Origin of the sequence: Tissierella simiarum, from assembly GCF_018917865.1 — a bacterium.
GTDB lineage: Bacteria > Bacillota > Clostridia > Tissierellales > Tissierellaceae > Tissierella_C > Tissierella_C simiarum.
Genome location: NZ_JAHLPM010000018.1, coordinates 1 through 57,671, shown reverse-complemented (window position 1 = coordinate 57,671; position 57,671 = coordinate 1). Strand labels below are relative to the sequence as shown.

52 protein-coding genes, 1 pseudogene, 1 CRISPR repeat array, 1 riboswitch and 1 other annotated feature (1 of these 56 running past the window's edge) are annotated in these 57,671 nt (G+C 30.5%); of the genes and pseudogenes, 8 read left to right on the top strand and 45 right to left on the bottom strand.

Features of this window, described 5'->3' with window-relative positions:
• The 34 genes and pseudogenes from KQI42_RS17105 to trpB all read right to left on the bottom strand — a co-directional run.
• Positions 1 to 375 carry the 5' portion of a type II secretion system F family protein gene (locus tag KQI42_RS17105; RefSeq protein ID WP_216521533.1) on the bottom strand. The gene continues 555 nt to the left of window position 1, outside the view, so the window shows 375 of its 930 coding nt (coding positions 1–375); its start codon is at positions 373 to 375; the stop codon falls past the left edge of the window.
• Positions 372 to 1,955 carry an ATPase, T2SS/T4P/T4SS family gene (locus tag KQI42_RS17100; protein WP_216521531.1) on the bottom strand — a complete coding sequence of 528 codons (1,584 nt, stop codon included), beginning with the start codon at positions 1,953 to 1,955 and terminating at the stop codon, positions 372 to 374. Before KQI42_RS17100 ends, KQI42_RS17105 begins: the two co-directional genes overlap by 4 nt.
• On the bottom strand, positions 1,949 to 2,758 hold the full coding sequence (locus KQI42_RS17095; protein WP_216521529.1) for a ParA family protein: 810 nt from the start codon (positions 2,756 to 2,758) through the stop codon (positions 1,949 to 1,951). Before KQI42_RS17095 ends, KQI42_RS17100 begins: the two co-directional genes overlap by 7 nt.
• Before the next feature lies 1 nt (position 2,759).
• Positions 2,760 to 3,578 carry a Flp pilus assembly protein CpaB gene (cpaB, locus tag KQI42_RS17090; RefSeq protein ID WP_216521527.1) on the bottom strand — a complete coding sequence of 273 codons (819 nt, stop codon included), beginning with the start codon at positions 3,576 to 3,578 and terminating at the stop codon, positions 2,760 to 2,762.
• 12 nt (positions 3,579 to 3,590) lie between these two features.
• The gene (locus KQI42_RS17085) at positions 3,591 to 4,019 is read right to left on the bottom strand and encodes a prepilin peptidase (protein ID WP_281420501.1); all 429 of its coding nucleotides are present in this window, start codon (positions 4,017 to 4,019) and stop codon (positions 3,591 to 3,593) included.
• Positions 4,009 to 4,239: a DUF6133 family protein gene (locus tag KQI42_RS17080; RefSeq protein ID WP_216521523.1), complete on the bottom strand. Its 231-nt coding sequence runs from the start codon at positions 4,237 to 4,239 to the stop codon at positions 4,009 to 4,011. Before KQI42_RS17080 ends, KQI42_RS17085 begins: the two co-directional genes overlap by 11 nt.
• 17 nt (positions 4,240 to 4,256) lie before the next feature.
• Complete coding sequence (locus tag KQI42_RS17075) at positions 4,257 to 8,018, bottom strand: S-layer homology domain-containing protein (protein WP_216521521.1); 3,762 nt, start codon at positions 8,016 to 8,018, stop codon at positions 4,257 to 4,259.
• 17 nt (positions 8,019 to 8,035) lie between these two features.
• On the bottom strand, positions 8,036 to 8,266 hold the full coding sequence (locus KQI42_RS17070; RefSeq protein WP_216521519.1) for a DUF6133 family protein: 231 nt from the start codon (positions 8,264 to 8,266) through the stop codon (positions 8,036 to 8,038).
• 25 nt (positions 8,267 to 8,291) lie between these two features.
• A complete protein-coding gene (locus KQI42_RS17065; protein WP_216521518.1) occupies positions 8,292 to 8,849 on the bottom strand; it encodes a YodL domain-containing protein in 558 nt (185 codons plus the stop codon).
• A gap of 124 nt (positions 8,850 to 8,973) precedes the next feature.
• Entirely contained in the window at positions 8,974 to 9,459 is a 486-nt protein-coding gene (locus KQI42_RS17060) for a hypothetical protein (RefSeq protein WP_216521517.1), read from the bottom strand.
• Positions 9,460 to 9,477: 18 nt separating this feature from the next.
• Positions 9,478 to 10,305, bottom strand: coding sequence for a DNA adenine methylase (locus tag KQI42_RS17055; RefSeq protein WP_154443073.1), 828 nt, complete (start codon positions 10,303 to 10,305; stop codon positions 9,478 to 9,480).
• An 18-nt stretch (positions 10,306 to 10,323) separates the two neighbouring features.
• Positions 10,324 to 10,662 carry a hypothetical protein gene (locus KQI42_RS17050; protein ID WP_154443074.1) on the bottom strand — a complete coding sequence of 113 codons (339 nt, stop codon included), beginning with the start codon at positions 10,660 to 10,662 and terminating at the stop codon, positions 10,324 to 10,326.
• Between the two features lie 146 nt (positions 10,663 to 10,808).
• Positions 10,809 to 11,096, bottom strand: coding sequence for a hypothetical protein (locus tag KQI42_RS17045; protein ID WP_154443075.1), 288 nt, complete (start codon positions 11,094 to 11,096; stop codon positions 10,809 to 10,811).
• Between the two features lie 65 nt (positions 11,097 to 11,161).
• Positions 11,162 to 12,181 (bottom strand): hypothetical protein, encoded by a 1,020-nt coding sequence (locus KQI42_RS17040; protein ID WP_216521515.1) that lies wholly within the window; start codon positions 12,179 to 12,181, stop codon positions 11,162 to 11,164.
• Positions 12,178 to 12,471: a DUF4314 domain-containing protein gene (locus tag KQI42_RS17035; protein WP_246566711.1), complete on the bottom strand. Its 294-nt coding sequence runs from the start codon at positions 12,469 to 12,471 to the stop codon at positions 12,178 to 12,180. The genes KQI42_RS17040 and KQI42_RS17035 overlap by 4 nt, the downstream gene beginning before the upstream one ends.
• A complete protein-coding gene (locus KQI42_RS17030; RefSeq protein WP_216521513.1) occupies positions 12,464 to 14,131 on the bottom strand; it encodes an antirestriction protein ArdA in 1,668 nt (555 codons plus the stop codon). The genes KQI42_RS17035 and KQI42_RS17030 overlap by 8 nt, the downstream gene beginning before the upstream one ends.
• A 16-nt stretch (positions 14,132 to 14,147) precedes the next feature.
• A complete protein-coding gene (locus tag KQI42_RS17025) occupies positions 14,148 to 14,837 on the bottom strand; it encodes a hypothetical protein (RefSeq protein WP_216521512.1) in 690 nt (229 codons plus the stop codon).
• A 216-nt stretch (positions 14,838 to 15,053) separates the two neighbouring features.
• A complete protein-coding gene (locus tag KQI42_RS17020) occupies positions 15,054 to 15,539 on the bottom strand; it encodes a pyridoxamine 5'-phosphate oxidase family protein (protein WP_026894227.1) in 486 nt (161 codons plus the stop codon).
• A 143-nt stretch (positions 15,540 to 15,682) separates the two neighbouring features.
• Positions 15,683 to 16,390 (bottom strand): B3/B4 domain-containing protein, encoded by a 708-nt coding sequence (locus KQI42_RS17015; RefSeq protein WP_026894226.1) that lies wholly within the window; start codon positions 16,388 to 16,390, stop codon positions 15,683 to 15,685.
• 40 nt (positions 16,391 to 16,430) lie between these two features.
• Positions 16,431 to 16,949 (bottom strand): spermidine/spermine N(1)-acetyltransferase, encoded by a 519-nt coding sequence (gene paiA, locus KQI42_RS17010; RefSeq protein ID WP_216521510.1) that lies wholly within the window; start codon positions 16,947 to 16,949, stop codon positions 16,431 to 16,433.
• A gap of 25 nt (positions 16,950 to 16,974) precedes the next feature.
• Positions 16,975 to 17,427: a MarR family winged helix-turn-helix transcriptional regulator gene (locus KQI42_RS17005; protein WP_026894224.1), complete on the bottom strand. Its 453-nt coding sequence runs from the start codon at positions 17,425 to 17,427 to the stop codon at positions 16,975 to 16,977.
• Between the two features lie 633 nt (positions 17,428 to 18,060).
• Positions 18,061 to 19,434 carry a 23S rRNA (uracil(1939)-C(5))-methyltransferase RlmD gene (gene rlmD, locus KQI42_RS17000; RefSeq protein WP_216521509.1) on the bottom strand — a complete coding sequence of 458 codons (1,374 nt, stop codon included), beginning with the start codon at positions 19,432 to 19,434 and terminating at the stop codon, positions 18,061 to 18,063.
• A gap of 34 nt (positions 19,435 to 19,468) precedes the next feature.
• Positions 19,469 to 21,289 (bottom strand): WG repeat-containing protein, encoded by a 1,821-nt coding sequence (locus tag KQI42_RS16995; RefSeq protein ID WP_216521508.1) that lies wholly within the window; start codon positions 21,287 to 21,289, stop codon positions 19,469 to 19,471.
• A gap of 69 nt (positions 21,290 to 21,358) precedes the next feature.
• On the bottom strand, positions 21,359 to 23,689 hold the full coding sequence (locus KQI42_RS16990) for an ATP-dependent DNA helicase (RefSeq protein WP_216521507.1): 2,331 nt from the start codon (positions 23,687 to 23,689) through the stop codon (positions 21,359 to 21,361).
• Positions 23,690 to 23,843: 154 nt separating this feature from the next.
• Positions 23,844 to 24,356 (bottom strand): folate family ECF transporter S component, encoded by a 513-nt coding sequence (locus KQI42_RS16985; RefSeq protein ID WP_246566716.1) that lies wholly within the window; start codon positions 24,354 to 24,356, stop codon positions 23,844 to 23,846.
• Positions 24,357 to 24,436: 80 nt separating this feature from the next.
• A riboswitch (THF riboswitch) is annotated at positions 24,437 to 24,536 on the bottom strand.
• 495 nt (positions 24,537 to 25,031) lie between these two features.
• On the bottom strand, positions 25,032 to 25,310 hold the full coding sequence (locus KQI42_RS21885; protein WP_216521565.1) for an ATP-binding cassette domain-containing protein: 279 nt from the start codon (positions 25,308 to 25,310) through the stop codon (positions 25,032 to 25,034).
• A 191-nt stretch (positions 25,311 to 25,501) separates the two neighbouring features.
• A CRISPR array of direct repeats spans positions 25,502 to 26,846; the repeat unit is 30 nt; unit sequence ATTTAAATACATTCTATGTTTAGGTTCTAC.
• Between the two features lie 13 nt (positions 26,847 to 26,859).
• Positions 26,860 to 27,711 (bottom strand): annotated as a pseudogene (gene cas1b, locus KQI42_RS21880) (type I-B CRISPR-associated endonuclease Cas1b); the annotation flags it as partial.
• Between the two features lie 42 nt (positions 27,712 to 27,753).
• A complete protein-coding gene (locus KQI42_RS16970; RefSeq protein WP_246566710.1) occupies positions 27,754 to 28,248 on the bottom strand; it encodes a CRISPR-associated protein Cas4 in 495 nt (164 codons plus the stop codon).
• Complete coding sequence (gene cas3, locus KQI42_RS16965) at positions 28,245 to 30,791, bottom strand: CRISPR-associated helicase Cas3' (protein ID WP_216521504.1); 2,547 nt, start codon at positions 30,789 to 30,791, stop codon at positions 28,245 to 28,247. The genes KQI42_RS16970 and cas3 overlap by 4 nt, the downstream gene beginning before the upstream one ends.
• Before the next feature lie 64 nt (positions 30,792 to 30,855).
• Entirely contained in the window at positions 30,856 to 31,611 is a 756-nt protein-coding gene (gene cas5b / locus KQI42_RS16960; RefSeq protein WP_216521503.1) for a type I-B CRISPR-associated protein Cas5b, read from the bottom strand.
• Positions 31,608 to 32,555, bottom strand: a complete 948-nt coding sequence (locus KQI42_RS16955; protein WP_216521502.1) for a type I CRISPR-associated protein Cas7 — start codon at positions 32,553 to 32,555, stop codon at positions 31,608 to 31,610. Before KQI42_RS16955 ends, cas5b begins: the two co-directional genes overlap by 4 nt.
• Positions 32,539 to 34,338 carry a hypothetical protein gene (locus tag KQI42_RS16950; protein ID WP_216521500.1) on the bottom strand — a complete coding sequence of 600 codons (1,800 nt, stop codon included), beginning with the start codon at positions 34,336 to 34,338 and terminating at the stop codon, positions 32,539 to 32,541. Before KQI42_RS16950 ends, KQI42_RS16955 begins: the two co-directional genes overlap by 17 nt.
• Positions 34,339 to 34,363: 25 nt before the next feature.
• Entirely contained in the window at positions 34,364 to 35,053 is a 690-nt protein-coding gene (locus KQI42_RS16945) for a CRISPR-associated endoribonuclease Cas6 (RefSeq protein ID WP_216521498.1), read from the bottom strand.
• A gap of 462 nt (positions 35,054 to 35,515) precedes the next feature.
• Positions 35,516 to 36,673, bottom strand: coding sequence for a tryptophan synthase subunit beta (gene trpB, locus KQI42_RS16940; RefSeq protein WP_216521495.1), 1,158 nt, complete (start codon positions 36,671 to 36,673; stop codon positions 35,516 to 35,518).
• 47 nt (positions 36,674 to 36,720) lie between these two features.
• Positions 36,721 to 36,962: a binding site (T-box leader), on the bottom strand.
• A gap of 145 nt (positions 36,963 to 37,107) precedes the next feature.
• Here trpB and KQI42_RS16935 point away from each other — a divergent pair.
• Positions 37,108 to 38,325 carry an aminopeptidase gene (locus tag KQI42_RS16935; RefSeq protein ID WP_246566715.1) on the top strand — a complete coding sequence of 406 codons (1,218 nt, stop codon included), beginning with the start codon at positions 37,108 to 37,110 and terminating at the stop codon, positions 38,323 to 38,325.
• A gap of 91 nt (positions 38,326 to 38,416) precedes the next feature.
• Positions 38,417 to 39,781 carry an alkaline phosphatase gene (locus KQI42_RS16930; protein WP_216521493.1) on the top strand — a complete coding sequence of 455 codons (1,365 nt, stop codon included), beginning with the start codon at positions 38,417 to 38,419 and terminating at the stop codon, positions 39,779 to 39,781.
• 16 nt (positions 39,782 to 39,797) lie between these two features.
• On the opposite strand, the gene KQI42_RS21720 is transcribed toward KQI42_RS16930, so the two are convergent.
• The 7 genes from KQI42_RS21720 to KQI42_RS16895 all read right to left on the bottom strand — a co-directional run bounded on the left by KQI42_RS21720 (position 39,798) and on the right by KQI42_RS16895 (position 48,576).
• Complete coding sequence (locus tag KQI42_RS21720; protein WP_216521492.1) at positions 39,798 to 42,398, bottom strand: FtsX-like permease family protein; 2,601 nt, start codon at positions 42,396 to 42,398, stop codon at positions 39,798 to 39,800.
• Entirely contained in the window at positions 42,385 to 43,077 is a 693-nt protein-coding gene (locus tag KQI42_RS16920; RefSeq protein WP_216521491.1) for an ABC transporter ATP-binding protein, read from the bottom strand. The genes KQI42_RS21720 and KQI42_RS16920 overlap by 14 nt, the downstream gene beginning before the upstream one ends.
• A gap of 87 nt (positions 43,078 to 43,164) precedes the next feature.
• Entirely contained in the window at positions 43,165 to 44,406 is a 1,242-nt protein-coding gene (locus KQI42_RS16915) for a HAMP domain-containing sensor histidine kinase (RefSeq protein ID WP_216521489.1), read from the bottom strand.
• Position 44,407: 1 nt separating this feature from the next.
• Positions 44,408 to 45,100: a response regulator transcription factor gene (locus KQI42_RS16910; RefSeq protein ID WP_216521487.1), complete on the bottom strand. Its 693-nt coding sequence runs from the start codon at positions 45,098 to 45,100 to the stop codon at positions 44,408 to 44,410.
• A gap of 130 nt (positions 45,101 to 45,230) precedes the next feature.
• Positions 45,231 to 45,791: a DNA-3-methyladenine glycosylase I gene (locus KQI42_RS16905; RefSeq protein WP_343231712.1), complete on the bottom strand. Its 561-nt coding sequence runs from the start codon at positions 45,789 to 45,791 to the stop codon at positions 45,231 to 45,233.
• 140 nt (positions 45,792 to 45,931) lie between these two features.
• On the bottom strand, positions 45,932 to 46,426 hold the full coding sequence (locus KQI42_RS16900) for an ECF transporter S component (RefSeq protein WP_216521486.1): 495 nt from the start codon (positions 46,424 to 46,426) through the stop codon (positions 45,932 to 45,934).
• Between the two features lie 155 nt (positions 46,427 to 46,581).
• Entirely contained in the window at positions 46,582 to 48,576 is a 1,995-nt protein-coding gene (locus tag KQI42_RS16895; RefSeq protein WP_216521485.1) for a methyl-accepting chemotaxis protein, read from the bottom strand.
• A 259-nt stretch (positions 48,577 to 48,835) separates the two neighbouring features.
• Here KQI42_RS16895 and KQI42_RS16890 point away from each other — a divergent pair, with 259 nt between their 5' ends.
• Entirely contained in the window at positions 48,836 to 49,396 is a 561-nt protein-coding gene (locus tag KQI42_RS16890; RefSeq protein ID WP_216521484.1) for a tyrosine-type recombinase/integrase, read from the top strand.
• A 335-nt stretch (positions 49,397 to 49,731) separates the two neighbouring features.
• Here KQI42_RS16890 and KQI42_RS16885 read toward each other — a convergent pair whose 3' ends face one another.
• The 3 genes from KQI42_RS16885 to KQI42_RS16875 all read right to left on the bottom strand — a co-directional run bounded on the left by KQI42_RS16885 (position 49,732) and on the right by KQI42_RS16875 (position 53,680).
• Complete coding sequence (locus KQI42_RS16885; protein WP_343231713.1) at positions 49,732 to 51,051, bottom strand: MATE family efflux transporter; 1,320 nt, start codon at positions 51,049 to 51,051, stop codon at positions 49,732 to 49,734.
• 210 nt (positions 51,052 to 51,261) lie between these two features.
• The gene (locus KQI42_RS16880) at positions 51,262 to 53,244 is read right to left on the bottom strand and encodes a helix-turn-helix domain-containing protein (protein ID WP_216521480.1); all 1,983 of its coding nucleotides are present in this window, start codon (positions 53,242 to 53,244) and stop codon (positions 51,262 to 51,264) included.
• 22 nt (positions 53,245 to 53,266) lie between these two features.
• Complete coding sequence (locus KQI42_RS16875) at positions 53,267 to 53,680, bottom strand: bacteriohemerythrin (RefSeq protein WP_216521478.1); 414 nt, start codon at positions 53,678 to 53,680, stop codon at positions 53,267 to 53,269.
• Positions 53,681 to 53,785: 105 nt separating this feature from the next.
• On the opposite strand from KQI42_RS16875, the gene KQI42_RS16870 reads away from it, so the two are divergent.
• Positions 53,786 to 54,010, top strand: coding sequence for a sulfurtransferase TusA family protein (locus KQI42_RS16870; RefSeq protein WP_216521476.1), 225 nt, complete (start codon positions 53,786 to 53,788; stop codon positions 54,008 to 54,010).
• On the opposite strand, the gene KQI42_RS16865 is transcribed toward KQI42_RS16870, so the two are convergent.
• On the bottom strand, positions 54,007 to 54,909 hold the full coding sequence (locus tag KQI42_RS16865) for a LysR family transcriptional regulator (RefSeq protein WP_216521474.1): 903 nt from the start codon (positions 54,907 to 54,909) through the stop codon (positions 54,007 to 54,009). The two genes, KQI42_RS16870 and KQI42_RS16865, sit on opposite strands and share 4 nt — an antisense overlap.
• Positions 54,910 to 55,105: 196 nt before the next feature.
• Between KQI42_RS16865 and KQI42_RS16860 the strand changes: the two genes are divergently transcribed.
• From KQI42_RS16860 to KQI42_RS16845, 4 genes are read left to right on the top strand one after another with little or no spacing between them, the layout of a single operon-like run.
• A complete protein-coding gene (locus KQI42_RS16860; protein ID WP_216521472.1) occupies positions 55,106 to 55,759 on the top strand; it encodes a YeeE/YedE thiosulfate transporter family protein in 654 nt (217 codons plus the stop codon).
• A 22-nt stretch (positions 55,760 to 55,781) separates the two neighbouring features.
• A complete protein-coding gene (locus KQI42_RS16855; RefSeq protein ID WP_216521470.1) occupies positions 55,782 to 56,012 on the top strand; it encodes a sulfurtransferase TusA family protein in 231 nt (76 codons plus the stop codon).
• Between the two features lie 35 nt (positions 56,013 to 56,047).
• Positions 56,048 to 56,578 carry a YeeE/YedE thiosulfate transporter family protein gene (locus KQI42_RS16850; protein ID WP_216521468.1) on the top strand — a complete coding sequence of 177 codons (531 nt, stop codon included), beginning with the start codon at positions 56,048 to 56,050 and terminating at the stop codon, positions 56,576 to 56,578.
• 12 nt (positions 56,579 to 56,590) lie between these two features.
• Complete coding sequence (locus KQI42_RS16845; protein WP_216521466.1) at positions 56,591 to 57,538, top strand: NAD(P)/FAD-dependent oxidoreductase; 948 nt, start codon at positions 56,591 to 56,593, stop codon at positions 57,536 to 57,538.
• Positions 57,539 to 57,671: the final 133 nt, after the last annotated feature.

Here is a 57,671-nt window from a genome sequence, read left to right as displayed (position 1 = left end):
AGTCTGTGTAATACGAACATACCAAAATGGTATAAACATTAAGCCTATTGCCATTACTGGAACTAAAAAGTAATTACCAAGGATGACTGCAATTGATCCTCCTATAGTAAAAAGTAAAAGAGATGAGGCACAAAGCATGGGGAACTTCTTCTCTCTTCCTGTTATTCTTAAAATCTCTTGAACCTCAATAACTTCACGTCTGAAAAAGGATAACTTCTTCCGTTTAGTCGTTTCATTAATCTGATCTTTAATGCTCTTAGGTTTATTCATTACCCCTTTAAAGACATTATCTGTAAACTCCATTGGTGAGATATTAAACAAAATAAAAAAACCTGTAATCATTCCAATACAGGCCATTAATAAGATGATACTCATAGACTTTGTCCCTCCTTCTTTTTAAGTTTTTCTATAGTATCAATTGGCATCCCATTTTCTAAGAATCTTTTTGATAGACTTTCTGATATGCTATTTACTTGTTCATGGTATCCTTTAATTATAAATTCTCCATCTTCCATCCTATTTTCAGTAATGATGTACTGAAATAACGGCCTATAATTTCTTGTACCATCAGGTAAGATTTCGCATTCCATAATCTCCATCAGTTTTCTTTCCTTATTTTCTAATTGCTTACAAAATACAACTATGGGATAGGCCTCTGTTACATACCCCATCAGTGTTTCATCGGACATATCTACCGCTCTTTTACAAAGGGAGACCATTCTTCTGTAAGTTGCCTCGCAGGAGTTTGAGTGGATAGTTGTGAGAACAGCTACCCCTGTCCTCGCTGCTTCCTGTGCTGCATTGGCCTCTGCTCCACGCATCTCCCCTACAACTATGATATCTGGATTAAATCTAAGAGACATATCGAGTAGTGTTATCTGATCTATCCTTTGCCTTTCATTTTCACTGTCACGAGTTATAGTATGAATGACAGAATTAGCTACTCTTCCATTTTTTTCACGGACTAAAGATAGCTCCCTCGAGCCATTTTCAATGGTAAATATTCGCTTATTATTAGGTATTGTAGTAAGAAGCCAGCCTGCAACTGTTGTCTTACCGGAGCTGGTTGCCCCTGCCACACAAACAGAAATACCATAACGGATGCATTCTGATAAAAAGTCCAGCATAGGATTTGTTGCTGTACCACCATTTATAAAATCCTCTTTTTTCATGTTCTGAGGATTCACAATACGAATGGATGCTGCAATGCCTACATCTTCATCTACTAATGGGGTCTTTAGGACTGCTATACGAATATTTTTTGATAAATGTCCAAGTACAGCAGGACTTGCATTATCAAGGACCATTCCAGATATATGGAGCATTCTCCTTATTACATTGATTGCGTGTTCAGGAGAGTCAAAATGTTCTTCCAGTTTTTCACATCTTCCATCAGAATACTGAACCTCTATATCCTTCCATGAGTTGATATCAATTTCTTCAATACCTTCTCCATGTATATACTTTGTTAAAAATCCAAACTCAGCCATTTCACTGTATAAGGCATCTATAAGTTCATTCCCACTCATTCCCTTTACTGAGATTCGGCTATCTTGTACATATTTGGATATATATCTTTTTAGATGTTCCTTAGATCCTTCTATTGTTTCATCAGTAATAAGGATAGAGTAGTTATTTGAAATATATTCTTGAACATCTTTTAAGACTGTAGAAAAGTCTTTACCATCTGATTCTGGGGTAAAAAATAGAGAGTGGGTTCTATTATCAGAGCCCAACTCCCTTTGAATTATCTTTACTCCCTCTACTTTCACTACCTTATTTATCTCTTCTATTTCTTTCACTTCTTCTACTTCCAATACTTCTACTGCTAAATCTTCAATAGTAGATATATCGCTCATTAGTTCATCTATTACCACATTTCTATTTGCAAATGTTCCACTTTGTCGATTTTCTTCCTTTAGAAACACAGATCTGCCTCTTTTTTTACCTAACACCCAAACACCTCCCTTGCAATCTTTTCTATTTCTTTTCTAAATGCCCTGCTATCCTTCATGGATAAATCTCCAAATAGATTTCCTGCAAGGTATTGTTCTTCAAGTTCCTGTGAGTGGGGTAGTTTAAAAGCCACACTTCCAAGGACTTGATTTATATATTCAATACCTTCCTGTGGCTTTAGATTTGATCCTATCTTATACTGTTTATCTGCATCCCATTTACTATCTCGAAGAAGGGGTAATTGGCTGGATAAATAACTGATGCTTTTTAAATCACAATTGGCCAGTCTTAATACTGAATCTGATTCCATTAGGGCAACTGCAGATAAAATATCATTTGCAATATAACTGCCACAATCGATAATGACAAATGGTGCTATTTTCCTAAGATTTTCAATTAACTCCCTTGCCTGTACTTCTGTATATGGGGGATAAGTATATTCATTTTCTCCTTTAAGCATTCCAAGGATTGTTAGATATGATAATCTCTTATGAGTAATCATATTGTGCTTAACAAGGGCCTCACTTACATGGGCTGCAGCAAGAATACTTCCCAATGACTTTTCACATTCAAGATCTGATGGAGGACAAATACAAGGGAGCATAGGTGCTGTCATATCACATAAAACCAATACTACATTCTTTTTCTTATCTGCTAGATACTTAGCAATCTTTGTGGCTACGATTGTTTTTCCACTACCAGGACTTCCCCAAACAGCTAAAACGCCTCCATGAAGAATTTCCTCCTGTACCTTTTCTTCTGTCTTTCGTATGAATATACCTTTCTTTTTAAAGTTCAGCAATTTACTCCACCCCACCCTCTGTTGTTTCCTCAATCTTACTTTCCTCAACTTTATTTTGTTCTGATACTTCCTCATCTGTTTTTTCCTGTTCTTCCGAGTAAAGTTCTTTAATTATCTCTTCCTGCATATCAATAAACTGCCTTGTATTTTCTGGTGTTCCCCTATAGACCAGTGATAAATGTGGCTTAGAGTCTGACTCTAGTTCAGCAAGGATATTTCCTTGTTCTGGAGTTACAAGAAGGGTTACAGTTGATGGAAGTTCTCTTTCATCTTCTATTCTTTGTTCACCAGTATTTGCATCATATCCTGATGAAGCAGTTACAGATATTACTTCAATATATTTAAGTTCTGATGGAATAACTGTTTCACCCTGCTTTTTATAATCAGGTGCAATCACAGACACAATATCCCCGCTTTGAAGCTTTCCAGAAAGACCATTAGCAAAGCTTTTTATGGTGATAGACATTGCTTGTTTACTTCCATCAAGATTATATAAATAAGCATTCTCAGCTGCTGGTATTTCTGATAGTTTTGTATTTAAGATATAATCTCCTATTCCTAAATCTGATGTAGCATATTTTCCAATAGCATTGTCTGTTGTCCGAATTATATTTTCAGGTAAATTAAACCCTCCAACTTCCACTACTTTAACCATATCCTTTGTGATTTCATCGCCTGCTTTAATTTCTTTTGTTACTCTAACAATCTCAGTCTTTTGGCTCATCCCTTTATTAAATAATGGTGTAAGTCCAAAGCATATAAGAAGTGATAATAAGATACATATCACACCTATTACAGTTCTATTTTTTAAAAATCCCATATGATTTTCCTCCTAATTCATAAAATATATAATCATAAAACCTAGCCCTAAAAAGGGAGCAAGTGGCATAGGTAAATTCCTAGCCACTTGCTTCTTCTTTATCTCAGATATTAATACTAAGAATAAATAAAATAATACTAATAAACTAAGCCCTATTATTAATCCATAGATTCCTCTCCAAAATCCAAGGACAATGCCTGCTGAGGCAGTTACTTTAATATCACCCCCACCAATACTGTTTTCTTTTAATACTGCTCCTAATAGAAATGGGATAGCAATAATTATCCCAAACAGATTTAAAAAGCTAAATCTTAGCAGGCCTATTAAGGCAATAAATATACAGATTGTATCTGGTATTTCCCTTTTTTTAATATCTGTATAAGATGCCACCATTAGCAGAAAAGAAAAAAGCACCCCTTGTAAGATGCTCTTAACCTGCATAGTTAAACATTTCTTTAATACGCTCTGTTAGTGTTGGCATAACCACATCACCGAATAATAGATATAGTCCTGCTAGAAGTAATGCTCCTAAAACTACAGCAATAAGAATTTTCACTGCTGTGTCAATATATCCTTCTCCCCTGTTATTGGTAGTTGCTGCTTTTACAGCTATAGCTTTATTTGTTATAAAATTATTTGATTTTTCAATTGTTCTTTCCATATTCATTTCCTCCTTGTTTATTCAAAATGGTAACTTACAGAATAGGTAATATTGGATTTATCGTACATACAATTGTGATTAGTGTAATAATAAAACTCAAGCTTAGAGTACATACCAGCACTTAGAGTTCTGCTGAATGTGATACCATTGCTTGTAGTTCCATAATCAAGTTCATCCCACTGTTTTGTTTTTACATTGTATCCACGAACACGGCCATAATCACTTCCACTATGTCCTGCAACAGGAGGAACAGTAAATGTATATTCAGTAATAGTCGCACCTTCTAAACCATTTTCTAGAATTACTGAATCAGGACCAGTTAACATCATACCTCCACTGCCATTAGGATCAGCAACAAAGAATACAATGGCTGCCCATGGGGACTCTGCACCTGTGGAATCCACAGCCTTTACGCGAACCGTATTTTTTCCTAACGGGTAGACTTGTGTTTCAGCATTACGCCCTTCCCAAACATAGGTAATTGAATCATTATCTGCATCAGTACTCTTAGCTGTAATAGTTACCTTAGTACCAGGGGCAACACTATTTCCACTTGGTGTCCTAGTAATTACGGGGGTAGTTGGTGGTGAATTTTTAATTGTAAAACTCTTTTCTACCCAAGGTGAATAAGCTCCAACACTATCCTTTGCACGTACCCTGACCTTATGTGTTCCTACTGCATAATAGTTATCACTGGTTGTACCTTCATATTCTAAGGTTGTTGCATCTCCATCTGGATCACTGGCTGTTGCCTTGATATCAACGAAGAATTTTCCACTTTTAACAGTCCGAGTTGGTGTAGCTGTCAGTGTTACTGTTGGTGCTGAATTTACAATTGTAAAGCTCTTCTCTACCCAAGGTGAATAATCTCCTGCACTATCCTTTGCACGTACACGAATCTTATGAGTACCTACTGGATAGTAGTTATCACTGGTTGTACCTTCATATTCTAAGGTTGTTGCATCTCCGTCTGGATCACTGGCTGTTGCCTTAATATCAACAAAGAATTTACCGTTCTTTACAGTTCTAGTTGGTGTAGCTGTTAAAGTTACTGTTGGTGCAGTATTGGTAATAGTAATCTTTTCTTTATGAGTAAATACTCTGCCCTCACTATCTATAATTGTGGCTATAAGAGTAAACTCACCTGTATCTGATATGGAGATGTTCCCTCCTTCATTGGCTAGTTCACCATTGAAATCTACTGCTTCACCTGTTTTTTCTAATGTCCATCTAACTTTATTTGCTCCAAGATTTTTGGAATCTCCTTTTACTTCAAATTCCCTGCCATAGTGAATGGAATCAGGCATGGTAAAGCTATACTCTATAACTGGATTTATAGTTATTTCCTGACTATATGAAAAACTTCTTTCTAGGAAATCTGTCATTGTTGCAGTTAATATAAAATCTCCATCTATAAGAAAGGTAATTTTGCCACCTTGTGCATTTAAACTTCCAGAGATTGCCTGCTCTTCAGATATAACTTCACCATCTTTGGTAATGCTCCATTCCACTGGAAGAACATTGTTATTACCATAGGTTCTAATATTAATAATACTGTCTGTATAGGCTGATTTCGGAAGTTCAAATCCTATATCTAATACAGGAAGCACCTCGATTTTATCTCCTGTTTCAAAGAGAAATACTCTGCCAGTTTCATCGATGATTCTAGTTACTAGTTCATAAACACCTGCTCTTTTGAACCTGATACTACCTCCTGAATTATTTAGATTTCCCTCCACATAAGTTGACCAATCCTGAAAACCATAAGTATTATCAACAAGCCATTCAATCTTTAGTCCATCAAGCTCTGTGCTGTTTACCTCTACATTAATATCGTTGTCAGTATGGGCATACTTAGGTAATGTATAACCAACAGCTGGCACAGGGTAAACTTTAAAACTTTGTTCATAGTCATATATTCTCCCTCCATCATCAGTGAAGAAAGCTTTTAGAGTATATTCACCTTTATAAGGAAAAGTAACTATTCCTCCATCATTGGATAGATTTCCACTAACAAAATCTGAAAGTTCTACTTCTTTGCCATCCTTGATAAGTGACCACTCTGCATTACGATTTCCAATTTCCTTAAAGGCTGCTTCGAGCTTTATCTCATCATCTATATGGAATATTTCAGGTAAATAAAAGCCAGCAGAACCTACAGGATATACGGTAATGGATACCTTATCCGCAAATGTTCTGCTAGTTTTGTCTGTAGCTGAAAGAATTAAATTGTATACACCTTTTTCCTTAAAACCTACAATACTATCTCCTAATGAGATATTCCCTTCAATAAAATCTGAAACATTGACCTCTTCCCCATTCCTAGTAAGAGACCATATTAAATCCATATCATCAGTATTCTTTGTTTCTGTTTTTAGAGTAATACTTTTATCAGTATGGGTTATCTTATCAAGCTCTATCTTTATTTCTCCCACAGGATATACTCTAATTACATCACTTACTTTGGTTTCTTTCCCCAGTTTATCAGTTATAACAGCTGTTAATTCATATATTCCTGTGTTATTAAATGTTATTAAACCACCAGTGTTTGTAAGCTCGCCTGTAAGTACAGTACTATGGTCTATTTCAATATTGTCTTTTTTAAGTGACCATACTACAAGATTCTCTCCTAAGTTTTCGGTGGATAGATCAACATCTATTGTTGTATCTGTATGGGCTGTTTCAGGTAGTTTAAACTCAGCAGAAACTACTGGGTAAATATCTATGCTTTGTTCATGCCTAACCTCTTTCCCACGACTATTTACAGCTGTGGCTGTAAAGCTATAACTTCCAACAGATTTAATTTTAATAGTTCCCCCATCTGCCTTTAACTCTCCATCAATAACTGAAAGTAAATCTACAGGGATACCATCTTTACTAATCTCCCATGTTACTGACTTTACATTTGAGGATTTGGGAATAATTTGAATTTCCTCATCAACATAAGCTGTAAGGAGAAGTTCAAAACTATATTTTGGTGCTGGAACATAATTTGAACCATCACCTGAAGATGAGCTGTTTTCTGTATCCCTATCTCTATCTGGCTTGTTGTCCGTAGGCTTATCAGTTGGTTTTGATGGTATAGTAGGCTTTTCTTGCTCATTTTTATCTTTATCCTTAGCTTTATCTTCCTCTATCTTTTCTTTAGCTTTCTCCTGCTTAATAAGCATTGCAAAGGCTTCGGCACGAGTTGCTTCACCATTAGGACGAATGCTTCTGTCTGGGTAACCAGAAATGATGTTATATTGTTTTCCAAGACAAATATATTCAATTTCTTCTTTAGTCAGATTATCCTCATCAATAAATCCTGTATCACAAGAACAATCTAGATTATGATTTTCTTTTCCTATCGCTCTAACTAACATTTTAATTATTTCCATTCGACTAATAGGCTTATTAGGTATATATAACTTACCATAGTCCTCCACTAGAATGATTCCTTCATAAACAAGTGCTTCTATTTCCTTTTGGGCAAAATGACCTATGATATCTTTAAATACTGGACCAACATTCTCTCTGTCTTTGGCTTCAAGTTTCATAGTCCTTGCCAGAAGGGCTGAAAATTCTCCCCTTGTAATAATATTATCCGGATGAGATAGTCCATCGGGATATCCTTGAATGATCCCTCTCTCTGTAAGAAGGTTAATTGTTTCCTCTGCCCAATGTCCTATACTATCTGAAAATATATGCTTTGCAGCATAGACAGAACCTATAAAATTAGTTATTAGTATACAAACTACTAAAAGAATATTAATTATTCTCTTTGATCTATATTTCATTATTACATTTCCTCCTTTTAACCTGCATAGTTAAACATTTCTCTAATTCTCTCATTTAAAGTTGGCATAACCACATCTCCAAATAATAAATATAGCCCTGCTAAAAGTAATGCCCCTAAAACTACAGCAATAAGAATTTTTACAGCTGTGTCAATATAGCCTTCTCCTTTATTATTACTTACTGCTGTTTTTACTGCAGCAGCCTTTCCTGTCATAAATTCATTTGCTTTTCTTAATATATATTTCATTCTGTTTTCCTCCATTATTTTTATTTTACATACTCATATTCATGTCTTTTCTTTGATCCTGCGGCTCAAAATCAATTTCTTTAAAACCAAATCGATCTACATAGTAAAATTCACTGCTTGTACTATCATAAAGCTCTATTACATCAGATATTGATAGAGAATGACCTGTGAATCCGTGAGGATGATCTAGATTAAACTTCATATAGATCACTTCTAAATTATTGGTTTCAATTTCTCCATCATAGACGATCTCATAATTTTCTTTATCCGGTTCACCAAGATTCTCCTTAAGTTCCTCATATCCTATAAATTTATATCTTGGGTCCACATTGGATTTTAGCTGCCATATACGGCAAACTTTAAGGGGTGTTTCCATTCCATTATGTCCAAGCATTTTTTCACCTTTTGACAGCTTTTCAAATACCCCATCTGTCCATATAGCAGTGAGTTCTCTCTGATGAATCCAATTTTCTAATTCATCATTTTGAAACATAGAGTCTACTGTTGCAATATCTTTTTCCACATAGCCTGCAGGATTTCCATAGTAGAAAATACAATCATTCTTAAGCTTAATACTACTCATATTCCACCTCCTGTCTTTCTCTGCTACTTATTACTTATAACCTTGCTCTCTGCCCCTTTCCTTAGTAATTTTTTAGTTCTTATCACCCCTCCTATAAGCTTTTGGTAGCTCTATGGAGATATATTTACTCTCCATAGACAATGTCATCCATCATCAATCTTTCTTCTAATTCCCTAATACAAATTCCTGATATTTCAAAAATATCAATTACAAACTGTGGTACATCAGCTATATCATAGTCATAATCTGCTTCTACAACTACAACTTTTCCGCTATCTTCTTCTGTATATGCACAAAGCTTTGCATCTATTGGGATTCCTGCTTCTTCTAAGAGATAATCAGGTACAACAATCTCATCATATTCTTCAAATCTTTCGCAATAAGAGCAATCATCACATCTGCCGCAAACACTTGCAAGATGGACTATTAGTTCTTCTGATAAGTTCTTAAGTCCTTCAGCTGCCCTTATAAGCTCCATTGCATTCATAGTTCTCTTCATAGCAACAACAACATTCTCTAAAGTTGTTATCTCAATCTCATCGCAATCCATAGCTTCTAAATCCTTCATTTCTTCCACGGATAAATTAATATTTTCCTGAATCTTTTTCATATAAATTTCCTCCTTATTTTAAAGTCCATTTTCTATTTCAAATAAGTTTATTTGTGAAGGATTATTTTCCTTCCTTTCCTGCATATCATAATTTGCCACCAGTATTTCTGGGAATTGAGCCCCGTTATCATAACGCTGTTTAATATTGTTAATACGGGTAAAGCTTTCAATCTGAATATTAGGTGCATCGTATATTTCTCTTATAAAGTCACAATCATTATAGGAAAGTAAGAACTTTCCCTCGATATTCATTAAAGTATCCTTTAGTCTGATATGATCCTTTTCTTGGAATCCACCTTCTCCTACATTTTTATAATATTTTTCTGTTTCATAATATGGGGGGTCTAAATAGAAAAAGCTGACAGGGCGATCATATTGCCTTATCAGCTTTTCAAAATCCTTATTTTCAATAACTACTTTGCTAAGTCTCCTATGTGCTTGCTCGATTAAGGGGAAGTTGCTCCACATATCATGGGGCTGGCTCCCAAAACTGGTAAGTCCTGATGCATAGCTATATCGAATAAGTTGATAAAAGTATGCTGCTTTTATTACATCACTTTCTATGCTATCCCTTGCGAGTGCATCCTTTACTATGTCAAAATCCTCCCTAGAATTTAGTACAAAATGCAGTGCCTCAATTAACTCATCTGGCCTTTCCCTTACACATCGATAGAGATTAGTCAAAAGTCCATTAAAATCGTTATATACTTCAAAATCATTACCAGGTGGTTTATGAAAAAGTACCCATCCTCCACCTCCGAACACTTCTATATATCTTTCATAATAAAGGGGAAATACAGACACTATTAATTCTCTTAGAGCCTTTTTCCCACCTATCCAACTCATAAAACTATTAATATTTCATCACCTCTTTTCTGCTTCATTATCAAGATCCAATCTCAGCTGTCCGTTATCATCTGGGAAATGTTCCAATGCTTTGACAAGCCCTCTTCTTGCTTTCGATATCTCTCTAATTCGGCTTGACATCTGTCTGATGCTTGCAATAAGTTCCTCTCTATCAGCTGCATAATAGTAACCATTGTCACCACTACATATGGGGTTGCCATCATTCCTTAACTGATTTACCAGCATCCTTACAGTTCTTGAACTGATGCAGAATCTATCTTGAAGATATGCACTGGATACAGCCTTTTGTTTTCCGGTATGATACTCTTTTATATAGATTAAAAAATCATGTTCCACCTCCCCGCCTCCTTTTCTAGATACCACAACATCTGTAGATATGATTGTTTTTAGGCAACAAAAAAGGCCGACTGCTATGCTGTAATTTACAGCTAACAATCGGCCTCTCTATTTTGGGGTATAAAAAAACACGGATATCTTCCGCGCTACCTTAGTACACCAAGTTCTCTTAACAGCTTAATGCCATCTTTTATTCCTTCCACATAAATGAATTTTTGCATCTCCCTTTCTATAAAGTCGGATATGTCTTTATAATCTTCAATCTGTCTCCTTACTTCCTTTGGAATATCAGTATTTTCATATAGCTTTATACTTAATTCCTTTACTGCTTCAACTCCTTGCTTTACTTCCTCATTTTCCTTAATCAATTTAAAATATGCTATTTCCAGTCTTTCAGTTACTGCATTGTTAAGTATCTCCATCATATCTTCCATGGTGCCACCTCCCTCAAGCACCACAATATATCACAAGTTACTTAATATATCTATTAGGAAATTCGTTATTCCATGGATATTTCCATATTAGCTGGTTCTTTGCTGAATTCATAATAGAACTTCTCTTCATTTCTTTTAATATAACCATGTTTGCAAGGCTCCAGCTCTTCTTTTTCTATAGTTACCTTGGCATATTTTTCATAGTCAAAGTTTTCTCCCAGTATTGAATCTGGTTTTACGACTCCATGTTTCTCTGCCATAATTCTCCCATACTTTTCAAAATTAGCTCCTTTTGGTACAAAGTCATAGCAAGCTAGATTTTGGGAAATATCAAGGGCAAAATCAAGTCTTGTACAACCTTCAATTTCCATGGCTGATTCTAAATTCTCCATAAAAAAATCCCTCCCTTGATCTTGTTCATCACAAGCATATCCTAAATTATTGCCATTATCAGCTAATTCTTCTATGGAGTCATACTGATTTTTTAATTCTGTAATATTTGGGAATACACACTTTGCATCTAATAAATAGCCTTCATCCCATTTATCTATACCAAGTACATCTAATGCAATATCCAGCTCATGAGGTTCTAAACTAAAAGATCCATAGTCAGGCAGGTTTATCCATAAGCCTTCTGGGTACCTTTTACTTCCAACTTTAATTTTTATAGTCCAATCATCCCCTATCAGCTTATCTAAGTTTGAACCGTCATAAATTTGTTTGATAGTGTTTCTTTCAATAGTATATCCCTTGTCTGTAAATGCACCTTCAAAGTCTTCGTGATATTCTGTGCCAAGTTTTTCTGTATTTATAAATGAAAGCACCTCATCAGATGCATCTTCCTTATGTTTAGCCACATATTCTCCAAGGAATTTTTCATCAATTGCTTTATAATAAAAATCAAAACTGCTTAATTGCTCTGTAATATTAATCATATCTGCTGCAGTATATATCCCTATAATTTGAATGGCACCTTCTAAAACATATTGTTCTTTAACTGACATTTCATTAAATCGCTTATCCAGATATGCTTTTTCTTCTTCTGTTCCCTCAAGTCTTCTCCACATATAATTTAAATCTCTCATAAACTTATACCTCCCATACCTTGCGACTGTTCTTTGGAATGTTCCTCTGATTCTTTGATTTCTTCTTGGGGATGGGATAACACTTTAAAATTATCTTCTCCGGGAATAAGACCAAGGCCTCTTCCATTATCCCATTTCATGTGTACAGTTCCAATATCATCTACAAAAGTCACTGTTCCTTTAATGCCTTTCTCAACTCCCTGCTGATCATCCATGGTTGAAAGTAATTCTATTCTTGTTCCTGCAGGATACATCTTTTTGATTCTCTCCACTTGATTTCTGTTATTCAAATTTTATCCCTCCCATTATTTGATTTTGATTTATTTCCATTTCTTCAGCTGTTTTAATAAACCAGCTCTTACTGCTATTCCAGAAGCTAATATAGACATCTCCCATATCAGTATTTATTTCTCTTTGCTCAAAAGACTCCCCCCAGCCATCTGCAACCTGATCGATTATTTCACCCTTAATCTTCTCAAGTTCTGACGATGTTAAATCATCATTTAGTGCTAGTATTGCTACACCCATTAATTCAGCATCTACCATCTCAATAGAAAATTCATATTTAGCTACCTTTCCATTAACACTGTCATGTCCATCGTAGTATTTCATCAAGCCTCTTTGTTCTTCTCCTGAAAGAGTGTCTCTTTCTATAGCTTCAAGGATCTCATCTATATAATCAACTATTTCAAAATTTCCTAATTCCATTGGTTCATCTAAGGTTTCTCTGTAACCATAATCATTTTGTATATCATAGGTTGTAATAGTTAAGGGCATATATAATTTTAATGTCTTTAATTCTCTTTCTTCTGGAACCATTATGCCAAGATTTTCAAACAATAAACTGGCAAGCTTTTGATTATATCCGTGATAGATAATATATCCCTTGTCTGAGAATGAACCTAATTCATTATTTGATTTCTCTATACCGTATTTTTTAAAATCAATATATTCTTCTAAATTATGATCATATTCAAAATTCCCTGATTCACATATCATATATCTTCCATAGCTTTCAATGTCTTTTATTCCATCGAATAATTCAAATTCATACATGGAGTCTGCTAGAGAAAATACTTCATCAACAGTTTGTGGATTTACATAGTCCATAAGCCTTTCAAAATATCTTATATCACTTCTCATTTCTTTTAGTTTATCTGCTAGATTATTTAAAGTATCTATTTTATTTAATGATGTTAGATCATCAGGGATAATATTTAAGATTCTGTCAGGAATGTTATAGCTATCGATAGTAACTTTGCAGTCATCTAGGTAAGGTGTTCCTAATCTCATCAGTGCCTTAGTAATTTCAACATCAGAACAAGGTATATATATAAATTCACTCCCGCCCTTTACTTTTAATTCAACTGTCGCCATAGTGTCCTTCCACTCATATGGTGGGAACTGCTCCCCATTATATACTTGCTCTGGCTCATTACTGTTTTTATATAGAACACCATAAGGTGTGATTATAGAACTAGGATTGTTTTTTATTACATCCATTGCATATGATTCACCGTCAAGTTCATCTAATTCTTTTGTTGATACTGCTTGCCTCTCTGTTAGATATAGGTCTTTTCCTATAGCTTCTAGATTATCAAATTCAGATACAAGACTATAGCAATGCAGATTAAAACTTAGATTTATTAATTCTGTCATTGTCTTAGGGTTTTCTGCAAAGGATGCAGCATAGAATCTTTCTATCTCCTTTTGACTAAATCCATCTAGCCTTTTCATTAAATAGTTTAGCTCATCTATATTACAGTTTTTATTATGCAGTATCCTTAGAAAGTTTCTATCCATACTATTTTCAATATAGCAATTTGATTCTGTAGTCATTTCTATTCCAAGCTCACTGCATATTTTATCTAAGTTTTCTTCTTCAATAGGAAACCATATGGTTTTAGTCTTTTCATTTTCTCTATTCAGTTTTTTAATCGTAATGTTCAAGTCTTATCCCTCCATTCTACTTTGTAATTAAAAATATATCTGCACCATATCTTGTAATCAGTGAAGCATTAATAATTGCCTTAAAAGCCTTATCATCAATTAAATCCACATCGGCTATTTCATTAATCTCAATGCTTTCTTTTCCTGTCCAAATAGTTTTAGCCATTTGGTATATGGCATATCCTCCTGTACTTATTTGTTTAAGGTTACACTTATTAAAATCAAATCCATTTGGTTTTACAGTATGCTCTAGTAGATTCCATAGAGTCTCATCAGAAGTAAGAAGAAATATGACGGCAATATATCTTGGAGATATATCATAGATATCAAGATCTTCTTCGTAAACTACACGATAGAATCTTTCTTTATGAATAGGATTTAAGAATACTTCTCCTTTAAAGCTATCAGTAAGATGTCTCAGCCTATCTTTAAATGAATAATTTCTTATTTTTCTAAAAGATTCATTTATTAAACCTTTGTACCTGACCTTATCCACATCGGATAAGAAACTAGAATGAATATTTTTACAGTCATTGCATCTATTACTTACATTAATTAAGCTGGAATTACAATCCTTAACACCTCCCTCACAATTAAAATAATTATTAATAACTATGCCATTTCTCCTTGGTTGAAAATTTGGCACCATAACCATTAGCTGTTCTATCCCCTCCAATGAAGTGCCATACATAAATAATTTTGACATTGTCCTCAATCCTTTCTTTCTGTTTTTAGGCATAAAAAAAGGGCGAAGCCTATCGATCATAAGTTGACCGAAGACTTCGCCTCTTTGAATTTCTATATTAAGTTTTGGAGTTATATAAAATATATAAACTAAGATTTTTATGTTGAACATGGTTCTTTATCTATAAAATAATATAATATCTAATCTATTGATAAGGTTTCCATTATATAAATTCTTCTACTGCTTTGCCCTGATGTATTCAATAGCTTCCTTCCCAGTTATATGCTCAATATCAATTGCAATAACATGAGACTGTGTACATCCACTTATTTCTTTTTGTTTTGCTTTTTTGGGCTGATCTCCTGAATATTTTTCAACCAAAGCTTCAAAACCCTTGACCCATTCATCGCCCTCAACAACTCTTGCTTTTCCAAATGCAATGACACTACGAAAATAGGTCGTGTACTCTCCACTTACGATTGTATCTTCATCAATTACTGAAAAAGACACCTTCGGATTTTTTATAATAGCATCTACTTTATGACCAACTTTTGCTGAATGAAAGTAAATCTTGTTGTCAAAGTAAACATAACTAAGCGGAACTGCATAAGGATAATCATTATCACCCATACATGCTAATACACCGTTGGTACATCTCTCCATTACGGCTACAATATCATCTATAGATAATAACTGTTTATTCCTTCTCATTTTTCTAAACATAGTTCCTCCCCCTTTTTATAATATAGTCCCTTCCTAAAACAAGGCGAATCTAATCCTTTTAGATTTCTGGTAAATATAATTTAGTATTATAATAAAAGCTAATATATAGATATAAAAATCTTAAATAAAATTCTTTTTCAAAATTATCTTATTAAAACTTCTTTATTGTTAATATCTAAAATTGAAATTTCGCATATCCCACCCAAATTATCTTGTACTGCTTCCGACAATTCCTTTAAAGCACTCTCAAACTCTGCTAATCTACTTTCATCAACCAATTCAATGCACAGAAAAGCATTTCTTGTATTTTCAGTAAGCATTGTCCTCACTGCTTCTCTCCAATTCCAGCATCTACAAATTGCACCTTCATCATCCTTATATATTACTTCCCCTTCATAGGGTGGTGAATTTTCCTCTGCTCCTAATGTAACAAAACTTTCATTTCCAACTGCCTTAGTTAATCTTATATTTCCAACAAATGTATCAATATCTTCCCCACCACAAGGCAATCCATATTTTAATGAAATAGAGTTGTAAATATCAACTAGAGGATTAATAGTCCCTAAATGGTTCCCCTTATGCACTCGCTTTAGCAGTGCTTCAATTGATGATCGTGCTCCTTTCTTTGTCTTAAATTTTTGAAAGGCCTCTCTCCATACCTTTATAACCTCATTACTGCTGAATATTTCATTATTTAAATATTTTAAGGCCTGTTTTTCTGAGATAAGTATCATTTCCTTATATTTATCCTCATCTATTATAAAGTTATTTATGTTATGGCAAACAACAACACCAATTCTTGCATTAGGAAATAAACCCCAAAAGTCCTCTTCAACAACAAATTTAGTCATTTAAATATACCTCCTTAAAGTAAATAGTAACTCCATTAAATTATATGAGTATCTTAGTCATTATAAAGTCTACCTGTTCTTCATTGCCCATATAAAAAGAGTGGGATCCAGTTTGGACAAAGCCCATTTTTTCATAAAAAGCAATAGCATTTTCATTTTTTTCCCACACACCTAACCAGATTTTCTTTTTGTTAAATTCCATCGCAATTTCTATAGCTTTATTTAGTAAATACATGCCTAAACCGTGTTTTTGAAATTTTCTTTTTATATAGATTCTTTCAATTTCAAGAGATTCATCAGACATTTCTTCAGATTGAGCATCATTTATATTGATTTTTAAATATCCAGCGACTTCATTATTTAAATATACGAAAAAGAATTGTGAAGAAATATTGGATAATTCTTTTTCTAATTGTTTCAAGTTAAATGCCCTTTCTAGATAAGCTTTTATATTTTCTGGAGAATTCTGATTCTTAAATGTCTCATTAAATGTTTCATAACTAATTTCTAGAAGTTTAGGCAAATCTTCAACATTACACTTTTTTATATTTATAGTCATTTAATTAAATCACCCCTTTGTATAATCAATAATTTCTTTTGTTTCCTTTTTTCACAAAATCCCAATCTTTTTCTATGTTTTTTCTTACTCTTTGAAGAAGGTTAGAGATTATTTCCATTTCCTCTTCTGAAAATCCTTCTAATGCTACAGTATTGGAATAGTCATGTTCTCTTTTAATAAAATGATAAGTATTTTCACCCTTCTCTGTTGGAAAAAGTTTATTGATTTTTTTATTAGTCTTATCTGCCTTCTTTTCAATAAATCCATTAACCTCCAATTTCTTTAAGGCACGGGATACTGTTGTTCTATCTACTTTTATCATATCAGATAATTTTTCTTGAATTATTCCTGGATTTTCATATATTCTCACAAGGTACAAATACTGCCCTTTTGTAAGGTCATATTCTTTAAATTCTATATTACTTATAGAATCTAATGCCCTTGCTATCATTCCTATCTCACGAAGAATTTCTGTCATAATAAACCCCTTTAAAATATATTTTGTTGCAAATACAATAAAAATTTATAAATAAATTTTACCACAACCTTGTTGCACTTGCAACAAAATTTAAGCTGTTAGAAGAAATAGAATAAATATTATATATTCTAAAAATTATAGAAAATACAAGGTAGTATTATAGCACTTATGGAGTGTTTTTCATAAATTATATAACTAGATTATGAAAATGTTTGAAGAAAAAATTATCAAAATAACATAGTTACATCTTACATAGAGTCTCTTGTTATATTTTACAGACTTAGATTATAATTCAATAAGGTAAGCCAACATATTCATCTATTAAAAATTACATATTAATGTATATATTTTTTTAAACTTAACTTCATTCTTAGGTCACTTTACTTTTAGTTAGCCTCATTGTGAATAGACATTGGTGCTATACATCACAATTAAATAATATACATTCTTTATAAATTGGGTTATTAAATTACCCTTTACAACCCTATTTGTCGCTTTTATCTTATCAATTCTCTAATTCCTCAATGTCATCTGTCAAATGGCCTATTTTAAAGGGTCAAAAAACGGTGTTTTTCCACCGATTTTTGACCCAATTTTCACCCTCAACCCACTATATGTTGTGGTCAAACCCTATTATTCCCCCTCCGAACCACAATACGTCATCAGAATTATACTCTCAACGTGAGGCGTTCTTGGAAACATATCCATACATTTGACCTTTTGAATCTCATATCCTCTTTCAATAAATACCTTTAAATCTCTAACTAAAGTTACTGGATTACAAGATACATATACAAAAGTTTCTGGATTGAAATCTATAATCTTATTAACAGCCTTTGGATGAATTCCATCCCTTGGAGGATCTATTACTATTAAATCTGGTTTTTCATCTAAATTATCTACAGCCTTTAACACATCTCCTGCAATAAATTCTATATTATCCAGTCTATTTAACTTAGAATTTTCTTTAGCAACTTCTACTGCTTCTTCTACGATTTCTATTCCTATAACCTTTTTAGCTATAGGAGCCATTATTTGTGCTATAGTTCCTGTCCCTGAATATAAATCGAATACTGTCTTGTCATCTATATCTCCAGCAAATTCTCTTACTATAGAATACAGTTTTTCTGCTCCAAAAGTATTGGTCTGAAAAAAGGAAAATGGAGATATTTTAAACTTTAATCCTAAAATCTCTTCAACAATATAATCTTTCCCATGTAATAAATCTAATTTATCAACTTTTATTGCATCAGATAAACTATCATTGGTCGTGTGAAGTATACCTACTATATGACCTTTTAAGTTTTCTAAATTCGTCAGTCTGTTTACAAACTGTTCTTCATCTAATTTCCCTTGACTACTAGTAACTAAGTTAATCAAAATTTCTCCTTTAGATAAAGCTTTCCTTACTACTAAATGCCTTAAAAATCCAGTATGATTTCTCTTATTATAAAATGGAACTTTTATTTCTTGAAAATAATTTAATACCTCTTGTAGTATAATTGTAAAATCCTTATCTACTATATTGCATCCTTTGACATTAACTACTTCATAAAATCTACCTTTTCTATGTAGACCCAAAGCTAAAGGTCCGTCTTTTTCTTCATCGCCAAAAGTATACTCCATTTTATTTCTATATCCAGAAAGTATAGGACTCGGCTCTATTCCCATAAAATTAATATCTATGCCCTCTTTTTCAAATAATTCTTTTACTTGGCTTTCTTTTAATTCCAACTCTGCTTTATATGGAAAAGATTGATAAGTACATCCACCACATGTACCAAAATGGGAACATCCAATATCTGTTTCTAAAGGAGATTTTTCTACAACCTCTATTAGCTTAGCTTCCCAATAGCCTTTCCTTTTTCTATTAGTTCTTGCTTTAACTATCTGTCCTTTTATTCCACCCTTTAGCTTAATAATCTCTCCTTCATATTCACCTTTAGCCTTATTAGGGAAACCTACTTCTTTTATTTCAAATTCAATTATCTCATTCTTTTTCACCATAATTTTATCTCCTTTCATTAACTAAAAAAGGGGATTAAAATCCCCTAGAACTCATAAATGTCCACCAAAAATCTGAATTTGTATCTAATATATCCATTATATCATTATAACTAATAGCAAACTTAGGAAACCCTTCTGCATAGCTAGTTACTTCATAAGGTTGAAAATATATTTCTATCCTATCTTTTTGGATCATAAACCCTTGATCTTCTCTTATTGATTTGAAGTCATCTACTATAAACATTCCGGTACCTTCATTATTTCTCCTTTCCATTTGAGACTTTATAATATTACTTAAGACTCCTATATAATCAGATCCCTCTTTAAACAAATCTTTTAACTGAAAAAACGTCCCATTTCTTAAGCTTATATGGAAAGATTCTTCTAAAGATAAATCATGAGCAGCATCTTCCATATGATAACTAGAGCTTTTGTGAATAAACAAGAGATCATTGTTTCTCTTCACTCTGTAGTCTGTATTTACATAGCCTATATTTCCTTCCTTGTTTAAAGAATTCTCTACATCTGTTACAAATATTTTATATATTTCTTTATTAATATTATCTTCAACTTTTTTATCACTTAATCCTTCAATTACAGGATAATATATGGTTATATCTTTTCCAGAAGTATACTTCTTTTCTAAGACCTTTGCATCCTCTCTTAGAACATAAGTGTTATCTTCTTCCCAAATTGTTTTCTCTTTATCATTATAATAAATCATTCTACCATCAATATATGCTCTAGTGACTTTACCATTAAAAGCTACTTCTCCTCGACCTACTATTTCTGGAACCTCATTAACTTTCTCTCCCTTTAGATTTAAAGCGTAAGTTTTTTCTCCGTCATATACAGAAATAATGTCGTTCTTGATTAATCCTTCTCTTCCACCTACATTGTAGTAATCAAATCCAGTTATGGTTTCACCTTTAGGATTTATAATGGCATATTTAACTGTTGTAGAACCATCTTCCACTTGAGATATTCCAAAAAATCCTTTCCCTAAGTTAATAAGATTAGTATATTCAGGTTCAACTATATATTCACCTTTTTCATTAATTGCTCCCCATAATATATTATTTTCTGTTTTCTTTAAAACATTGGCATACCCATCTTCAAATACAGTTGCTGACTCAAATTTTGGTTCTACTAAAATTTCTCCATCTCTATTTAAGTAACCATATAGCTGGTTTTCATCTTTAAAAAGATAGGTTTCATTTTTCTCATCTGGAGCCATGTAAGAATAGCTAAACTCTTTTATGGTTTTTCCACTCTTATCTATAATTTTATATTTTCCCTCTCCTTCTTGTACTAAAGCTTTATCATTATAAAAGTCCCAAACTCTATCGTATTTTGGTTCTATTACTTCTTTCCCATTTTCATCTATAAATCCCATCTTTACATTATTTTTATCAATTTGTTTTGCTACTAAAAATAATCCATCTTTATGAGAACCTAAAAAAGCATAATCTTTTGTTGAAAATTTTTGTTCGCCTTTATAGTTAAAAATAAAGAATTCATTTCCTCTGTAGGCTGTAATAAAACCATTTTCAAAATTGCTTACTCCTTGGAAAGCCGTAGGTAGTATTTCTTTACCTTCTTTATCCACTACTCCTATTAAATTTTCCTTTTGAACTTTTGCTAAGCCCTCTTCGGTAAAATCCAAAGCAGCATCATATTTTGGATTTATTTTAAATTCACCTTTTTCATCCATATATCCCCAATACTTAAAATTTCCATCTACTTTATATGCAGGATAAAGACTTATTATTTCTTTTTCTTCAGTCTTATTTACACAACCAATTAAACTTATTGCTATTATAACTGCTAATGCTAACAATATTCCTCTTTTCATTGTGCATCTCCTCTCTCGTATATAAATAAATTATACATTTATATATCCATACTATCAAGCTATCTAATACTACCAAAATACATTTAAAGTTCTCTCCATATTTCTCATATTATTAACCCGTTTAAAGTGATTCCATTCCATTGGAAACAATTCTTTATATCTAAAACTTCCATATCTATCATCAATAAGAAGAATAGCCCCTCTATCCTCTTCACTCCTTATAACTCGGCCTGCTGCCTGCAGTACTTTGTTCATTCCAGGGTATATATAGGCATACTCATAACCTTCTCCTATATTATGATCATAATAATCTTTGATAATATTTCTTTCAAAACATATTTGAGGTAGGCCTACTCCTATGATTACTGCTCCTATTAATTTTTCTCCCGTTAGATCTATACCCTCAGAAAAAATTCCTCCCATTACTGCAAAAGCTATAACCTCTTTATCTTGTCTGTTAAATTCCAATAAGAAATTTTCTCTTTCTTTCTCTTTCATATTGGTATCTTGAATTATTATATTTAAATCTTGGTTTCTATCAATCATTAAATTATAGACTTCTGTCATATAAACATAGGAAGGAAAGAATATAAAATAATTACCCTTTTTAGACGAAATAAAGGATTCAATATATTTTACAATATCTAAATAAGTCCTTTCTCTATCTTTATAACGAGTAGAAATATGATCACCAACCATTAAACATAAATTCTTTCTAGGAAAAGGTGAAGCTAATTTAATATTATAGTCTCCCTCTTTACCTCCAAGTAAGTCCATATGATAATCTAATGGAGTTAAAGTTGCAGAAAAGAATATGGCTGCACTTCCTCTTTTTAAAGCTTCTTTAAGTAAATAAGAAGAATCTACACAATAAAGCTTAATATATAAATCCTTTCCTTTTTGTTGAAAAGAAGTTACATAGTGTTCATCATAAAAATCAGAAATTTTAATAAAAGTTATTAACTTAAAATATAGTTCTATTACGTCTTCATAATTTTCATGGTCCTTTTCTTCTATAAGCCAAGGTTCTAGTAATGTAATCAATTTTTTTATAGGATAATAAAAGTCATCTATTTCTTCTCTTTGATAATATTCATCTTCTATTTCCATTTCTCTTTTTAATTTGTTTATTATACCATTACATTTATTAAATCCTTTATATATATGTGGATAATGTCCCTTAAATATATCTTTTAAGTCAAGAAAACTTCCTTTATTTATCTCTGCTGAAAACATTTCTCTAGATCTGTCTACTAGGTTGTGAGCTTCATCTATTAAAAAAACATAATCCTCACCTTCATTGGTGAAGAACCTTTTTAAGTATACTTGAGGATCGAATACATAATTATAATCACAGATGATTATATCAGACCAAAGACTTACATCTAAAGCAAACTCAAATGGACATACCTTATGTTTCTCCGAATAAGAAAGAATGACTTCTCTAGTCATTAAATCTTCTCTTTCAAAAATATCCATTATAGCATCGTTTACTCTATCAAAATGACCTTTAGCATAAGGACAATCTCTAGGATTACATTTTGTTTCTTCGTTTAAACAAATTTTATCTTTTGCTGTAATTACAAGGGCTTTTGTTCTTAATCCTTTATTGGCCATTATATCTACGGAATTAACAGCTACCTCTCTAGTTATAGTCTTAGCTGTCAAATAAAAAATCTTAGACGTTATTCCTTCTCCCATAGATTTTATAGAAGGAAATAAAGTAGATATGGTTTTTCCTATACCCGTTGGTGCTTGAGCAAATAAATTCTTCCTCTCTGCAATAGTTTTATAAGCAGCAACAGCTAATTCCCTTTGACCTTTCCTATAGCTTTCAAAGGGGAACTTCAATTCTTTTATAGATTTATCTCTCGTTTCTCCCCAATAAAAAGTAAGACTTGCCCATTCAATATATTTATGTATTAAAAATAGAAAAAACTCTTCCAATTCTTTTATAGTAAAGGTTTTTCTAAATATTTTTCTTTCTTCCGATTCTATATTAAAGTATGTTAATTGAATATCTATAGTTTCTAAATTATTTTGAATTCCATATATATAACCATAGCATTTCCCTTGAGCCCAGTGAAGCTGATTAAAATCTTCCTCTATATCTTCCAAATCTTTAGTAGTACTTTTTATTTCATCTATAACTATTTTATCTTCAAGAGTAAGTATTCCATCTGCTCTACCTTCTATTTGGATAGTGAATTTATCATAATTTACGCTATGTTTCAACGTAACCTCTGGCATATATTCTGAACCATAGGATTTTTGAACTTTTTGATGAGCTTTAGTCCCCTCCAAAGCTCTAGTCATACTCATAAAACTATTATCTATATCCCCTGAACGCAGGACAAATTCAACTAAGTTTCGTACAGATACTTTAATTTGATTATCCACAATATCATCCCTTTATTATGTATGTATATTACATTTTACAACAACGAAGTAAATTTTTCATCTAATATAAATTTATCTTTCAAAAAAGAAAAATCCAGTTTTGTATACTGGATTTATATATTCATAATAGATTATAAAAATTTGTTTTGTTCAATCATGCATAGATAACTGATAATCTTTTTTCAATAACTTGTGTTACAAAGGCATAAAGTGGAATATGAATAGCCTGCCCGATTATCCTTCCTGGCATTGTAGTAATCATAGGAACACTGAAAAGCGTTTTCATAAAATAAGGAACTAAAATCACAGATGTAACTACTTGCCCTATGCCTATTGCTAAAACTAGTTTCCAAAAAGTCATTTTTGGTTCTTTAAATCTTCCTATTACCAATCCTGGAATGATTCCTGTAAGTGCTGCAGTTAAAGTAAAATGAGGCATATAAGGTCCCATAGGACTCATAAAGTGACCGACAATGTCTCCTACTATCCCCACAATTCCTCCTGCTGCTGGTCCAAACAATAATCCAGCAAAGATGACTGGAAAACCTCCAAAACCTATTCTAACAAGTTCTACTCCTCCCCCACCTATTCTTATGCTTCCAACTCTGGTTAAAACAATGTTTAAAGCCACAAGAATAGATAGTCTAACCATCTGTTTCGTAGACATTTTCTTCACAAAAAAACCTCCTTTTCATTATATATGAGGCAGTCTGCCACACCATAAGAAAAAAAGGTATAAATTGATGTGTCAGCGAACGCAATGATTTACCGCAAGCTAATACTTTAACTTTTCGTCTAAAGGCAACGTCCCATCCTTTAGCACTTTACGCAAATCACCTACTCTGCCTTATTAGCTTTATACTAACATACTTATGTTTTGTAAGCAATAATATTCTGAGTAGATTAATGTGATGATTTATCAATTCACTTAGTTACTGATATAAACCTTAGAAAATCAAAATAGGAACTAATTTTTCAATGTAGTAGTGATTGGAAATTCTTAAACTTATTATTCAACAAGTTATGATATTTAAAAATCATATATTTTATTTTTGAATATAATAAAATAAATTAGCTAAAATACTATTTACCATAACTTTTATAATATTTCTTTAAATATATTCTCAAAGCTAGATATGTATCTTTTTTGTAGCAACATTATTACAGAAGATATTGTCATGCTCAACGAAAATTAGCGTTGGTTTATAGGTGAGTATTGCTTCCTCTAGCTGTTCTCTAAAATATATATCTGTGTAGTTCAGTGGTTCGTCTAGTAGTAAGATGCTATTTTCATAGCATAAAACACCCCTTGCAATATCAATCTTTTTCAATTCCCCTAGACTTAATGTATCCAATGGTCTATTAAAATCTCTTCATTTATGTCAAATAGTTCTAAAACTCCAATCACTCTATCTAATAACTTATCTTTAAAATAATCAAATATATAACCTCTTTTATATAAAGGTAGATGTTTACTATAATCAATTAATATATCTTTATTCCCTCTGATATTTCCATACTTAGGAGATATTTCTCCACTAATAATATTTAATAAAGTACTTTTACCTGCTCCATTTTCTCCTTTAATACATAGTCTATCTTCTTTTTTATTTCGAAAGATATATTATTAAAAAGGAGTTTCTCTGTATAACCAAAACTTAAGTCATTTGCTTCTATCGATATATTGTTTTCTATATCTTCCTATTCAATTCTGAGCTCTGGCATTTCTTCATAATCATTTAATACTCCTTTAATTTCATCCATGTTTTTTTGAATACGACACTCAGAACGTAGTATCCTTTTCATAATGCTATTTAAATACATCTTATGTTTAGGTTCTACTCTAGAGTTGGTTCCAAACTCATATTTTTTTAAGTTATTTAAATACATACTATGTTTAAGTTCTACGGTAATGGTTATGGCTATAAGGTAATGGAATTAGTATTTAAATACACCCTATGTTTAGGTTCTACTTACCCCCTTATCCTTCTCTATCGATTCTTCAGCATTTAAATACATCCTATGTCTAGGTTCTACAAGTTCGCATAATAAATATCACCTCTTCTAACTATTATTTAAATACATCCTATGTTTAGGTTCTACAATAAATCCTTATAAGTTTCTTTTAAAGTTTTTATTATTTAAATACATCCTATGCTTAGGTTCTACGTTGCTATTTCTTCTATAGCTTTCATTAACTCCTTTATTTAAATACATTCTATGTTTAGGTTCTACACCCCTATTTTTTCCACTTTCAATCATTCCAATAGTATTTAAATACATTCTATGTTTAGGTTCTACTGAAAACGTACACGATGTAAATATATCCTTAAACCCATTTAAATACATTCTATGTTTAGGTTCTACAAAAGCTTTTATAGATAAAGAAACTAAGAAATTACAACTTAAATACATTCTATGTTTAGGTTCTACTTGGAACAAGTAAGTCCAAAAAGAATGTGGGATTCTTATTTAAATACATTCTATGTTTAGGTTCTACGAAAGTATATGACGGAGAAGTGAGGTATGTAGAAAAATTTAAATACATTCTATGTTTAGGTTCTACAATATTAATTAAACTTCCATGAACTTCTATAAACTTATTTAAATACATCCTATGTTTAGGTTCTACTTAATTAAAAACAGAATTTAAAACATTAGTTGCATTTATTTAAATACATCCTATGTTTAGGTTCTACATAAAACTACATTAGATAAGTTAAAAGAGGTAATAATTTAAATACATCCTATGTTTAGGTTCTACAGTTCTAGATTCCCTCAACTCAATAGCATTTGACGAATTTAAATACATTCTATGTTTAGGTTCTACTGATTTCTTCACTAAAGGCTAATTGATTTCTAGAAATTTAAATACATTCTATGTTTAGGTTCTACAAGGGTGATATGGTGTTTAAACAGAAAGTCCAAAAATTTAAATACATTCTATGTTTAGGTTCTACATTATTTTTTGTTTTTTAAAAATAATTTTTTTGCCTATTTAAATACATTCTATGTTTAGGTTCTACTACAGGTGGAGAAGAATTTTTTACTGAAAAAGAAGATTTAAATACATTCTATGTTTAGGTTCTACAATTTGTGGCAACAGATGCAGCAGGGAATGTAACCAATTTAAATACATTCTATGTTTAGGTTCTACTCTTTAATGTCTTATGAAGAAAAGTTTTATTTAGCCTTTCTTCAAATTCTGTTATAAAGATTCTTCTTCCAGTCTCATTTAATAAACAACAATTTAATGATTGATCAAAGTGCTTGTTTACTTGAATTTTTCTATTATTAACTGTATCAAATATCGTTTTAAAAACAATAATAGGTTTAAACACTTCACATAAGTCTAAACTTAAAGAAAATCTACTTTCTCTTGGCTCATGTAAAAAACTAATTGATTGATCTAAATGTGTATTGTATATTTGAGAAATTGTCTTAGTATATAATAAACTATTTCCAAAAGATATTAAAGCATTTAATGGATTTTCCGGTGGTCTTCTTGTCCTTTTTTCAAATACAAATTCTTTATTCAAAATAAAATCAAATGTATTATAAAACCTTTCCCAGATCATTCCCTCAATATAAAGTATTTGCTTGATCGTCAGATCCTTTTCTAATATATGAGGAATCTCATTTTTTATCCAATCTAATGTCTCTTTTATATCTTTACATCCATGTTTATAATAATGGTAAAGAGTTTCATGAATATTCTCTGATATACCTAGTACTATAGCTTTTGCTATGACTTCCCTTTTATTAGTAAACGCTTCACATTGCTTTATAGTTAATTTCCCACTAATTAATTGTTTCTTAGGATAAAAAGTTCCACTATAGTGACCATAGTAATTGAAAAAATGGATTATTATTCCTACTTTTGATGCGAAATCAAGAAATTTACTATTTAAAGAGACTTCATTTAAAAAATAGATTTCTCTAATATCTTTTATAGGTATATAATTATTGCCTAGTTCATTAATAAAAACTATGGAATTATCTCTTCTTTTAATTTCTCCCATACTCATTAAATATTTAGTTTTGCTGCTAATATATACCACCCCCTATAAAAAACAATACTCATAGTAAGCACACTTTTTACATTTTGGTAGAAGTTGTCCAATCGGAGGCTCTTTGTAATTCAATAATGCTTCTATTTCTTGTAATATTGAATTTAGTTTATTCTCTAATTCTTCGTTTAGTTCCAAATAATTTATTTTCTTATTATTATATTTCTTTTCAACTATTTCGATTTTTCCTTTTCTTTCAATCCCTTTTGATTTCAATACTTTTAAATAAAAAAGTGTTTGCCATTTAACTGCCTCCATATCAGAATCAGACCTTTTAATCTCTGTAACGTAGGTATTATCTATCTTATCTACCTTTATGTTTTCTATGCTTATCTCTGTGTTTTTTCTACCCTCAGTTTTAAGCTCATGTAAAACCTTGCCAACATGCACATCTTCACTGTTATTCTCTAGATTTATTCTATTAGCAAAAAGCCAGCACTGTTGCTTACAATGAAAATAATAATTAACTATTGTACCTGTAATTTTCATAGAAATAAACCTTCTTCCTTTTCCTCGAATTTCTCTCTATCAAACTTGCCTTCCGTAATATAATCTTCTCCATTTTCAATATAGTAGATATTACCAATAATATACTTGTATGTTCTAGGCTCTTTATGTACATTATATAGAAAATAATTCATTTTCTCATAAACTTGTGATAACTTTACTTTTTTCTCCGCATATCCTAAATCTTGATCTGTAATTAGCTTTAAATATTTTTCCCAAATTATCTTCCCATCTATTTCTTCATAGTCATCATTAATTTTAGTTGGTAAATAAATCTGGTAACTTTCTTGTTGTATGAGTTTCATTTTCTTATATATATTCTCAAATCGTAAAAATCTTAAATCATCTAATATGTTTTCAATATTATTGACATTAAACTGGTTTTTCTTTTCTTCCATCCGTTCAAAGCAATCAATATAAAACTTTTCAAAGTCTTTATTTTCTAAATATGTCTGATATTCTTTACTTACCAAATTCATTTCAACTCTATGATCATTCTTATAAACTATTCGTGGATTTCTTAAATTAAAAAAATAAACTTCTCCTTTATTTTCACAAGACCTATTTATTCTACCTAAAAATTGTTCTTCGCTATCTAGTATTGATATGTCCTTAAACCCAATATCCATATCAATATCCACTCCTGCTTCTATGACTTGAGTAGCTACAATTAATACATCCTTTAAAACATATTCTCCATTTTCTTTATATTTTAAATTATTAAGAATTTTTCTTCTCGTAAGCTTATTATCATCTCCAGTTAATTCTACAATTAATTTATCTGGGTTGTTTTCAACAATTTTATTGAAGAATATTCTTGCATCTTTTTTAGTTATGAACTCTATTAGCATTCTCGCTTCCCCATTTTGTTTCCATGTGCCATCAACGAAATCTACTATATCTTCAATGGTAATATCATCCATTTCTAATAAATCATAATTTAAATCAACCCTGTTTTTAAAAAGTTCATGATTATAATACTTATCTTTATCTTTAATCAATTCAATAAAATTACTCTCCTGATTATCTCCAATCAGTTTGTCCAATTTAGGAAGAGTTGCTGACATTATTATTATCTTTATATTTAATAGTTTGGCATATTTATCTAAGAACATTATTATTTCTTTCCATATATCATTTCTATAACTCTGCACTTCATCAATAATAATAACACTATTGCAAAGATGTAATAATGGAAAATTTACTTCTTTTCCTATTCCAAATAAATAGTTGAAGAAATTTATATGTGTTGTTAGGACTATAGGATAATGTAAAAACTGACGATTGAGCAAATATTTTTCGTAATTAATAGAACCGAGTATCTCATTCCTTGATTGTTCATCATTAGTAATAACAGGTGTTATACTATTAATTATTGCTATTCCTCTTTCCTGCCCCTTACCATTGAACAAATTATTCAAGGACTCTTGGGTTTGTTCTATTAATGTATTAAATGGAAAGATATAAAATATTTTATTAAAGTTTTTATCCTTTTCAATAATTTTTAGTGCAAGGTTTATAGATGTATTAGTTTTTCCACTTCCAGTAGGTGCTTCTAAATAGAATATATTTCCCTGAATGTTTTCTTTTAAGTTTTTTTCAGACTCTAAAAACATTTCTGTCCGTAGTCTGTTGATAGGCTTATTTTCATAGGGATTATCATTGGATTCTCCAGATATATATGCCTTGTATTTATTTATTGAAGCATATATATCGCTGTTTTCATATTCGTTTATTAAAGATGATATTTCTTCAATAACCCCAAAATCTTCAATGCCCTCATTCATATAATCATAGGTAGAATAAAAATCACACGTTACTATAGATGAATACAATAATTTCATCAAAACATATACTTCCCCGTAACAATAGCTTTCTTTTTTTTGAATAATATCTCTTGATTCAAATGGGTTTTTATATTGTGTAAAGTCCATACTCTCTATAGATGAATTTATATAATATTCTATATACTCTGGCGTCTCTATTAGAGTACTTTTTAATGTCTCTAAGTTCGATAAAAAATCATTTAAATCTCTTAAATATGAATGATGCTTAGATATACAATAGGCATTTAAATACATCAAGTATTCTACAAATTTCTTAACCTTTCTATCCAAAATAGTCTTTACTTTTTTATCATAAATATCTAGATAAATTAATGCTGACATTAAAGAATGCTCACTATTGTTAGTTATTGTTTCTACGTATTCATTTTTCATCTTATTTTTTTGAAAAGCTGGATTAATTTTACCTATATCATGTAAGTAAATGGCATTCACAAACATTTCTTTAATTAATAATCCTTCTCCTTCACTTAAGTATCTATCATTAACTACAAATTTACTTATTATATTATCTATACAATCTTCTATTCCCTTTAGTTCATTTATCTTATAAAAGTAATATATTGTTTTATTTAAATGTTCGTATAAAGTTTCATCTTCTTTGTTCTTATTTAGATGAGCAAGTAACAAATGTATATCTTTTATATTCCCCTCTAAATCATATAAAGGTATATTTTTCAATAAAATCCTCCCCTAGTAATTGAGTATAGGTTATAACTATAATCATATAATCTGCACCTTTTTCTTAAATAAAAGATAAAATTCTATCATTATATCTGTAAACATTATCTAATTCATAGAGTTTCACTATTTCCAAGTTAGTAAAACCTAGCTCTATATATTCATAGAAATTATGTTCTCTATTTAATCTTATAGGTAAAGTTTCTTTAAATAGGTATGGGTTTCCTTCATCAAAAGTTAATTGATCATCCAATTTCACCTTGTTTACAGGAAAAAGAGAGTTGATAAAGTTAGGTTCTTCAACTTCTTCTAGTTGTATTAATTTTGCATCTCTTATATTAGACATATGATCGTTTTTTCCAAGATAGGGAATAAATTCACACTTACTTTCCAAAATATTTTTCTCTATTCTATTATAAATGTCCTTTTCAATAGAACTATCATCCATTATAAATATATCCCATTTAGGATTCTCAAGCCATTGTTCTCTTACTATTAGGTTTCCACCACTTTCCTTACTTGCATATCCAACGCTGTTATTAAATACTTGTATCTTTTTTTGAAAATATCCTCGATTCGCTTTAGGAACTATAGATATTTTCAAGTTTTTGAGTTTCTCATAAAATTCCGGATAAGTTGGCGACTTTTCAGTACCTATGGGTTCCCTTTGATTATAACCTCTGAGACCAACTATAGCACCAAGGATACCTAATAAAGCTATCTTATGAATATTGTTATATGTAAAATAAGCATAGCTATTAACATCTGGTTTTTTAAAGAAACCAGTTTTTCCAGATAATTCAAAAGTTAACCCTTTCATTCTATCACTTCACTTGTAAAAATATTTTTGTATTTTACATTCATTGTTTCAAAGTTACCCTCTATTTTAGTAGTATAGGGATTATAATATATCTCTAAAGCTAATATTTCATCTGCAATTCTTTGTTCCTTTAGAAACTCAAGTCTCTTTAAATCAATTTCGTCTTTTTCTCTTTCCTTGTCAAATTTAATATATTGAGCCAAGTCTGGGAGATAGAGCTTACTCTCATCTTTGCATTCTATAAACATGGCAAATTCATTTTCACATCCAAACTTACTATTTGTATTTAAAAATGTAGCAGAAGATAATGATACTCCTTTGAATTTTTCATAGGCTTCTTCTGTATATCCTTCAAATCCATCTACTAATCTAATATAATCATCATAACTTTGTGGATTTACTGAAAATGAATAAAAGTAATGTGCTTCATCACTTACTATCTTAGTACCCAGTGTAGTACTTTTGGCATCTTTTTCCGTTGAATCCCTAAATGGTGAAAGTATATCTTGAACTTCTATCCTTGTATCTTCATACTTATTGAATCCTTGTCCAATTTGAACAGCCCCTGTAATCGATAAGTTTTGTTCCTTTTCTGCAAAAGTAGCACCAAAATTAATAACATCTAATGCTGAAAAAAGATTTCTCAATACTTCTTCTGAAGGAGTCTTCCCATCAAGTTTTACACCAAAAATTTCTTCATACCGTTCTGATAACTCTTTGGGCTGAACTTTACCTGATTTATTATCTATTTTATACGATTTGATATAAAGGATTTTTTCGCCTTGATCTTGCCACATTTTTTTCATTGGATATTTTAATGCTTTATCACTACCAAATATATCTCCATTGCCAATTGTTTTAGGTCTTCCTGTAAAATCTGCATTCCAGTTAGCCATTATACTCTTGATTCCAAGAACTCCATAAACTCTATTTCTTTTCTTCATCTTCCATATCCCCTTTCTCTTTATTTGATGTATAAAATATATTTTTAGCTAAAAACCCTGCTAAAAAAACATCTTCATATTTTTTATTGCTTTCTACATCATATCCCAGTACCATGCTTAAAGACTTATTAAACCTCTTATAATCCAATGGAATTGCATGTTTATATCTATCATAAGAATATCGTAATTGCTTTTTTACTTCACTTGCATTTTTAGCTTTCAAGAATCCTTCTAATAAATCGTGAGTTTTTTTGTTCGCCCTACTTTTTGATAAAAGAAAGTACGCTAACTGTCCTGATAAAAAATAGAATTCCTCATCTGTATCCAGGTCTTTTATGTCATCAGAATTTATCTTAATTTTCAATGTTTCAATAATATTCTTTATCCTTCCTCCCATAAATCTACCCTCCAATTGAAAATATTCTAATAATGAAAGTCTTAAATTATAAGCTTTAGCTGCTTTTAAATTATAGTCTCTCCTTAAGTGGTCTTTGATTAAATCTAGACTAATTCTATCTATAATACTTATTAATTGCAGACTACTTCCCTTCTTAAAATAACAGTAAAGAGCTTGTCTGCTTAAAATCAAAATATTTAACATATTTTTAGAAAAATCATCCTTTATCTTAGGATCCATAAAATATCCATTCTTAAGTCTTTTATTAAAAAATACTTCGTCTACTTCACTCTCTAATTCCCATAGTTTGTTTATTTTTTTATTTGGACTTATTTGTCTGTTTTCTTTTTCTCCTTCTTCTATTTGAAGAAAATTTTCCAATGTAAAATCTATAGTCTTTTTAAACCTTGGTAAAAATTCGTAATCTTCAATAACAACTTCTTTTCCTTTCGATATATATAGGTAGTGACAATCCTCAACTTCATTATCTTTAAAATCTGAAATGCTCTTGTTAAATTTAAAATCTGTAGGTATATAAATGGAGCCTTGTGGCTGAAAATTTAGCCAATCAAAGAATTTCTTTAATATCATTGCATCAGTAGAAGTTATTCTATAAGGTACTTTAAATTTAGTAGTTTTATGCTCAAGATATGTTTTCTTTGAATTCATCCCCATATTATTGTTTGATAATCCCACTATTTCATTATTCAGCAAAACATTATAATCATTCTTGTTGAATATATTTGGTAATAAATATCTAGTATATTCTAGTTTATATTTTTTAAAATCTTCTTTATCTGCAAAAAATATTTTTACATATCCATCAAATTCATCTTTCTTTGCTTCAATTTCATCAATTATGTCATCTAAATTATTCATAATAAAATCACGTTTAATTTTCAAATCTAGGTTATCTACATCTGGTTTTACTGTATTTAACAAGTCTTTACCTCTTTTATCTTTGTACTTAATTTCAGGTTTTTCTAATATATCGTAATATTCTTCCAGTCTAGCCATAAGCTCAACTTTAGACAAGGCTTCACTTCCTACCAGATTTTCTTTTTTAATAAATATCGCAAGGTAATTATTACTGTGTATTTTTTTCTTTTTATCTATTGCTTTGTTCATATCTACTAATGAGCTATAGTAATCTCTAATCTTAAACCAATTAAAAAGCTCCGTTGTAAATTCATTTCTATCCTCAATAGATATATAGTCGATTGTCTTATCTTTATTTTTTATTGCTTTTATTTTCAAAATATCCTTTGTCTTGTCCTCATTAATCCTAATATATATCCCATCTTTTAAAATATAGTTATCTAATACAATCTTATCGCCATGTTTCTCATAAGCTGACTTAAATATAGCTAATAAGTCTCCTATCACTTATTCTCACCTCCTTTTGCGATTACTATTTTCCTATGCAGAATCCCATACCATTGCTAGAATTTTTTTCCAATAACCCTGTTCCTAATGTCATGAAAGCAAGTTTTTGAGATATATCATCTTCCTTTACTAATATACGGAATTTGTTACCCATCAGTCTTATACTTTTATATCGTAATCCTATCGCTTTATTGTTTCTAAGTTCTATTCCTTGAATAAAGCTTTCCTTAGTTTCTATATTTTCTCCATAATAATCTTGATATTTTTTTATCAGATTTTCCTGAATTCTTCTTTCTAGTAATTCAAGACTATCCCCTTTAACCCAAAAACGATTATCAATTGTTAATACCGCAGGGGTTACATTATATAGTTCAGTAACAAAAATATTTTTGTGAGTTTTTAATTCAGTAGAAAGAATTTTAAGATTGCCACTTATATCTTTAGTAATAACATTTTTAATTTTTGATATTAGCTCTTTATCTATACTCCTGATCCTAAATATGTATACTCTTCCCCCTTTATAAGTTTTATCAGATTCTCTAGGGTATAAGGTATCAAATACATAGTATTTATAACCTTTTCTTTTATGTACATTTGATAAATCATTGTCTAATAACATTGAACGATTGATATGATTTCCTATTTCTTCGTTAACTTTATCAAAATAGATATTATTTAATAAATAGACTGTACAAGTAAGTTCATAATAATTCATCTTTTCACCTCTTCACATCCATCATTGTTTAGTTGCTATAATTTTCATATAAAAACTATATTTGTTTATATTCCATATTTAATTATAGTTTCTACATAAATATATATAATCCTCTTTTATTTCCCAATTTATATGTATTTTTTATGATATTTTCTTTATGTTTATGATTATATAATAGAACCATTTATAGCTGATTTCTTATTTAAATAGATCATACTTTTATATAATCTATTTGTCAGTATTATCCAATGTATAGGTTCAGAAGTTCTTAGACACTATAACAGAGCTATTGATAGCTTTTAAATACATTATATGCTTGGGCTCTTACGGCAAAACATTTAATCTATTTTATTTTTATATTTAGCTATACAACAATATAGATTATTTTAAAAGAAAGAATATAAATGATTATAATAACCTCCCTTCTTAGCGTTCACACACTAAAAAGGGAGGTTATTTTCTTCATTTAATCATATCTTTTATTTGAGCTACGTCTTTATCTCCTCTACCTGAAAGGTTTATTATTATAATTTTATCTTTAGATAAAGTTTTTGCTAGTTTCATTCCATAGGCTACTGCATGGGAGCTTTCTAGGGCTGGGATGATTCCTTCTGTTTTTGATAATTTAAAGAATCCATCTAGTGCTTCTTTATCTGTGACCGAAACATAATCTGCTCTTTTTATATCATTATAATAGCTGTGTTCTGGTCCTACTCCTGGATAATCCAGCCCTGCTGCTATAGAATGGGTGTCTTGATTCAATAAGTAACATTTAAATCCATGGATTATTCCTGTACTTCCTTTTTCTATGCTAGCTGAATGTTTTCCAGTTTCTAGACCCTCTCCTGCTGATTCTACGCCTATCATCTTTACTTCTTTATCTTCAAAAAATGGATGAAATAATCCTATGGCATTACTTCCTCCACCTATGCAAGCTATTAAATAATCGGGTAATCTTCCTTCTTTCTCTAGAATTTGTTCTCTTGTTTCTTTACCTATTACACTTTGGAAAGTTCTTACAATGGTTGGAAAAGGATGTGGTCCTACGGCTGATCCTAGAAGGTAAAAAGTATTATCCCTGTTTTCTACATAGTCTCTTAATGCTACGTCTACTGCTTCCTTTAGAGTCTTATTCCCTTCTTCTACTGCTACTACTTTTGCTCCTAACATTTCCATTCTAAAAACATTTAATTCCTGTCTTTTAATGTCTTCTGCTCCCATATATATTGTACAATCTAATCCAAGAAGTGCACATACCGTAGCTGTAGCCACTCCATGTTGGCCAGCTCCTGTTTCAGCTATTATTCTTTTCTTACCCATTCTTCTAGCAAGAAGTCCTTGACCTATAGCATTGTTAATCTTATGGGCACCTGTATGATTTAAATCTTCTCTTTTTAAATAAATCTTAGCTCCACCTGTCTCCTCTGTTAATCTTTCTGCAAAATACAAGGGATTTTGCCTTCCCACATAATCTTTTAAATAGTAGTCTAGTTCTTTTAAAAATTCTTCATCTTCCATAGCTTTGTAGAATTCTCTTTCTAATTCTTCTAGAACTTCTTTCATTCTTTCGTCTACATAACATCCTCCAAATTCACCAAATAATCCATTTTCTCTTTTCATTTTTTATTCCTCCTTTTTAATTTTAAATACAAAAAAACCTTCATCCACAATAGGACGAAGGTTGAATTCGCGGTGCCACCTAAATTATGCAAAAATGCATCTCTTTAAAAGGGATACTAACATATCCTGTCCTTAGATAACGGTAGGCTTCCGACTTCAGGTACTCTCTCCGATTTCCCCTGGCTTCTACAAAGTCCATTCATTAAAACCCTCTTTGCTAAAGTCTCACCTGTCTTTAGCTCTCTGTAAAAGAAAAGAATTAACTACTCCTCTTTGTCATAGAATTTATTTTTGTATTTCTAATGATTATAGCAGAGGATATTTAAGATTGCAACAATTAATTATATCCATTATCATATTTACAAAACTTGCTAATTCCTATAAACTATAACTAATTACTTAAGAGAGGTGATACTGTGAAAAGTTTTGACCTAATGTTAGAAGAATATGCAAAGTTATGTGTAAAAGTAGGTATCAATCTTCAACCAGGCCAACCTTTAGTTATTAATGCTCCTATTGAAGGTGCTGATTTTGTAAGATTAGTAGCTAAACAGGCCTATGAAGCTGGTGCCAAACAAGTTCATGTTAATTGGAATGATGAAACTTTAACTAAATTAAAGTATGAAAATTCCCCTATGGAGGTATTCGAAAACTTTCCTAAATGGTATGCTGATGGATTAGAAGAGTTCGCTAAAGATGGAGCAGGATATTTATCTATTTATTCAGAAGATCCTGAACTTCTTAAGGAGATAGATCCTAAAAAAATTGCAGCCAACAACAAATCTTCCTCTATGGCTTTAAAGGAGTTTAGAAAATATACTATGAATAACATCAACTCTTGGTGTGTAGTATCCATTCCTACTAAAGGATGGGCAAAAAAGGTGTTTCCAAATGTTTCAGAAGAAGAAGCTATGGAAAAATTGTGGGACGCTATATTTAAAGCTACTCGTATGGATTTAGAAGACCCAGTTAAAGCTTGGGAAGAGCATATAAAAAATACAGAGGAAAAGGTTAAATTCTTAAATGAAAAGTCCTTTAAAAAACTTTACTATAAATCCTCCAATGGCACAGATCTAGAAGTAGAATTACCTGAAGGTCATATTTGGGCTGGTGGTGGTGACTATAATTCTAAAAATACATTTTTTGTGGCAAATATGCCTACAGAAGAAGTATTCACTATGCCACTAAAGACTGGAGTTAATGGTATAGTATATAGTACAAAACCATTAAATTATGGAGGAAATCTAATTAACAATTTCAAATTAACATTTAAAAACGGTAAAGTTGTTGATTTTGAGGCAGAAGAAGGATATGAAGTACTAAAAGATTTACTGGATATAGATGAAGGAGCAAAATACTTAGGAGAAGTTGCCTTAGTTCCTTTTGATTCTCCTATATCCAATTCCAATATTATATTTTTAAATACTTTATTTGATGAAAATGCTTCTTGTCACTTTGCCTTTGGTAAAGCTTATCCTACAAATATTAAAGGTGGAGAAAACATGTCTGATGAAGAATTAGAAAAACATGGAGTTAATAATTCTTTAACTCATGTGGATTTCATGGTTGGATCTAAAGATATGAACATTGTAGGAGAAACTAAAGACGGACAAAAAGTTCAAATCTTTGAAAATGGAAATTGGGCATTTTAGGAAGATTATTTAAATTAAAATTTACACATACTTAATATAAAGTCTACAAACCCTCCTTATATAAAAAATAATTATTGAAGGAGGGTTTTTTATGCATAATTTAAGAAATAAATCCTATAAGCAAATATTGATCTTAATAATTATATTATCAATATTTTTTCAAACAAGTGCTTATATAATGGCAAGTGCCAATGATAATAATAGAAATCAAGTAAAAAATATAATTTTGCTTATTGGAGATGGAATGGGAACTTCTCATATTACTCTAGGAAGAATATCTAAAGGCAGTAACCTTCATATGAATTCAATGTCTTATAATGGCTTTGCAACAACTCACCCAATTCCTCAAGAGAAAAAGTGGGTTACCGACTCTGCTGCTGCAGGCACAGCATTAGCTACTGGAAATAAAACCTATAATGGTTATATAAGTGTAGATGTTGACCAAAAACCTCTAGAAACCATTTTAGAAAAAGCTCTAAAATCTGATAGATCTGTGGGTCTTGTAACTACTGCTAGAATTACTCATGCTACTCCTGCCGCATTTGCTTCCCATAATTCTAGTAGAGATGCCGAAAATCAAATAGCAAAAGAAACGATTGGAAAAGGAATCAATGTATTATTAGGTGGTGGAAGAGGACATTTTCTACCTAAATCTGATAATGGTAAAAGAGAAGACGATAAAAATTTAATCAATTCAGCTAAAAATCTAGGCTATGAATATGTAGAATCTAGAAAAGAATTAAATAAAATTAACAAAGGAAATATATTAGGCTTATTCAACGATGGACATATGAATTATGAAATAGATAGAGATAAATCTAATGAACCAAGTATTGCAGAAATGACCACCAAAGCTGTCAAGTTATTAAATCAAAATAAAAAAGGATTCTTTTTAATGGTAGAAGGAGGACGAATTGATCAAGCTTCCCATGCTAATGATCCTGCAACTGCAGCTCTAGATATTGTTGCCTTTGATGATGCTGTTAAAGTAGCTTTAGATTTTGCCAAAAAAGACAAAAATACCTTAGTTATAGTAACAGCTGACCATGAAACTGGCGGTATGTCCTTAGGTGCCAATGGAATATATAATTTTAAACCTGAAGAATTAAAGAAACAAAAATCATCTTTAGAAAAACTACTTCCTACACTAACTGAAGATAATTACGAAAAAGAAATAGAAGAAAAACTTGGTATTACTCTTTCTGAAGAAGAAAATAAGGAAATCATAAACTCTTTTAAAGAGAAGGAAGAAATTACAAAGTTTCTTACTGATATTATAAATAAAAGATCTAATACAGGCTGGACATCAAGAGGCCATACAGCAGCTGATGTACCAATAAAAGCCTATGGACCAGGAGCTGAAAGATTTTCTACCTATATGGATAATACAGATATTAATAAAATAATGACGGAATTGTTAAACTTAACTGGAAGGAAAATAAAAAGGGCTGCTTAGAAAAAAGCAGCTCTTTTTATTCTTCCATTTTCATATTTTCTACTATTATTCCCTCATTAATTCTTCTTAAAGGAAATGCTCCAGAAAGCAATGCTATAATAGTTGCTCCTACGCAAGCTATGCCAATATTTTTCCATGGAATAGCCCATTCGAATTCTCTAATATTAAACACTATTTTAAATAGAATAAAAGTTAATCCCGTTCCTATAGCTCCTCCAAATATAGCAGCATATATTCCATAAAAGAGACTTTCCAAGGCTACCATTCTCTTAATTCCACCTTGAGCCATACCTACAGCTTTTATCATAGATATTTCCCTAGTTCTTAAAATAATATTGGTACTTATAGTGTTTATAATGTTTATACTACTTATTAGAGTAATTATAGCAACAAATCCATATAAGAAAATATTAATTACTATTCCAGCTATCCTATTCTGTTTCGCATTTTCGATAAAATCTACATAGTTAAACTCTGGATTTTCACTTTCTATTTCTTTTATATGTTTTCTAACGGTTTCTATATTACCATCTTCTTCTAACTCTACATACATACGAACATATTCTCTATTCTCATCGATAACATTCTTCCATACTTTTTCTGTAGTTATAATACTAATACTTCCATTAGAATTATAGGACATATCCAATATACCTTTTTCTAGTACTCCCATAACTTTAAGTTCATTATACTTTATTTCTTCATCTTCTTCATTCGATTCATAAGCTTTATATAAAAATTTATCTCCTAGCTTTAAATGATATCCTTCTATTAAAGACTGCTTTTCTGTTTTATCATTATAAACATAGGTATTATTTATAACTAAAACTCCATTTTCTTTCTCTAATGCTTCTATGTCAATCGTTCCTTCATTAAGAAGTTTTTTTAGCATGTGAAAATTTTCATCTCCAATAGTATACATATTTGCATTACTCACTTGCACTAATCCATCTTTTTTATAGTTAAACTCACGAGGCTGCATCTCTTTATTTTTTTTGCTAATCTTATTTTCTGAAAGTAAAACATCTCCATTAATATTTCTTACCTTATAGACCCTATTTACACCTTCTATCCCTTTTAATTTCTTATATATTTTTTCTGCCTCTTGAGATCCTCTCCCATAGATCATAAAATCTCCAATATCCTTGCCTTCCACAAGTCCCATTTTAAACATAAAATTTGAAAAACTAGAAAAAGTAATGAATAAGGATATACTTATTACCATAGAAAATACAGTAATTAAAAATCTTTTTTTATTTCTTCTTAGATTTTTATAAGCTATTTCTCCTTCTAAACCTAATAGTTTTCTAATAAAACCTGATTTTTTTACTTTGCTAAAGGATTCTTTCTTAAAACTTCCTGTATTTCTTACAGCCTCTAATGGAGATATCTTCTCTGCTCTTTTAGCTGGTCCTATAGCTGAAAGAAATACTGTAATCAAGCCTACAATCGAACTAATTAGAAATACTGTAGTAGATATGGTTATTTCCATATCATTAAATATCTCAATATTAGATTTTAAAAGGCCAATTACATATAATACTATTTTCATAGCTAATACCCCAGAAAACAGTCCAATAGGAATTCCTATTATACTCAATATAAAAGCTTCTTTTAAAACTATTCCTCTAATTTGCTGTGGTGTAGCCCCTACAGATCTTAATAATCCAAATTGGCTAATTCTTTCTAAAACAGATATATTGAAAGCATTGTAAATAACAGCTATAGTTGATACTACAATTAATAAGACTACAAATACTAGTAAAACTACCATAGCTTTGTTGAAAGTCTTATCCAAACTTTCTGCATATAATCTAAGCACTCTATTATTAAATTGAACTTCTTCTATATCTTTTCCTATATCATTAGCTATGGAGTTTATTTTTTCTTGAGCATTCTTTACATTTGGTACCTTTATATATACATTAAATTGTCCTGTTTTAGGAGAATTTTCATCTAAGCTAGTAATTCCTGTTGTTACAAATCTTCCACTCCAAATATATTGAGGTTGAATAAACCCTACTACCGTGTACTCCTTTTCCATATTCTTTTCAAATATTTCTTTTACCTTAATATCATCTTCGTTAGAGTTTTCATCTTCTATAAATTTTCTATCTCCAATGGTTAAGTTTATTTTATCTCCTATTTTAACTTCCTTTTCAAAATATTTTGCAGTTAAAGGCTCTATTGCTATTTCATCAGAAGTCTTTGGAAATCTTCCTTCCTTTATTTTATATGGAAGCATATTTAAAGCTTCTTCCTTATATCCTTCTATATCTATATATCTATAAGGAGAAATATCTCCATACATTTCTCTTTCCTCTTCCGTAGTTTCTCTAACTATACCCGATCCTTCAAACTTACTTACTCCCGACTCCCCTACTTCTACATGATTAAGTATTCTTTCTATATTATCTTTCTCTACATTCATAAATTTAGCATGATAGCTTCCATTTTCCCTTATTGCTTGTTTTATTAATGCTCCTCTAGTACTTACTATAATAGTGCCTATGGCAGAAATCATGGCAACAGATAGTATAATTCCTAATATTGTAAGAAGTGTCCTATTTCTTTGTCCTTTTAAATATCTATAGGTAATTTCCTTATAGCTTTTCACTATTAATCACCTCATCTTTTACAATAGCTCCATCTTCTATGGTTATTATTCTGTCAGCTTGGGAGGCAATGTTTAAATCATGAGTTATTAAAATTAAAGTTTGATTATATTTCCTTACAGATATTCTAAGTAAATCTACTATCTCCTTACTATTTTTACTATCTAAGTTTCCAGTAGGTTCATCAGCTAAAACTATAGAAGGACTATATGCCAATGCTCTTCCTATGGACACTCTTTGTTGCTGTCCTCCAGAAAGTTCATTGGGTAAGTGATTTCTCCTTTCCTTTAGTCCCAATATGTTAATTAGTTCTTCAAATTGTTCCTTATTTATTTTCTTATTGTCTAAAAGTACAGGCAACAGCATATTCTCTTCTGCCGTAAGAACTGGTACTAAATTATAAAATTGAAATATAAATCCTACTTTTCTTCTTCTAAAAATAGCCAATTCCTTTTCTGAAAGATTGTATATGTCTACTCCGTCAACATAAACTTTTCCACTAGTCGGTTTATCCACACCACCTAACAAGTGCAATAAAGTACTCTTTCCAGAACCACTAGCTCCTATTACAGCTACAAATTCTCCTTGATTAATTGTCAGGTTTATGTTTTTTAAAGCCTCCACTTTAGTGTTTCCTGTACCATAGCTTTTACATAAATCTACAGTTTTTACTACCTCCATAACTAAACCTCCTCTTTTTTCTTCTAACTATAGTTTAAAAAATTAATCTTACAAGGAGGTGAATATTTATATTACAAATTAGTAAGATTATATGATTCCCTTTAAGAAAGTTATAGTAAATTTTGTCCCTTGTCCTTTCTTACTCTTTACTGAAATAGTACCTTCTTGAGATTCTACTATTAACTTAGCTAAGTTTAATCCTATCCCAATGCTTTCAGGCTTAACTTCAGATTTCCCTTTATAGAACCTTTTAAATATATGAGGTAAATCTTTTTCTTCTATACCCTCTCCATTATCCTTTACTATAATGCTGCTAAATAAGGGAGTTTCCTCTAACTCTATTTGAATAGTTCCAGCCTCTCTGCCATGTTCAATAGAATTTTTAATTATATTTATTAAAGCTTCTCCTGTCCAATCTTTGTCACCATAAAAAACTCCATTTAAGTCTCCTATAATCTCTACAGATTGTCCTTTTTCTTTTAAATTGTAACTTAAAGTAGATAAAGCTATATCTACAGGACCTTTTAATAAAATCCTTTCTCTTTTAAACTCAATAGCCCCTGCTTCTATTCTAGCTACTTTTAAAAGATTTATTATAAGCCATTCCATTCTATCTAATTGGATTTTAGTCTTTTCCAAAAAGTTTAATCTTACTTTTAAATCCATATTTTCTTCTTCTAGCATAAGATCATTTAACATTATTAAAGAGGAAAGAGGAGTTTTAAGTTGATGTGAAATATCAGACATGGTATTTTTTAAAAAAGTTTTTTCTTTTTGTAGTATTTCTAAATTATTTTTTAATCTATTAGACATTTGATTAAATTGGTGGTTTAAAATATTAAAATCTCCTTCTCCTTCTTCTCTTAAATAAATAGTAAAATCTCCTTCTACTACTTTTTCAGCCGCACTATAAATTTCCTGCACTTTTCCATAAACCTTTTTATATTCTTCTTTGACTATAAACACTAAAGGTATTATAAAAAGAAGGATTATAAAGAACATATATATCTGTAAATTAGGGCTAATATTCTTTAATACTGGCTGTAAATTCTTTTCCATATTTATATTGTATCCATATTTTTGCAAAGTTTCTTGTCCAATAGTTATATTTGTTTTCGGAATCTCCTTGGTTAAATAAGGTGCTATTTCTTCTTCCAGTTCTGGATGATTCTTAAGCAAATTTCCAACCAAGGCTATATTTTGTTCTACAATATTTTTGTTAAGTTTATTCATAGATTCGTTAACTATTAGAAATCCCGTTATGCCAAAAACAAGCTGAAAAATTACTAATTTTAAAATTATAGATCTAAATTCTTGATTTCTAAGCAAGCTAATTCCTCCTTACGTCTACATCCCATCGATATCCTATTCCCCTTACGGTTTTTATATATAAAGGATTTGACGAGTCTTCCTCAATTTTCTCCCTCAATCTTCTTATATAAACGGATAAAGTATTATCATCAACAAATTCTCCATCAATATCCCATAGTTTCTCCAATACTCTAGCTCTTGGTAATACTTGGTGTGGATGATTCATGAGAATTAATAGTAGTTTATATTCTGAAGGAGTTAGAAAGATTTCTTCTTCTTTAATATAAACTTTATTTTCCATTTGATTTACCTTAATATCTTTAGAAATTAGAGAATCACTTATGGAAACCTTAGAATACCTTCTTAATACTGCTTTTATTCTAGATATTAATTCTCTTATTCTAAAAGGTTTCGTTATATAGTCATCTCCTCCTATATCTAAACCCATCACGATATTTACTTCTTCATCATGAGCCGTTAAAAATATAATAGGAGTAGTTTTATCTCTTCTTATATATTTACATAATTCATATCCACTACCGTCAGGAAGCATTACATCCAATATTATTAATATATATTCCTTTTCATCAATTAGTGCCTTTGCTGAAGCCACATTATTAGCCACGTCTACTTCGTATCCTTCATTTTTTAATGAATATTCTACTCCCATAGCTAAAGTAGCATCATCTTCTACTAACAATATTCTGTCCATATTCTCACCTCACCTATTTTTAATGATTATACCATAAGAAGAATTTTTTTATAACAAATAGAACTTTATATTCATATTGGTAAGTAGTCATAAAAAAAGGCCTATTGGCCTTGAAATTAAACATTTTTCCTTATTCATATCTGAAACAATCTATAGTATGATCATTTACCATACCTACTGCTTGCATATATGCATAACATATTTTAGAACCTACAAACTTAAATCCTCTTTTCTTTAAATCCTTGCTCATTTCATCGGATTCCTTAGTACTAGCAGGGACTTCTGCTATGTTATTCCATGAATTTTTTATTGGCTTTCCTCCCACAAACTGCCATATATATTTATCGAAACTCCCAAACTCTTCTTTAATCTTTAAAAATGCTTTTGCGTTGATTATAGAAGCCTCTATTTTTCGCCTGTTTCTTATTATTCCTTCGTTCATCATAAGTTCTTGTACTTTTTCTTCATCATATAATGCTACCTTTTCAGGATCGAAATTGTCAAAAGCTTTCCTATAATTTTCTCTTTTTTTAAGTATAGTTATCCAACTTAGTCCTGCTTGTGCCCCTTCTAGTATTAAGAATTCAAACAACTGTCTATCATCATGTACTGGCACTCCCCATTCCTTATCGTGATATTCTATATATACAGGATCATCAGTTACCCATTTACATCTTGTTTTCATATACATCACCTTTTTCTCCTGTATTTACTAAAATAATGTATATTCCGTGTTTCACTGTTTAAAATACCTTATAAAACTATTATAAACTGATATTTACATTTATCATATAGTAAATTAAAATATGACAGAGAAATCTCTGTCATATTTTAATTAAATGCTTTTGTTCTTTTTAAAGCCCTATATAATGCTACAGAAATTACTGCTCCAAGTAAACCTTGCATTAAATTTCCTGGTACACTTGCCAATGACGCTTTTGCACCATACATAAATATTTCTGCTAAATAATAACCAAGAGTCATCCACACCCCACCAATTATAGTAGCAGAAATAGGACTTTTCTTTCCTAACTTAGTTTCTAAAATAGTTCCAGCAATAAAACCTTCTAATCCTTTTACTGCTAATGTAATAGGAGCATAATGAGTATAGCCTAATAATACATCTGCTAAAGCTGATCCTAGTCCTCCTACTATAAGTCCACCTTTTCTTCCTAACATTAATGCTGCTAAAAATACAACCATATCTCCCAAATTTAAATATCCATTGGTTCCAATAGTAGGTATATGAATTACCATAGTCATTACCGTTGTAAGAGCCATTAAAATTGCATATCTGACCATCAACTTAATATTATTGTCCTTCATGCACATCAACTCCTTTATGTATTGTATGGGTACATTAATTTTATATTTAAATAGTGTATCTGTTTAAATAATAACACTTTTGATGTGTTTATTCAATATCAAACTTGTAATTAAATAGATAAAAAAACTAGGAAGACTAAACTTCCTAGTTTAAATTAATCTTTAAATCTTTTTATTTCTTCCATCATCGTTTCAGTTAAATTGCTTAAAGATTCGGCAGTAGCTGTTACTTCTTCTATAGCTGCATTTACCTCTTCCAAAGAAGCAGCTATTTCTTCTGAAGAAGCAGATATTTCCTGTGCCTCTGAAGAAACTTCTCTTACACCTGATAATATTACATTTTTACCTTCCCTTACATTTTCAGCTGAATCGCTAATACTATTAATTTGATACACTATATTTCTTATGGAACTTGTGATATCTTTGAACAACTCAATAGTCGTAATAGCTGCATTTTGTTGATCATTCATTTCCTTATCAATACTATTAATTGAATCGTTAATCACGCCTACTTCTTCATTTACTTGTTTAACAATATCATTTATATTGCCTATAGATTCTTTCGTTTCTTCTGCTAACTTTCTTATTTCCTCTGAAACTACTGCAAATCCACGACCAGCTTCTCCGGCCCTAGCTGCTTCTATAGCAGCATTTAAAGCTAATAAATTTGTTTGTTCTGATATTTCATTAATTATATCACTGATTTTATCTATTTTTATAATACTATCTCCTAAACCTACTATTTTTTTAATAAATCCTTGAAAGGTCGTAGTTGTATTATCAATAGTTTCCACTAAATCTTTCATATTTTCATCACTATCTGCTACATTCTCATATATAGTTTTTGAGGATTTATCTACATTTTTAACGGCCTCTAACATATTATTAAGATTCTCATCAAATTCATCTAATATATTATTCATTTCCACCAAGTTATTAGCTTGTCCTTCTGCTCCTTTAGCTATTCCTTGAACTGCAGTTGCTACTTCTATTGACGATGCTGCTATTTCTTCTGAAGTAGCAGATAGATTATGAGAGCTAGCATCTACATCTAGACCTACATGCCTTATATTAGATATCATTTCTCTAATAGAATCTACCATGTTTTTCTCTGACCTTGCCAATCTTCCAAATTCATTTTCTCCTTTTAAATACTCTTCTGATATCTGTACACTTAAATCTCCCTTTGCTATTAATCCTAGATTATTATCTAGTGAATTTATAGGTTTCATTATCTTATTAATTACAATAAATACAACAGTTAAACTTATGGCTATGGCAGCTAAAGACAATACTATAGCAATCATCCTTATCTTTGAAATATCTTTTAGTACTTCCGACTTTTCTACATATATTCCAACAGACCATCCAGTATTCTTTACAGGATTAAACCCTAATATTCGTTCTCCTTCTTCATATTTATATTCACCAAATCCTGCCTTGCCTTCTACCATTTGCTTTTTCAATTCTACAAGCTCTGCTAAACGAGGGTCATTTTCTACATTTTTAAAATCATTATCCAAATGTAAGACCAATTCTTTGTTTTCATGAGCAATAGTTGTTCCTTCTTTATTAATCATAAATGCTCTGCCAGTTTCACCAAAAGTTATATCTTCAACAATTGAGCTAAGTTCATTGCCATCTCTACCTGCAACAAGAACACCTATAATCTTATCTTTCTCCTTTATTGGTACACCATAAATAATGTTAATAGAATCATTAACTCTATTAACAATAGGATCAGATATTCCTCTTCCAGAACTTAAAGCACCATCAAAATACGACCTATCTTTTATATTGATTTGTTCTCCTTCTGTAGTAGTTAAATTTCCTTGAAGATCGGCAATTCCCAACATTATGTAATTGATTCTTTCCTTCTCTTCCTTAATAAATTCTAACTTCTCATCTAAAGAATATTTTTCATCTTTAATTTCTTCCCATTCAGCAATAGACTCAAGACTTTTAAATTCTCCATCAAGTCGACTTTCTACAGTTCTTGAAGCACTTATTGCCATTTGAGCTAGGTACTCTTTTGAATTGTCCGCTAATTCTACTGATGCAGCTTTATAAAATATAAAAGTTAAACTAATACAAATAAAAAATAGTAACGCACTAAGTATAGTTACTAGGTAGGTCTTAACACTTTTCATACACATCATCTCCTTTTTTATATGATAACTAAATTTATTGTTTAGAATTTAATGTTATAAAGTGTAAAATGTGTATATCATTTCTTCTTGCCAATGTAACAATTTGTATAAAATGTTACATCACAAAATCTATCATTATAATGCTATATACCTGCTTTTATAGAATTATCTCCTTCTATTATTTAAGAATATGCTATAATGTTATGTATCGTTTATTATTATATTTATATAATTTGTTACTTTAGAAAGGAGATTAAAATTGACTGTTGAACCTATTAGAGATAAAGCTAAAATTACACAAATGTATTTCTATCTAAATGGTAAAAATCCTAAGTATGGATTGCTCTTCAAGTTTGGTCTTAATACTGGATTAAGAATAAGTGATATTTTGCCCTTAAAAGTAGAGGATGTTTATCTTAAAAATGGAGCGTTTAGAGAATATTTAGTACTAAATGAAATGAAGACTAGTAAAGAAAAGAAAATTAAATTAAATGATTCGATTAGAAAAAGTATTAGTGGGTATGTAAAGAAGGAAAAACTATCAGAAAAAGATTATTTATTCCCAAGTAAAAAAGGAGGTCATATTGGTAGAGTTCAAGCTTATAGAGTGTTAAAAGAAGCTTCTGATATTATAGGAATAGAGAATTTTGGAACACATAGTTTAAGAAAGACTTGGGGGTATTGGACCTATAAAGTATCTAGATACAATATTGGCTTAATAATGGATACTTTTAACCATAGTTCCCAATCAGTTACTCTAAGATATATTGGAGTAAACCAAGATCAAAAAGATGAACTATATTCTTTAGTTCAATTTTAACCTAAATTTATATATTAAAAAAATGTTTATAGTCTTTAGTATTAAAATATTTTTTTAGAAGGATTTAGAATTTTTTTGTAGAATATAACAGAAAAGATATATAAAATTTGCAGTAAAATGTCGAATTATAAATTTTCTTGTCAATGTAACATTTTATACAAATTGTTACATCTTGCTAATTTGTTACTGTATTTATTATATATTTTAAAAAGTACTTATTCTGTATTTTTCAATACATTGTATAAATATTATCGTTCTTAAATTATCGCATAAAAAAATAGATAAGCCTTATTATTGCCTATCTATTTTTACCTTTTAACTATTTCGATTTTTTATTAATCTAAAACATAACTTTTATTAATTTTCTCTTCTTCCTTTTGTTTCTTAACCTTATCATCCAACTTATAGCCTTCATCTTTTATCATTATATATGATGTTACACTAGCTATTACATCAGAAATTGGATAAGATATCCATACTCCCATAGCGCCAAGATTTAAGACCTTAACCATAATTATAGCTAGAGGAAGCATTATAATAAGTTGTCTAAATATAGCCACTAAGAAGGACTTCCTTGCTTTACCCAAAGCTTGGAAATAATAAATTGACATATAATATATACTTATTAACGGAAAAGCAGCTATCATAATTCTAAAGGCTTTTACAGATTCTAAAATTATATCTTTTTCCTTTACAAAAACAGAAATCAACTGTTCAGTAAAAACTAATCCTCCAGCCCATAAGATAGTTGAAGTTATAAAAGAATAAATAGCTGTCTTTCTAACTATATTTCTCAATCTTTTATAATTCCCAGCTCCCAAATTATAAGCTGCTATAGGCTGCATAGCCGAACTTATACCAAGTATGGTTATAAACATAAACATATAAACCTTTGATATAACCCCTAGTACTATAATCCCTGTATCTCCTACATGGTTTAGAAGAAGATTATTCAATACAGCCATTAAAATTCCATCTTCTGCTTCTACTATAAAAGCTGAAAAACCTACTAATATTATGGAACTCCATATCACTTTATCTAGTTGAAAACCAGAAGAAAGGTTAAAATTTTTCTTAATCTTTCTAAAATGATAATAAGCATAGATAAAACCTGCTATTTGAGATACTGAAGTAGCAATAGCTGCTCCCTTCACTCCCATGGACATCTTAACTACTAATATATAATCAATAATAATATTCAATACCGCTCCAATGGATGTACTAATCAAAGATACTTTTCTATTACCCAACGCAATCATTATGTTTGAAATAAATATAGTCAAACATAAAAAAGTACTGCCAAATATAACTAAGGATAAATAGTCATGGGCATAAGGAAGAATATTCTTACTTGTTCCCAGCATTAAAAGTATCTGATCTCTAAAAATATAAGTTAAAAGGGTCATTGGAATCATTATCAAGAAGGATAAGGTAAAACCATTTTTTATAATTTTCCCCGACATTTCATAATCTTTCTCTCCATTGCTTCTAGCTAAAGCCGTAGACGATCCAATAGCTATCATTAAACTTAGAGCCACTATAATTCTTTGAATTGGAAAGATTACTACTAATGCTCCTATTCCGTTACCACCTACAACTCTGCCTACGAAAATAGTATCTACCATATTATATAATTCAGATACTAATAAAGAAATTATAGCTGGTATTGAAAATTTTAATAAGACTCTTCCTACTTTTCCTTCTGCAAATAATTTATTATTTACCCCATAATAAAACCTCCTATTTTGTTACATTATTATGTTAACATTTATAAGAAATTTTTTCATTCACTGGATTATCTATTATGGGGTACTATCTTCATCTTTACAGAAAATGTAATTTCTAAAAAAGATTAAAAATAGACCTTAAATATATTCACTTTGTACACTTTTTAATAAATAAAGTACTCCTCCATTAGGTTTTACTGTAGATACCGCATTATATACCGTACTTTTTTTACCATAGTAAAAAGATATATTTGGATGTATGAATTCTTTTAATAAATCTAAATGTTCTTTGTCTAGCCTTTCTGGACTTCCGAGAAACTTCCATTTATCATAGACTGAACCATATCTTTTATTTAATTCATATTTGGTTACTCGATAGTCGCCTTCCATATTTAGAATATTTATAGATACTTTCTTTTCTTTTAACTTTTCCATAGGTTCCCCTTGATATATAATTTTGTCGTCTACTCCTATAGGGTTAAATAATAGAATTTGGAAATCCTTTTCCTTTTTAGTTACAATATATCCCTCTCCTTTATATAGAATTTCATCTCCTAATAAAGATAAAAGCATATAAGCATAATAGGAAGGTTTCTTTAAGTAGTTAGACGTAAATATCCCTCTACCTCCAAAAAAAGTATCGTTAGATAAAACTGTATCTTTACTTATTTCATCTACCATATTTAAAACTATGTTATTGTTTATTTCTATATAATTATGCATAATATAGGGTACCATATATAAAGTATCCTGCATTTTACTTATTGATTCATTATATATATAAACATTTAGATCTTCTTTTTTTGTATTTATCCATTCTTCTACTTCATCACCAAAAATTGCTGTAAAATGACTAATAAAATCTTCTATTATATATTGTTTAACATTATCTGTAGATATAATAGGATTCAAATCTAACTCCTTTATAAAGGATAGAATATTTTCTACTCTTGTCCAATTAATAAATCTATGTTCTCTATCCATATAAATGTCCATATCCTCTGTAAACAGGTTATTTATGATCCCATATTTAAATCCTATTTCTCTTTGGATTTCTTCTAAAATTCTTCTATTGTCTTCTTCTAAAAGAAGACTTATATCTCCTAAATCTATTACATCAGGTCTTTTAAATATTCCTAAAGTTTCCTTAGATAAGTCTATATCTAATTTAATTATTCTATTGTCATAATTATATCTCTCATAGTCTTCTAAATATTGATTTAGAAAAGTTAAAGCATCTTGTATATCATAGTAAGTGATCTTCTTCATTTTCTCTAAGACTTCTTCTTCTACCTTATACTTTTTCCTATACTGCATAGGGCTGCATTTATAATGAAGCTTAAAGTGTTTATTAAAATATCTTACATGAGAAAACCCTACTTCCTCAGATATTTCTGATATATTTTTATCCGTATCCAATAAAAGTTTAGTAGATTCCTCTACTCTTATCTGATTTAAAAATTCATTAAAACTATGCCCAAAAGTACTCTTTATTTTATAAGACAAATATTGAGAACTTAAAAATTCCTTTTCCGCCAAGTCTTGAAGACTTACTTTATTCATATAATTATTACTTATATACTTTACTATTCTATGATATCTTTCTAATTGTACTTCATCTTCTTTTAAACTTTCTTCTTCATAAAAAAGATAATGGAAATTATTTAAAAGATGATACATCATCTCTAATAAATTTTCTTCTAACATATCTTCATAGTCATCAATCTTTCCTACTACTTCCCAAAGTAAGATAGAAAGATATTTTCTTAAAATATAGTATTTTTCTTCTTCTTGAGCACCCTCCTCAGAAGAATTTGTATAAAAAAATACCTCTTTAGCATCGTCATAGTATCTTTCAAAAAAATTAGGATCTATATTGAATATTAAGACTAAATTGTTCTTATCCTTGCTTTTTATACTGTGGACTTCATTGACATTGATTATTTCTATTTCTTTTTCTTCTACAGTATAGACTTCTGTTTCAATACCTACATCTATACTACCTCTTAATACAAAGAGTATTTCTATAGCATCATGCCAATGAATAGGATATTCCATTATATTTGCAAGATATATATTTATAGGTAAATCCTTTATATATTCCACAAATTCTTTTCTCATGGACTACTCTCCTTCTATCTTCCTACAATACTCCTTTATCATTTAAAAATTCTTTGTATTTCATATCTGTAACTAATATATGTTTCTCAATCCAATTGGCTATAAATAAAATTAAATCCATACCTATCTTTTTCTGTTTAATATCTACATCTTCGTCTTTAATAGATTGAATTTTCTCAATAAAGGAATCATGCTGCATCTTATGTGCTTCATAGTCTTCGTACCCATGCTCCTTCATTAAACTTTCTTCATATTTAAAGTGATAAACTGTATAATCTTTCATTTTATCTAATATAGCTATGATTTCATCATATCGATCTATTCCGTCTTTTAAGGACACAATATTGTATAAAGATGTACCCAAATTAAATAGCTCTTGATGCTGCTCATCAATTTTTTCCACGTTTACACTAAAATCGTCTCTCCATTTAAACATATTTACCCCCCTTGGATTTAATAATATGCTATTTTATCATTCTAGTATATAATATATATTATATACTATTTAGATATAAATTAAAAACAATGGTGGTGATTTCAAATGGTAAGAAAAGTCGATTGTCTAGGAGATTTTTGTCCTGTCCCATCTATTAAAGCAAAGCATACTTTTAAGGGTTTAAAAAAAGGTGAAAAAGCTATTATAGTAAGCGATCATAGCTGTGCACCTTCTAATATAAGAGATGTTTTAAAACAATATAATTGTAATATTGAAATCAACGAAGTAATGGAAGGAATATACGAAATAATTATAGAAAAACTAGATTAGCAGAAAGTATCTTTCCCAAACTTATTCATATACTCAATAAACTTATTTATGTGTTCCTCATGCTGATAATTCTTTTGATAAATCATACAGATATCACACTTTAAACTAATTCCTTCTATCTCTTTAGTCTTTAAAGTTCCAAGATACAATTCTTTTTTTACAGTAACATAAGGTACAATGGATATCCCATGATTTTCGATTACTGACGTTTTGATAGCTTCTATACTTCCTAGCTCCATGTGTATGTTTACATTCTCAAAAGAAATATTGTTACTTATAAATATATTTTCTATAGCTTTTCTTATTCCACTTTCTTCTGGCCCTATTAAAAATCCGATACTAGCTATATCTTCTAAAGTTTTTGCTTTATCTACCTCTTTATTATTTGGAGAATATATCAGTACTAAATCATTATCATTAAGTTTAGTACATACTAAATCTTTATCCTCTATAGCCATAGTAATGAAACCTACATCTGCTTTATATTTTAAAATATCTTCTATTACATTCTTAGTATAATCACATTTTGTAACAAATCTTATGTTTCTATCTTTTTTTCTATAAGTATATAGAGTACAAGGAATCAAATACTCGCACATACTATTTGATGATGCTATTTTTATATCCTTAAATTCTGGAACTTTTACTTCTTCTATTTCTTTTTCCATATTTTTGTAGAGTTCCAAAAATATTTCTGAGTACCTATATACTATATCACCTTCCTCTGTAGTCACTACCCCTCTATTGCTTCTCTCTAAAAGTTTACAATTTAAATCATTTTCTAAAATTTTCAACTGTTGACTAAGAGCTGACTGACTCATATGTAACTTGGCAGCAGCCTTGGAAATACTATTTTCATTAACTATCTCTATAAAAGATGAAAGATTGAATATATTCATTAAGCCCCCTCCTAAATACTAAAAGCTAATTAAAGCAAATATCTCTTTCGTTAACCTAATATCAATATTTCTAATGCTATATAAGCTTTCTTAATAACCAATATTATAAAAATTAATATATAATAAAAATGAAGGTTGCAATATATATTTATATGTTACTATTTTAACAAAATCTTGTCAAATAGGAGGTGAATTAATGGAATCCACTAAGAATGTTAGTCGAAAAAGAAAAAAAAGAGTTAATCAAATACCTTTCGGTGTAGCCTTATTAGTAGGTGTTATTATTATAGGATATTTGATTAAAGATCTTGGTCCAAAGCACCCAATGACGTGGATGTTTGGTATTCTTTTAGGGTTTACTCTTAGAAATTCAAGATTCTGTTTTACTGCTTCTTTAAGAGATCCAATTTTAACTGGCGGTACTAATCTTTCTAAAGCAGTAATAGTTGCTATTACTGTTGCTACTATAGGTTTTTCTGCTATTCAATATGGTGCTTTCTTAAAGGGTGATCCTATACCAGGAAATATTAATCCTGCAGGAATTCATATTGCTGTTGGTGCTTTTATGTTTGGTATTGGAATGGTTATTGCCGGAGGTTGTGCTTCAGGAACTATTATGAGAGTTGGAGAAGGCTTTGTAATGCAGTGGTTATCTTTAGTTTTCTTCATCCTAGGTTCTCTATGGGGTGCTAAGGATTATGGATTTTGGAAATCTAACTTTATGGACAAAGGTTTAGAATTATTTTTACCCGATGCTATAGGTTGGTTCCCATCATTAATTGTACAGTTTGGTTTATTGTTAGGTCTTTTTATATTAGCTGACTGGTTTGGTAATAGGTCAAAAAATTAAATTATATTAGGAGGAGATTTTAATGGCTAAAGAAGTAAGATTAGATTGTTTAGGTGAGGCTTGTCCAGTTCCTTTAATAAAAACTCAAAAGAAAATGGCTAACGTTGCTGTTGGTGACACTCTAATTGTAGAAGTAGATCATAGTTGTGCTATAAAGAACGTTCCTGAATGGGCGAGAAAAGAAGGCTTCAACTGTGAAGTTGATGAAGTTGATGATGGTCAATGGGAAATTATTATAGAAAAAACAAAGTAAATCTGAATATTTTTTAGGAAGAAAGGAGGGTGGTTATGCAAATAAAAGATAGTCCTTATTATAAGAGCTTTCTTAAAAACCCTTGGTCCTATGTGGCAGGTGCCGTAATATTAGCGATTTTAAATACTGCTATTTTCACTATAACTGGCAGTCCTTGGGGAGTAACTTCTACCTTTGCTATGTGGGGTGCTTGGATGTTCAAAGCCTTAGGAGGTCATCCAGAAACTTGGGTTTACTTCCAAGGAAAAAGTGGAGAGACCCTTGCTAAAGGTATTGCAGCCCATACAGGTACTTTTATGAACTTAGGTATAATTGTGGGAGCACTGCTAGCTTCTTTATTAGCATCAGAGTTTAGAATCAAAAAAATCAAGAATATGAAGCAAGTAGCTGCTGCTATAATTGGCGGTCTTTTAATGGGTTATGGTGCTAGAATATCTTTTGGATGTAATATTGGTGCTTTGTTTAGCGGTATAGCTTCTATGTCCCTACACGGATGGCAATATCTTATCTTTATATTTTTGGGTGCTTGGGCTGGTAGTAAAATGTTGGTGAAATTCTTTATGTAGGGAGTGCTGAATATGACTAAGAAACGTGAAGATTATGATGTAGTAATTATCGGTGGAGGTTCAGCTGGACTTAGTGCTGGAATATACTGTGGTAGAGCTAGACTTAAAACCCTTATAATCGAGCAATCCTTAATTGGTGGATTAATCACTTCAACTGAAGATTTAGAAAACTATCCAGGTTTTCCAAATGGAGTAGGTGGAGAAGAATTAATGAACCTATTTTGCGATCAGGCTAAAAAATATGGTGTTAAGTTTAAGCTAACTGATGTAAAAAATATAGATTTTAGTGGAAAAGAAAAAATTGTTGAAACCTATAGAAATGCTTATCATGCTAAGGCAGTTATAATAGCTACAGGTGTAAAACCTAGACCAATAGGTTGCTCAGGTGAAGCAGAGCTTATAGGAAAAGGAATTTCTTTCTGTTCTACTTGTGATGCTAACAACTGTATAGATAAAGATGTATATGTAATTGGTGGCGGAGATTCTGCTGTAGAGGAAGCTATGTATCTTACTAAGTTTGGTAAGAAGGTTACATTGATACATAGAAGAGATGAGCTTAGAGCAGCAAAATCAATACAGGAAAAAGCGTTTAAATGTGAGAGGCTTGACTTTATATGGGATACAGTAGTAAAAGAAATTCATGGTACAGATTCTGTTAAATCTATGGTTATAGAAAATGTTAAAACTGGTGAACAAACTACTATAACTCCTAGAGAAGGGGATCAAGATTTTATTATATTCCCATATGTTGGGCTTGATCCAGTAACAAAAATCTTTGATGGTGTTGTAGACATGAAAAATGGATTTATTAAAACGGATGAGAATATGGCAACTAGTGTGCCAGGAATCTTCGCAGCTGGAGATTGTCGGGTAAAATCATTAAGACAAGTCGTAACTGCTGCAGCTGACGGAGCTATAGCGGCAATCGAAGCGGAAAAACACATAAATTCTTTAGAATAAAAATAGGACTGATATGATATGATACTTCCAAAGTAGACAGTCTAATTAATTAAAAATAGACTATCTACTTGGAGGTATTTTTTTATGGGGAGAAAAGCAAAGTATAGCAAAGAAATAAAAATACAGGCCTGTA

What these genes read in the sequence shown, in the direction of transcription:
- cpaB (WP_216521527.1), bottom strand. Translation starts at nt 3,578, where the DNA reads ATGGGATTTTTAAAAAATAGAACTGTAATAGGTGTGATATGTATCTTA.
- KQI42_RS17085 (WP_281420501.1), bottom strand. Translation starts at nt 4,019, where the DNA reads ATGCAGGTTAAGAGCATCTTACAAGGGGTGCTTTTTTCTTTTCTGCTA.
- KQI42_RS17080 (WP_216521523.1), bottom strand. Translation starts at nt 4,239, where the DNA reads ATGGAAAGAACAATTGAAAAATCAAATAATTTTATAACAAATAAAGCT.
- KQI42_RS17075 (WP_216521521.1), bottom strand. Translation starts at nt 8,018, where the DNA reads ATGAAATATAGATCAAAGAGAATAATTAATATTCTTTTAGTAGTTTGT.
- KQI42_RS17070 (WP_216521519.1), bottom strand. Translation starts at nt 8,266, where the DNA reads ATGAAATATATATTAAGAAAAGCAAATGAATTTATGACAGGAAAGGCT.
- KQI42_RS17065 (WP_216521518.1), bottom strand. Translation starts at nt 8,849, where the DNA reads ATGAGTAGTATTAAGCTTAAGAATGATTGTATTTTCTACTATGGAAAT.
- KQI42_RS17060 (WP_216521517.1), bottom strand. Translation starts at nt 9,459, where the DNA reads ATGAAAAAGATTCAGGAAAATATTAATTTATCCGTGGAAGAAATGAAG.
- KQI42_RS17055 (WP_154443073.1), bottom strand. Translation starts at nt 10,305, where the DNA reads ATGAGTTGGATAGGTGGGAAAAAGGCTCTAAGAGAATTAATAGTGTCT.
- KQI42_RS17045 (WP_154443075.1), bottom strand. Translation starts at nt 11,096, where the DNA reads ATGGAAGATATGATGGAGATACTTAACAATGCAGTAACTGAAAGACTG.
- KQI42_RS17040 (WP_216521515.1), bottom strand. Translation starts at nt 12,181, where the DNA reads ATGAGAGATTTAAATTATATGTGGAGAAGACTTGAGGGAACAGAAGAA.
- KQI42_RS17025 (WP_216521512.1), bottom strand. Translation starts at nt 14,837, where the DNA reads ATGTCAAAATTATTTATGTATGGCACTTCATTGGAGGGGATAGAACAG.
- KQI42_RS17020 (WP_026894227.1), bottom strand. Translation starts at nt 15,539, where the DNA reads ATGTTTAGAAAAATGAGAAGGAATAAACAGTTATTATCTATAGATGAT.
- KQI42_RS17015 (WP_026894226.1), bottom strand. Translation starts at nt 16,390, where the DNA reads ATGACTAAATTTGTTGTTGAAGAGGACTTTTGGGGTTTATTTCCTAAT.
- paiA (WP_216521510.1), bottom strand. Translation starts at nt 16,949, where the DNA reads ATGACTATAAATATAAAAAAGTGTAATGTTGAAGATTTGCCTAAACTT.
- KQI42_RS17005 (WP_026894224.1), bottom strand. Translation starts at nt 17,427, where the DNA reads ATGACAGAAATTCTTCGTGAGATAGGAATGATAGCAAGGGCATTAGAT.
- rlmD (WP_216521509.1), bottom strand. Translation starts at nt 19,434, where the DNA reads ATGGTGAAAAAGAATGAGATAATTGAATTTGAAATAAAAGAAGTAGGT.
- KQI42_RS16995 (WP_216521508.1), bottom strand. Translation starts at nt 21,289, where the DNA reads ATGAAAAGAGGAATATTGTTAGCATTAGCAGTTATAATAGCAATAAGT.
- KQI42_RS16985 (WP_246566716.1), bottom strand. Translation starts at nt 24,356, where the DNA reads ATGTCTACGAAACAGATGGTTAGACTATCTATTCTTGTGGCTTTAAAC.
- KQI42_RS16970 (WP_246566710.1), bottom strand. Translation starts at nt 28,248, where the DNA reads ATGAAAATTACAGGTACAATAGTTAATTATTATTTTCATTGTAAGCAA.
- cas5b (WP_216521503.1), bottom strand. Translation starts at nt 31,611, where the DNA reads ATGAAAGGGTTAACTTTTGAATTATCTGGAAAAACTGGTTTCTTTAAA.
- KQI42_RS16955 (WP_216521502.1), bottom strand. Translation starts at nt 32,555, where the DNA reads ATGAAGAAAAGAAATAGAGTTTATGGAGTTCTTGGAATCAAGAGTATA.
- KQI42_RS16945 (WP_216521498.1), bottom strand. Translation starts at nt 35,053, where the DNA reads ATGAATTATTATGAACTTACTTGTACAGTCTATTTATTAAATAATATC.
- trpB (WP_216521495.1), bottom strand. Translation starts at nt 36,673, where the DNA reads ATGAAAAGAGAAAATGGATTATTTGGTGAATTTGGAGGATGTTATGTA.
- KQI42_RS16935 (WP_246566715.1), top strand. Translation starts at nt 37,108, where the DNA reads ATGTTAGAAGAATATGCAAAGTTATGTGTAAAAGTAGGTATCAATCTT.
- KQI42_RS16930 (WP_216521493.1), top strand. Translation starts at nt 38,417, where the DNA reads ATGCATAATTTAAGAAATAAATCCTATAAGCAAATATTGATCTTAATA.
- KQI42_RS16920 (WP_216521491.1), bottom strand. Translation starts at nt 43,077, where the DNA reads ATGGAGGTAGTAAAAACTGTAGATTTATGTAAAAGCTATGGTACAGGA.
- KQI42_RS16910 (WP_216521487.1), bottom strand. Translation starts at nt 45,100, where the DNA reads ATGGACAGAATATTGTTAGTAGAAGATGATGCTACTTTAGCTATGGGA.
- KQI42_RS16905 (WP_343231712.1), bottom strand. Translation starts at nt 45,791, where the DNA reads ATGTATATGAAAACAAGATGTAAATGGGTAACTGATGATCCTGTATAT.
- KQI42_RS16900 (WP_216521486.1), bottom strand. Translation starts at nt 46,426, where the DNA reads ATGAAGGACAATAATATTAAGTTGATGGTCAGATATGCAATTTTAATG.
- KQI42_RS16895 (WP_216521485.1), bottom strand. Translation starts at nt 48,576, where the DNA reads ATGAAAAGTGTTAAGACCTACCTAGTAACTATACTTAGTGCGTTACTA.
- KQI42_RS16880 (WP_216521480.1), bottom strand. Translation starts at nt 53,244, where the DNA reads ATGAGAAAAGAATTTGTGGAATATATAAAGGATTTACCTATAAATATA.
- KQI42_RS16875 (WP_216521478.1), bottom strand. Translation starts at nt 53,680, where the DNA reads ATGTTTAAATGGAGAGACGATTTTAGTGTAAACGTGGAAAAAATTGAT.
- KQI42_RS16870 (WP_216521476.1), top strand. Translation starts at nt 53,786, where the DNA reads ATGGTAAGAAAAGTCGATTGTCTAGGAGATTTTTGTCCTGTCCCATCT.
- KQI42_RS16865 (WP_216521474.1), bottom strand. Translation starts at nt 54,909, where the DNA reads ATGAATATATTCAATCTTTCATCTTTTATAGAGATAGTTAATGAAAAT.
- KQI42_RS16860 (WP_216521472.1), top strand. Translation starts at nt 55,106, where the DNA reads ATGGAATCCACTAAGAATGTTAGTCGAAAAAGAAAAAAAAGAGTTAAT.
- KQI42_RS16855 (WP_216521470.1), top strand. Translation starts at nt 55,782, where the DNA reads ATGGCTAAAGAAGTAAGATTAGATTGTTTAGGTGAGGCTTGTCCAGTT.
- KQI42_RS16850 (WP_216521468.1), top strand. Translation starts at nt 56,048, where the DNA reads ATGCAAATAAAAGATAGTCCTTATTATAAGAGCTTTCTTAAAAACCCT.
- KQI42_RS16845 (WP_216521466.1), top strand. Translation starts at nt 56,591, where the DNA reads ATGACTAAGAAACGTGAAGATTATGATGTAGTAATTATCGGTGGAGGT.